Source organism: Paenibacillus sp. S150 (genome assembly GCF_019352175.1).
Lineage (GTDB): Bacteria > Bacillota > Bacilli > Paenibacillales > Paenibacillaceae > Paenibacillus_AQ.
In genome coordinates this window covers 1-57,671 of sequence record NZ_JACBYI010000047.1, presented here as the reverse complement: position 1 = coordinate 57,671, position 57,671 = coordinate 1, and the positions used below count along the sequence as shown (strand labels likewise).

48 protein-coding genes and 3 riboswitches (1 of these 51 running past the window's edge) are annotated in these 57,671 nt (G+C 49.4%); of the genes, 40 read left to right on the top strand and 8 right to left on the bottom strand.

All coding sequences use genetic code 11. The features are described from left to right. The 9 genes from HYD27_RS27545 to HYD27_RS27505 all read left to right on the top strand — a co-directional run. Positions 1 to 867 carry the 3' portion of a D-alanine--D-alanine ligase gene (locus tag HYD27_RS27545; RefSeq protein WP_219220661.1) on the top strand. 225 nt of this gene lie to the left of the window's left edge, so 867 of the gene's 1,092 nt are visible here — the last part of the coding sequence; its start codon lies beyond the left edge, outside the window; its stop codon occupies positions 865 to 867. Between the two features lie 48 nt (positions 868 to 915). Then, a complete protein-coding gene (locus HYD27_RS27540; protein ID WP_219220656.1) occupies positions 916 to 1,233 on the top strand; it encodes a hypothetical protein in 318 nt (105 codons plus the stop codon). Beyond that, the gene (gene uvsE, locus HYD27_RS27535) at positions 1,230 to 2,237 is read left to right on the top strand and encodes a UV DNA damage repair endonuclease UvsE (RefSeq protein WP_219220653.1); all 1,008 of its coding nucleotides are present in this window, start codon (positions 1,230 to 1,232) and stop codon (positions 2,235 to 2,237) included. The genes HYD27_RS27540 and uvsE overlap by 4 nt, the downstream gene beginning before the upstream one ends. Before the next feature lie 218 nt (positions 2,238 to 2,455). Beyond that, positions 2,456 to 3,340: an inositol monophosphatase family protein gene (locus tag HYD27_RS27530; RefSeq protein WP_219220651.1), complete on the top strand. Its 885-nt coding sequence runs from the start codon at positions 2,456 to 2,458 to the stop codon at positions 3,338 to 3,340. 16 nt (positions 3,341 to 3,356) lie between these two features. Continuing rightward, positions 3,357 to 3,620, top strand: coding sequence for a hypothetical protein (locus HYD27_RS27525; RefSeq protein WP_219220648.1), 264 nt, complete (start codon positions 3,357 to 3,359; stop codon positions 3,618 to 3,620). 104 nt (positions 3,621 to 3,724) lie between these two features. Continuing rightward, positions 3,725 to 5,020, top strand: coding sequence for a stalk domain-containing protein (locus tag HYD27_RS27520; RefSeq protein ID WP_219220646.1), 1,296 nt, complete (start codon positions 3,725 to 3,727; stop codon positions 5,018 to 5,020). A 101-nt stretch (positions 5,021 to 5,121) separates the two neighbouring features. Beyond that, a complete protein-coding gene (def, locus tag HYD27_RS27515; RefSeq protein WP_228745381.1) occupies positions 5,122 to 5,685 on the top strand; it encodes a peptide deformylase in 564 nt (187 codons plus the stop codon). Between the two features lie 766 nt (positions 5,686 to 6,451). Beyond that, complete coding sequence (locus HYD27_RS27510; RefSeq protein ID WP_219220641.1) at positions 6,452 to 6,694, top strand: hypothetical protein; 243 nt, start codon at positions 6,452 to 6,454, stop codon at positions 6,692 to 6,694. Between the two features lie 33 nt (positions 6,695 to 6,727). Next, entirely contained in the window at positions 6,728 to 7,348 is a 621-nt protein-coding gene (locus HYD27_RS27505) for a hypothetical protein (protein ID WP_219220640.1), read from the top strand. A gap of 89 nt (positions 7,349 to 7,437) precedes the next feature. On the opposite strand, the gene HYD27_RS27500 is transcribed toward HYD27_RS27505, so the two are convergent. Beyond that, positions 7,438 to 8,754 carry a glutamate-1-semialdehyde 2,1-aminomutase gene (locus HYD27_RS27500; protein WP_219220639.1) on the bottom strand — a complete coding sequence of 439 codons (1,317 nt, stop codon included), beginning with the start codon at positions 8,752 to 8,754 and terminating at the stop codon, positions 7,438 to 7,440. Positions 8,755 to 8,934: 180 nt separating this feature from the next. Next, on the bottom strand, positions 8,935 to 9,987 hold the full coding sequence (locus tag HYD27_RS27495) for an LCP family protein (RefSeq protein WP_219220637.1): 1,053 nt from the start codon (positions 9,985 to 9,987) through the stop codon (positions 8,935 to 8,937). Positions 9,988 to 10,087: 100 nt separating this feature from the next. On the opposite strand from HYD27_RS27495, the gene bcp reads away from it, so the two are divergent. Together bcp and HYD27_RS27485 are read left to right on the top strand one after the other, a co-directional pair. Next, entirely contained in the window at positions 10,088 to 10,552 is a 465-nt protein-coding gene (bcp, locus tag HYD27_RS27490; protein ID WP_219220635.1) for a thioredoxin-dependent thiol peroxidase, read from the top strand. Between the two features lie 128 nt (positions 10,553 to 10,680). Further along, positions 10,681 to 14,970, top strand: a complete 4,290-nt coding sequence (locus HYD27_RS27485; protein ID WP_309242136.1) for an acyl-CoA dehydratase activase-related protein — start codon at positions 10,681 to 10,683, stop codon at positions 14,968 to 14,970. A 1,068-nt stretch (positions 14,971 to 16,038) separates the two neighbouring features. Here the strand turns inward: HYD27_RS27485 and HYD27_RS27480 are convergent. After that, positions 16,039 to 16,476 (bottom strand): DinB family protein, encoded by a 438-nt coding sequence (locus tag HYD27_RS27480; protein WP_309242135.1) that lies wholly within the window; start codon positions 16,474 to 16,476, stop codon positions 16,039 to 16,041. Between the two features lie 73 nt (positions 16,477 to 16,549). Beyond that, positions 16,550 to 16,723: a hypothetical protein gene (locus HYD27_RS27475; protein WP_219220633.1), complete on the bottom strand. Its 174-nt coding sequence runs from the start codon at positions 16,721 to 16,723 to the stop codon at positions 16,550 to 16,552. 233 nt (positions 16,724 to 16,956) lie between these two features. Between HYD27_RS27475 and HYD27_RS27470 the strand changes: the two genes are divergently transcribed. The 17 genes from HYD27_RS27470 (at position 16,957) to HYD27_RS27390 (ending at position 32,915) form a co-directional block, all read left to right on the top strand. Further along, on the top strand, positions 16,957 to 17,400 hold the full coding sequence (locus HYD27_RS27470) for a MarR family winged helix-turn-helix transcriptional regulator (protein WP_219220631.1): 444 nt from the start codon (positions 16,957 to 16,959) through the stop codon (positions 17,398 to 17,400). Positions 17,401 to 17,406: 6 nt separating this feature from the next. Continuing rightward, positions 17,407 to 18,936 (top strand): DHA2 family efflux MFS transporter permease subunit, encoded by a 1,530-nt coding sequence (locus HYD27_RS27465; protein ID WP_219220629.1) that lies wholly within the window; start codon positions 17,407 to 17,409, stop codon positions 18,934 to 18,936. 793 nt (positions 18,937 to 19,729) lie between these two features. Beyond that, positions 19,730 to 20,737: a hypothetical protein gene (locus HYD27_RS27460; protein WP_219220626.1), complete on the top strand. Its 1,008-nt coding sequence runs from the start codon at positions 19,730 to 19,732 to the stop codon at positions 20,735 to 20,737. 120 nt (positions 20,738 to 20,857) lie between these two features. Continuing rightward, positions 20,858 to 21,127, top strand: coding sequence for a hypothetical protein (locus HYD27_RS27455; protein ID WP_219220625.1), 270 nt, complete (start codon positions 20,858 to 20,860; stop codon positions 21,125 to 21,127). Beyond that, complete coding sequence (locus tag HYD27_RS27450) at positions 21,124 to 21,897, top strand: hypothetical protein (RefSeq protein ID WP_219220621.1); 774 nt, start codon at positions 21,124 to 21,126, stop codon at positions 21,895 to 21,897. Before HYD27_RS27455 ends, HYD27_RS27450 begins: the two co-directional genes overlap by 4 nt. 26 nt (positions 21,898 to 21,923) lie before the next feature. Next, positions 21,924 to 23,201: a phosphoenolpyruvate--protein phosphotransferase gene (gene ptsP, locus HYD27_RS27445; RefSeq protein WP_219220618.1), complete on the top strand. Its 1,278-nt coding sequence runs from the start codon at positions 21,924 to 21,926 to the stop codon at positions 23,199 to 23,201. Continuing rightward, the gene (locus tag HYD27_RS27440) at positions 23,202 to 23,861 is read left to right on the top strand and encodes a class I SAM-dependent methyltransferase (protein ID WP_219220616.1); all 660 of its coding nucleotides are present in this window, start codon (positions 23,202 to 23,204) and stop codon (positions 23,859 to 23,861) included. A gap of 21 nt (positions 23,862 to 23,882) precedes the next feature. Beyond that, positions 23,883 to 24,851 carry an aminoacyl--tRNA ligase-related protein gene (locus HYD27_RS27435; RefSeq protein WP_219220613.1) on the top strand — a complete coding sequence of 323 codons (969 nt, stop codon included), beginning with the start codon at positions 23,883 to 23,885 and terminating at the stop codon, positions 24,849 to 24,851. Beyond that, the gene (locus HYD27_RS27430; RefSeq protein WP_219220610.1) at positions 24,848 to 25,609 is read left to right on the top strand and encodes an ABC transporter permease; all 762 of its coding nucleotides are present in this window, start codon (positions 24,848 to 24,850) and stop codon (positions 25,607 to 25,609) included. Before HYD27_RS27435 ends, HYD27_RS27430 begins: the two co-directional genes overlap by 4 nt. A 1-nt stretch (position 25,610) precedes the next feature. Further along, on the top strand, positions 25,611 to 26,408 hold the full coding sequence (locus HYD27_RS27425) for an ABC transporter permease (RefSeq protein WP_219220608.1): 798 nt from the start codon (positions 25,611 to 25,613) through the stop codon (positions 26,406 to 26,408). A gap of 1 nt (position 26,409) precedes the next feature. After that, positions 26,410 to 27,411, top strand: coding sequence for an ABC transporter ATP-binding protein (locus HYD27_RS27420; RefSeq protein ID WP_219220605.1), 1,002 nt, complete (start codon positions 26,410 to 26,412; stop codon positions 27,409 to 27,411). Beyond that, positions 27,389 to 27,670 (top strand): acyl carrier protein, encoded by a 282-nt coding sequence (locus HYD27_RS27415; RefSeq protein ID WP_219220603.1) that lies wholly within the window; start codon positions 27,389 to 27,391, stop codon positions 27,668 to 27,670. Before HYD27_RS27420 ends, HYD27_RS27415 begins: the two co-directional genes overlap by 23 nt. A gap of 19 nt (positions 27,671 to 27,689) precedes the next feature. Then, entirely contained in the window at positions 27,690 to 28,790 is a 1,101-nt protein-coding gene (locus tag HYD27_RS27410; RefSeq protein ID WP_219220601.1) for a (d)CMP kinase, read from the top strand. A gap of 13 nt (positions 28,791 to 28,803) precedes the next feature. Continuing rightward, positions 28,804 to 29,799: a radical SAM/SPASM domain-containing protein gene (locus tag HYD27_RS27405; RefSeq protein WP_219220599.1), complete on the top strand. Its 996-nt coding sequence runs from the start codon at positions 28,804 to 28,806 to the stop codon at positions 29,797 to 29,799. A 20-nt stretch (positions 29,800 to 29,819) separates the two neighbouring features. After that, positions 29,820 to 31,100 (top strand): adenylosuccinate synthase, encoded by a 1,281-nt coding sequence (locus tag HYD27_RS27400; protein ID WP_219220597.1) that lies wholly within the window; start codon positions 29,820 to 29,822, stop codon positions 31,098 to 31,100. Positions 31,101 to 31,138: 38 nt separating this feature from the next. Beyond that, positions 31,139 to 31,801 (top strand): dTMP kinase, encoded by a 663-nt coding sequence (locus tag HYD27_RS27395; RefSeq protein ID WP_219220595.1) that lies wholly within the window; start codon positions 31,139 to 31,141, stop codon positions 31,799 to 31,801. Further along, the gene (locus tag HYD27_RS27390) at positions 31,794 to 32,915 is read left to right on the top strand and encodes a nucleotidyltransferase family protein (protein ID WP_219220593.1); all 1,122 of its coding nucleotides are present in this window, start codon (positions 31,794 to 31,796) and stop codon (positions 32,913 to 32,915) included. The genes HYD27_RS27395 and HYD27_RS27390 overlap by 8 nt, the downstream gene beginning before the upstream one ends. A 58-nt stretch (positions 32,916 to 32,973) precedes the next feature. Here HYD27_RS27390 and HYD27_RS27385 read toward each other — a convergent pair whose 3' ends face one another. The 3 genes from HYD27_RS27385 to HYD27_RS27375 form a co-directional block, all read right to left on the bottom strand. Further along, positions 32,974 to 33,795, bottom strand: a complete 822-nt coding sequence (locus HYD27_RS27385; RefSeq protein ID WP_219220592.1) for an AraC family transcriptional regulator — start codon at positions 33,793 to 33,795, stop codon at positions 32,974 to 32,976. A gap of 130 nt (positions 33,796 to 33,925) precedes the next feature. Then, positions 33,926 to 34,480, bottom strand: coding sequence for a hypothetical protein (locus HYD27_RS27380; RefSeq protein ID WP_219220590.1), 555 nt, complete (start codon positions 34,478 to 34,480; stop codon positions 33,926 to 33,928). Positions 34,481 to 35,883: 1,403 nt separating this feature from the next. Continuing rightward, complete coding sequence (locus HYD27_RS27375) at positions 35,884 to 36,558, bottom strand: DedA family protein (RefSeq protein WP_219220588.1); 675 nt, start codon at positions 36,556 to 36,558, stop codon at positions 35,884 to 35,886. A 166-nt stretch (positions 36,559 to 36,724) separates the two neighbouring features. Here HYD27_RS27375 and HYD27_RS27370 point away from each other — a divergent pair, with 166 nt between their 5' ends. The 3 genes from HYD27_RS27370 (at position 36,725) to HYD27_RS27360 (ending at position 42,034) form a co-directional block, all read left to right on the top strand. Then, positions 36,725 to 38,023 (top strand): polysaccharide deacetylase, encoded by a 1,299-nt coding sequence (locus HYD27_RS27370; protein WP_228745380.1) that lies wholly within the window; start codon positions 36,725 to 36,727, stop codon positions 38,021 to 38,023. Between the two features lie 251 nt (positions 38,024 to 38,274). Beyond that, positions 38,275 to 39,531, top strand: coding sequence for a DUF58 domain-containing protein (locus HYD27_RS27365; protein WP_219220584.1), 1,257 nt, complete (start codon positions 38,275 to 38,277; stop codon positions 39,529 to 39,531). Beyond that, positions 39,500 to 42,034 carry a transglutaminase TgpA family protein gene (locus tag HYD27_RS27360; RefSeq protein ID WP_219220583.1) on the top strand — a complete coding sequence of 845 codons (2,535 nt, stop codon included), beginning with the start codon at positions 39,500 to 39,502 and terminating at the stop codon, positions 42,032 to 42,034. Before HYD27_RS27365 ends, HYD27_RS27360 begins: the two co-directional genes overlap by 32 nt. A 696-nt stretch (positions 42,035 to 42,730) precedes the next feature. On the opposite strand, the gene HYD27_RS27355 is transcribed toward HYD27_RS27360, so the two are convergent. After that, complete coding sequence (locus HYD27_RS27355; RefSeq protein WP_219220582.1) at positions 42,731 to 42,997, bottom strand: hypothetical protein; 267 nt, start codon at positions 42,995 to 42,997, stop codon at positions 42,731 to 42,733. A gap of 326 nt (positions 42,998 to 43,323) precedes the next feature. Here HYD27_RS27355 and guaA point away from each other — a divergent pair, with 326 nt between their 5' ends. The 9 genes from guaA (at position 43,324) to HYD27_RS27310 (ending at position 57,327) form a co-directional block, all read left to right on the top strand. Then, positions 43,324 to 44,862, top strand: coding sequence for a glutamine-hydrolyzing GMP synthase (guaA, locus tag HYD27_RS27350; RefSeq protein WP_219220580.1), 1,539 nt, complete (start codon positions 43,324 to 43,326; stop codon positions 44,860 to 44,862). A gap of 429 nt (positions 44,863 to 45,291) precedes the next feature. Next, on the top strand, positions 45,292 to 45,900 hold the full coding sequence (locus HYD27_RS27345) for a DUF6707 family protein (RefSeq protein WP_219220578.1): 609 nt from the start codon (positions 45,292 to 45,294) through the stop codon (positions 45,898 to 45,900). Between the two features lie 106 nt (positions 45,901 to 46,006). After that, positions 46,007 to 46,106: riboswitch (purine riboswitch) on the top strand. A 217-nt stretch (positions 46,107 to 46,323) separates the two neighbouring features. Further along, positions 46,324 to 47,724 (top strand): NCS2 family permease, encoded by a 1,401-nt coding sequence (locus tag HYD27_RS27340; protein WP_219220576.1) that lies wholly within the window; start codon positions 46,324 to 46,326, stop codon positions 47,722 to 47,724. 146 nt (positions 47,725 to 47,870) lie between these two features. Next, positions 47,871 to 49,931, top strand: coding sequence for an ArnT family glycosyltransferase (locus HYD27_RS27335; protein ID WP_219220574.1), 2,061 nt, complete (start codon positions 47,871 to 47,873; stop codon positions 49,929 to 49,931). Further along, on the top strand, positions 49,928 to 53,749 hold the full coding sequence (locus HYD27_RS27330; protein WP_219220572.1) for a phospholipid carrier-dependent glycosyltransferase: 3,822 nt from the start codon (positions 49,928 to 49,930) through the stop codon (positions 53,747 to 53,749). The genes HYD27_RS27335 and HYD27_RS27330 overlap by 4 nt, the downstream gene beginning before the upstream one ends. A gap of 117 nt (positions 53,750 to 53,866) precedes the next feature. Next, positions 53,867 to 54,862: a glycosyltransferase family 2 protein gene (locus HYD27_RS27325; protein ID WP_309242134.1), complete on the top strand. Its 996-nt coding sequence runs from the start codon at positions 53,867 to 53,869 to the stop codon at positions 54,860 to 54,862. Continuing rightward, a complete protein-coding gene (locus tag HYD27_RS27320) occupies positions 54,852 to 55,256 on the top strand; it encodes a GtrA family protein (protein ID WP_219220568.1) in 405 nt (134 codons plus the stop codon). Before HYD27_RS27325 ends, HYD27_RS27320 begins: the two co-directional genes overlap by 11 nt. 231 nt (positions 55,257 to 55,487) lie before the next feature. Further along, positions 55,488 to 56,144 carry a class D sortase gene (locus tag HYD27_RS27315; protein WP_219220566.1) on the top strand — a complete coding sequence of 219 codons (657 nt, stop codon included), beginning with the start codon at positions 55,488 to 55,490 and terminating at the stop codon, positions 56,142 to 56,144. 123 nt (positions 56,145 to 56,267) lie between these two features. After that, positions 56,268 to 56,350, top strand: a riboswitch (cyclic di-GMP riboswitch). A gap of 73 nt (positions 56,351 to 56,423) precedes the next feature. Further along, positions 56,424 to 56,504: riboswitch (cyclic di-GMP riboswitch) on the top strand. A gap of 13 nt (positions 56,505 to 56,517) precedes the next feature. After that, complete coding sequence (locus HYD27_RS27310) at positions 56,518 to 57,327, top strand: transglutaminase-like domain-containing protein (RefSeq protein ID WP_219220564.1); 810 nt, start codon at positions 56,518 to 56,520, stop codon at positions 57,325 to 57,327. The last annotated feature ends 344 nt before the right edge of the window (positions 57,328 to 57,671 follow it).

Below are 57,671 nucleotides of genomic sequence, written 5' to 3'. Positions count from 1 at the left end.
ATGGGCACGGCGCTGAACGCGGTATTCAGCGGACTGGCCGGCGGGGATCAGCTGATAGATGTGATGTTCCCGCTGCTGCATGGCACCAACGGAGAAGACGGAACGATTCAGGGCCTGTTCGAAATGGCTAATATCCCTTATATCGGCGCGGGCGTGCTGGCTTCATCGGCTGGGATGGATAAGGTAGTGATGAAGAAGCTGTTCGGGGAAGCCGGGCTGGATCAATGCGAATACTGCTATTTCAATATCAGCGCCTGGAAACGCCAAAGCCACGAGTTGATCTTCGGCCTGGAGGATAAGCTGGGTTATCCGGTATTCGTCAAGCCGGCCAATCTGGGCTCCAGTGTGGGTATTTCCAAAGCGGTTGACAAGGAGAGCCTGATCAAGGCAGTGGAGCTTGCATTCCGGTATGATACCAAAGTTATTATTGAGGAATTTGTCGATGCGCGCGAGGTCGAGGTCAGCGTGCTTGGCAATGAGGAGCCCGAGGCTTCGGTTCCGGGTGAAATCGTCTCTTCCGGAGAATATTATGATTACGCGGCAAAATACACCGACGGCAAATCGCAGATGCTGATTCCGGCACCTGTGGACCCTGAGGTTGCTGACCGTCTGCGCGAGTCGGCCATTCAAGCCTTCCGGGCGATTGAGGGCAGCGGCATTACCCGGGCTGACTTCTTCCTGCGCAAATCCGACGGCAAGATCCTCATTAATGAAGTGAACACGATGCCGGGCTTCACGCCGTTCAGCATGTATCCGCTCCTGTGGCGCGAGACGGGGGTCTCCTATCAGGCACTGCTGGACCGGATGATTGAGCTGGCGCTGGAGCGTTACCGCTTCAAGCAGAATTTGAAGTACGACAGCGAATAATATTTTGCAAGCGGCGGGATCATTCCGGCCGGGAAGGAGAGGGAAACCATGGGATTTCAATCCGAATTCAATTCCGTCTGCAAGTTCAAGAACGAACAGGAGCTGTACGAACTGCTGGAATACGGCCGCACCAAAATGGTCAAGCAGGGCTTCCGTGTGTATCCGACCGGCCAGAAGGTCATCGCCTACACACCGGAGAATGTGGCCGTAGCCATTGTCAAAATTTCTGCGTCCATTGCGGAAATCAATTTTCAGGGCAATGAGGTTACAGCCGTTGAGATGGATCTGGTGCGCAAGCTGAACGAGGAAGAATCACGGGTGCAGACGGCGCTGGCCTATGAAATGTTTTTTGGGGAAGAGAGATGATTGTCCGCTTTGGCTATGTAGCCATGTCTACGGTTATCCAGGACTGTTCACCCTCCAAGACCATGACCATGGCAAGCTTCAATAAGCTGAATGACCGTGAAGCCGGACTTCGGCGGCTGGAAGCTATCGCCCGTGGCAATCTTCACAACACGCTGCGTCTTCTTAAGCATAATGTCGGCTCTGAGATCAAGGTATACCGCATGACCTCCAAGCTGATTCCGCTGGCGACGCATCCTGATCTGCAGGACTGGAGACCCTTTGCCGCATTGGCCGCGGATTTTGCCGAAGTGGGCAGCTATGTCATGAGGCATGGGCTGCGGGTTTCCTTTCATCCCGACCACTTTACAGTACTGAGCACCCCCCGGCCTGAAGTGCTGGCCAGCTCAATCCGCGATTTGCAGCATCATGCGGATATGCTGAAGGCCATGGGCCTGCCGGCAACCGCCAAGAACAACATTCATATCGGCGGAGCTTACGGGGACAAGCCTGTGGCGGCTGTGCGATTTCTGGAGCATTTTGCCGCATTGCCGCTGGAGCTGCAGGAGCGGATGACGCTGGAGAATGATGACAAGACCTTCACCGCGCCGGAGACCCTTGAGGTCAGCCGGAGACTGGGGCTGCCGATGGTGCTGGATATCCATCACCAGTGGGTGAATAATGAAGGTGAACTTCCCTGGGAGCTATGGCCGGAGATCCGGAAGACCTGGCAGACACCGCTGGCGCTGAAGGATGTCCTGCCAGGTGAAACTCTGCCTCCGAAGATTCATGTCTCCAGCCCGCGCAGCCCGTCTGATCCGCGCAGTCATGCTGAAGGAGTGGAGCCCGCGCCGCTGCTGGCTTTTCTTAAGCGAATTGCTGCGGATACGCCGGCCGTGGACGCGATGATCGAAGCCAAGGCGAAGGACGGGGCGCTGTTTGGCCTGATGGAAGCGCTGAAGGAGCTCGCGGAAGCCGGGAATGGAATAACGGTATTAGACGGAGCCAGCGTCAATATTGAACCATAAACCCCGAATAACCGGGCGATAGAGGCCGGAAATGGGCAAAGGCATGACTTGATAAGTAGATCGAAATAGGGTACGTTGAATGAAACTTTAGCAAAAACAAGGCCGGCGCTCCGGGCAGCACCTGGTCTGGCTGATTGAACGGATGTCGCATAAGCCGAAAGAGCGCACCTTGTCTTTACATATGGGAACGATCATGACCAAGAAAGCGGAGTGAAGATATGAATCCTACAAATCCTGATAACCGGAAGGACCGTGAGCCTTACGTTGTTACCAGTAAGGGGCATACAGCGGCGGCCATTAATGCTGCGGCCAAAGCTGGGGAATGGATCAAGAACAGACAAGGACATGTGAAGGAATTGGGCAGCAAGACATCGGCCCAGGACCTGGTTACAGAGGTTGACAAGGGTGTGGAACAGATGATCCGCCGGCTGATCCTGACCCACTATCCCGATCATGCCATTCTGGGGGAAGAAAGCGTTCTGCCTGGAGCGGATGCTTTGACCGCTGCCCTGGAAGAAGGACGGAAGCATGAGTATTTATGGATTGTTGATCCGATTGACGGGACTACCAATTTTGTACACGGCTTCCCTTTTTATTGTGTTTCCATAGCCCTGGTAGTCAAGGGTGAACTGACAGTTGGTGTTATCTATGACCCTATCCGTGATGAGATGTTCGTCGCCGAGAAGGGTAAAGGCGCTTATATGCACGGAATCCCTACTTCCGTTTCTGCTGAAGCGGACCCCGGAAGCAGTCTGCTGGCGATGGGCTTTCCGCCCGACCGTACCTTTGCCCAACCGGCGAACATGGCCGGGCTGCAGAAGATTCTGCCGCAAATCCGCGGTGTCCGTGCCGGCGGCTCTGCCGCCCTGCATTTGGCATATGTGGCTGCAGGCCGTGTGGACGGTTATTGGGAGGTTGGCCTGAGCCCGTGGGATTGCGCGGCAGGGGTGCTGCTGGTGCTGGAATCCGGCGGCAAGGTGACGGACACCCTGGGCAATCCCTATGACATCGGAACCCGTCATTTGGTGGCAAGCAACGGACAAATCCATGATTTTCTGTTGGCTTCGCTGGGCGAAGCTGAAGCAACGGGATTTAAGAAGTAAGGAGGCAGCGAAGAGCATGAGCGATAAAGATGATCTGGAGCGCAAGCTGAGCGAGCTGCTGGAGGACGGCGAGATGGAAGACATTGACCGGACCGCCAAGGAAATCCGCCAAATTTCGCCCAAGTACGAAATTCGTATTCAGACCACGCTGGATCCGATTGTGGAAGAAACGCTGCGTTACCGCAAAATTGGCCATGAGCTTGATGACCGATATGATAAATATCTGAAGCGGGCGGAGAAAAGTCGTAATACGGAAGAAACCGATGACCTTAAGCAATAATTCGTTTCATTATCAGGAGCGGCCTCCGAATTCTCGGGAAGCCGCTCTTTTGCATAGGCGGGCTGGATGATAGAATGGAATTATACCAATTTGGGAGGGATACGATGCAGAGCGCATGGAAGAAAATGTTCGCAGCCGGAACAAGCAGCCTGCTGCTGTTCACCTTATTAATCAGCGGAGGTGCCGGCCCGGTTAATACAGCGGAAGCCGCCGCAACAACGCAAGTCCCGGAGCCGGATGTATTCCGCATCGTAGCGATTGGGGATTCCATTACCGTCGGCTATGAGCCGGGAATGACCGATCCGAATGTGAAGCCCTACGGATATGCGGAGCGGCTGCTGGAGCAAGGGTGGTATCACGGCAGGAGCGCTCTTGGCAACTATGGAATTCTGGGCCTTACTACAGCAGGGTTGCTGAATTATACGGCAGCGATTAAGGACGGGGCAGTTATAGCTGCCGATGGAATTCAGGCCGGACTTCCCGATCCGCGGATTAACCAGTTGGCCGCGCTTACTCCGCAGATCAAGACGGAGCTTGGCGAAGCAGACTTGATCACGCTGACAATCGGCGGAAATGACGTCAGCAGCCTGCTGCTTACAGCCAAGGATCTGACGGAGGATGCCTTCAAGGCCGAGCTGGATCAGCTCTTGGCAAGCTACAGCAGCAATGTTAAGACAGCACTGGAGAATATTAGGGCGGTGAATCCGCAGGCAACCATTCTGCTGGCCGACCAGTATCAGCCCGCTCCCAAGATTGCCGTCAGCAGTTCATATGTCAAGCTGATGAGCGCTGCGCAGCAGTTCACCGCAACGGCGGAGGGTGTGGCAGCGGGCCTGAATCAGCCGGGGGCTCCGGTCAAGGTAGCCCATGTGGCGGAGAAGTTCGCGGGTGTGGAGGGATCGCTGACTCATATCATCGGCGCAGGGGCAGCGGATTACCATCCGACCCAGCTCGGATATGAAACCATCGCCCGGGTGTTTGCGGAAACGTATTGGGGAGAATACCGCACTCCATCCGTATCGGCTTGGACAGCCGCATCCGCACCCATGTCAATTGTAGTGAAGGGAGTGGAGCTTAACACGCCGAATAAGCCGATTCTGAAGAACGGCCAGAATTTCCTGGCGCTGAAGGATATTCTGAATGCTGTAGGCGCCACCGGGAAATGGGACAATAAAACCCAGAGTGCTACGATTGTATACGGCGGCAGAACAGTTGTCATTACGATTGGCTCCAAGACAATCATGGTGGACGGAACGGCAGTGGCTATTGATAACCCGGCGTTTTTGCAAAAGGTCGGCAAGGAGGATAAAACCTACCTGCCGCTTGCCGCGCTGGCCACCGGCCTTGGCTTCGAGGTGAATTACAGCAGCAAGCTGCGGACGGCTTTCATAAATCCATAGACGCGCATAAGCTAAGATATAATTAAATTCAGCCCGTATGGCATAAAGGTGGATGAATGTTGTTGTCTAGTGCAAAATATAATGCGGAATATATCATTACAATGGATGATATTGTACGTGAGGGCGAGGCCGTGCTGCGCACCGTAGCAGAGCCGGTGGGGCTGCCCCTGCAGGCCAGGGATCAAGAGACACTGCAGTGCATGATGCAGTTTTTGAAGAACAGCCAGGACCCGGAGCTTTCCGCCAAATACAAGCTGCGCTCCGGTGTAGGGCTGTCGGCGAACCAGATTGGACTGTCACTGCGGATGTTCGTGATGTACCTGATGGATGAGAAGGGCAATATTGTGGAGCATGCCTGGGTGAATCCCAAGATTATCAGCCATTCGGTAGCGATGGTGTATTTGCCGGAAGGCGAGGGCTGCTTGTCCGTTGACCGCCCGGTGCATGGCTTTGTGCCGAGATACAATTCCGTGAAGGTGAAGGGCTATGATATCAGCGGCAAGGAGGTCGTCATGAAGTTCAAGGGCTACCAGGCTATTGTGGTGCAGCATGAAATCGACCATCTGGACGGGATTATGTTCTACGACCGGATTAATAAAGAGAATCCTTTTAAGCTCCCCCAAGGCATTGAGGTCCACAGTCTTTACGATCAGAAAGACAAATGAACCTGATGCGCTTGCTTAAGCCGCTGTCCTCCGGATGGCGGTTTTTAAAAATATATAGAATTTATATGCTTTACGCTATATACTATCTTATTTCTCGCTGAAACACGCCGTCCTCTAAAAGGCGGCGAAACCGTTCCCACTTGTTGTTACAGGAAATTAGGAAATTCTTTTTTCCGGGGATAAATTGTATATAAAGTTGGATATAAATTGAAATGCGTGGTAGCCGGGCTGAGCTTGTGGATTGTGCTTTGCAGGGGGAATATCGAAATTAGAGTGCTAACCGAGATCACGATGGCAGGGAAGTGGAGTAAAATGAAGTGAAGTGGAATGAGGTAACCTAAACGGACATTAAAGCTTCCGGTATAGGGAATGTGGGAAAGAGTAGATTTAATTTCAGTGTATCCCTGAGTGGGGAGAATGAAGATTGAGCTTGAAAATAACTGCGCCGCAGACGGTTACGCTTGAAGCCCGTTTCCAGAAATATACAGAATCATGCTGCCGGCCACGGGAGAACTCTAATCATATTTTTGCTGCTGAACATGTCCCGGCCTGTATTTTTTACAGTTAGAAAGGCTTGCAAATCTGTGTTTTTAAAGGTGGATTGTATGCTGTACTGTAAAAGATGCTGGATAACCGCCTATAACACGATAACAACACTTAGCTCAATGAAAAACGGTGCCGCACACTAAGAATACAATTCCAGCTATAGAGCAAAATGATGTAAAGTTACCAGCTGCAGTAAAACAGGCAGGCACAAGGAGAGTATATGGAGAGTAATGCCAATGCACTGACGGTTATTTTTATCATACTGGCGCTTGTAATTATCGGAGTGTTCTTTTACAGAATTCGAAAAGGCACATTCCGTGAGCACCTGATGGCAGAGGCGGCAATTGCCATAAGCTTTGTTGTCGTATCCATTGCCGCTGCCGATATGGCATTTGCTGTGCGGATACTTGCACCTGCGGCGGTTGCCGCGATGTTCGAGTACGGGCGCAGGAAAAGCGGCTGAGGCCGTAACATTAACTAGCGGGAGGCATTAGCGATGGGCTGGAGCAGAGTTCCCATAAGGGGGATGCAGAACGGGTACAATGATGAAGCGAAGCGGATTGACGAGCAAATTCTGAGGCTGTTCCGGGAGCGAAAGGCCGCTTCAGGAGGCAAGGGGCTATTTCCTGATATGGAGACGATAGAGAAGTGGGCCTCTGAGCTTGAACTGGAGGTTGCCGAGATCACATTTATTCTGAGCAACCTAAATGAGGCACGGCCAAGACGGCATATCTGGGAAGAACCCGGTATCCTGCTTGGCGTACTGCCGATTATGAAAACAACGCTGGAAGGCGATGCCGAATACACCCTGACCCATGCCATGCAGTATGAGAAGCTTAGCATAGTTACGCTTGAGATTAAATATTTGAAAGAGACAGTGGGACATGTCCATCTGGACCCCCGGCTCACCCTCTCGGTTCTGGGAGCTGCGGAATACGAGGTTGATAGCCACAGTGGAAATGGCGGAGGCGCGCATCTTAATCTGCAGTTTAGAGTTGCCCCTCCCCTTCCGCAGGATATCGGTTCTATCCAGCTTTCACTAGTGCCGGGGAGCAGCAGATTTATAGGCCCCAGATATGAAGAGGTAGTGCTCGAGCAGCCGGTTGCCTTCGAATAAGCGGGTTCCGGCAAGAAATATAAGCACTCTATAGGCATAAAATAACCCGCTGCAGATTGCCGCAGCAGGTTCGGATTAGGGCACAGAGCTTATTTCTCCGCGGCCATGGCCTGGAAGGAAGCTTCCGCCGCTAGCAGCGTGGCGTCAATATCGGCATCGGTATGCGCGGTGGTCAGGAACCAGGCTTCATACTTGGACGGGGCCAGATTGATGCCGCGGTTCAGCATGTGGCGGAAGAAGCTGGCGAACAGCTCGCCGTCCGTATCCTGCGCTTCATCATAATTGGTCACCGGATGATTGCAGAAATGGGTGGAGAACGCGCCGCGGACCCGGTTGATGGTCAGCGGGATGCCATGGCGGTCAGCGGAGGCCTGCAGCCCTTCGGTCAGGCGGACCGCCAGCCGCTCCAGCTCGTCGTAGACGCCTTCGGCGCTCAGCACTTCCAGGCAGGCGATGCCTGCGGAGATGGAGGCAGGATTACCCGCCATGGTACCGGCCTGGTAGGCCGGGCCGAGCGGAGCGACCTGCTCCATCACATGCTTGCGGCCGCCGTAAGCGCCGATCGGCAAGCCGCCTCCGATGATTTTGCCGAGTGCGGTCAGGTCGGGGATAATGTCCTCGTGATTATCGAGGCCCGCGTAGGTTTGTGTAGAGCCGTAATGGAAACGGAAGGCGGTGATGACCTCATCGTAAATGACGAGTGAGCCGTTGCCGTGAGCCAGCTTGCAGAGCCCTTCAAGAAAGCCCGGCCGGGGCATAACCATGCCGAAGTTGCCGACAATTGGCTCTACCATTACAGCGGCGACATCCTCGCCCCATTTGTCCAGCGCTTCACGCAGCGCGGCCAGATCATTGAAGGGAACTGTAATTACTTCCCGGGCGATGCTGGCAGGTACACCGGCACTGTCCGGTATGCCGAGAGTGGATGGACCCGAGCCTGCGGCTACCAGCACCAGGTCGGAATGGCCGTGATAGCAGCCGGCGAATTTGATGATCTTGCTGCGCTTCGTATATGCGCGGGCTACCCGGATCGTGGTCATAACGGCTTCAGTGCCGGAGTTGACGAAGCGTACTTTATCCATCGAAGGGATAGCCTCTTTCAGCATCCTGGCCAGCTTGATTTCAAGCTGTGTCGGTGTACCGTACAGCAGTCCGTTCTCAGCCGCCTTTGTAATCGCTGCTGTAATATGGGGATGGGCGTGGCCGGTAATGATCGGCCCGTAGGCAGCCAGATAATCTATGTATTCATTGCCGTCTTCATCCCAGAAGCGGGAGCCTCCGGCGCGTTTCATGAAGACAGGAGCGCCGCCGCCCACGGCTTTGAAGGAACGCGAGGGGCTGTTGACGCCTCCAACTATATGCTGCAGGGCTTCCTCATATAAATGCTCAGATGTGGTACGGTTCATAGTTAATCATCCTTTCAGGGTAGTGGCACAGGGAAAGGGCGAACCGCCGGATTCATCCGCTGTTCGCCCGCCGGAGTGCCAAGCATAGGTTTATTATAGAAGTGCGCCCGCTGAAGCGGATGCGTCCCTGGTTGGGAGCAGCCAAGACGCTTCTTCCAAGGAAATGAAATGGCGGCCTGTTTAATTATTCCCGGCACTGGCGGAAGGACTGCTGCCGGAAGAAGTTTCCGGTGATGGGGAAGGCTCGGGACCAGCCAGCGTATTCTGAACGAACTGCTTCAGCTTGTCCTCACTGCTGATGCCAATTACGGCAGAACCGCCGCCTGTCGTCTCTTCGGTGAGCAGATTCATCGGCGGAATCTGCTCGCTGCCGCCCATGGTGCTGTCATAGCCGACAGTGGCCAGCTTCCACATATCATTGATATCCAGGTTGGTATCGATATAAGGGGTAACCTGGGACAGGATCGCAGGCAGCTTAATAATGGAAGTAGTGCTGATCACCTTGTCCGCTACGGCCTTAAGGAAGCCGCGCTGGCGTTCCGTCCGGGTGAAGTCGGAGGTGGCATCGTGACGGAAACGCACATATTGCAGCGCCATGCTGCCGTCGAGATGCTGGAAGCCTTTTTTGAGATCAATGTCGTATTCCGGCCCGTCGGCCTTCGTCTTGTAGACCATATCCTTCTCGACCTCGTAATCGACGCCGCCGACGGCATCCACCAGCTTGATGAAGCCCTGGAAGTCGGTATAGACATAATATTGAATCGGAATGCCGAGCAGGTCGCTGACCGTCTGCATTGCCGTGTTGGGTCCGTGGGTAATCGCTGTATTGATACGTTCTTTGCCATACTCGGGAATAGCTACGTAGGTATCACGGAGAATAGAGAACACATAGAACTTCTTCTTGACCGGGTCAAGAGAGGCGACCAGCATCGTATCGGAGCGTGGAACTTCGCCCTTCGTCACCCCGCGCGCATCGACACCCATAAGCAGGATATTAACCGGCTCTGTGCCTTCCCACTCAGGAGGCTGAACGCTTTCGGCTGAAGGAGAAGGGAGTGCTGCAAACGGTGAATCTTCTCCAGTCTTGTGGAGATTGTCCAACTGGCTGTAGATGGCGGTGAAATAATAAACAGCTCCGCCGGTAATCAGGAGAAGTAGGATTGCCAGAGTCCAGAGCAGCGGTTTCTTCTTGGATTTACCGGCTTTTGCGTGCCGTTTCTTTCTTGGTGGCATTTCGTTCTTCCTTTCGCATTCACATTCTCTACATTATAATTTCTTTTAGGAATACAAGCAATTTCAGAATATACATCCATATAATTAAGGAGCGGACTAAATGAACGAACTCAAGATCGGACAAGAAGTGCCGGATTTCACCCTTCCTGCTTCTACAGGACAGAATATCAGCTTAAGCGACTACCGGGGCCGCAAGGTAGTGCTGTATTTTTATCCGAAGAATATGACGCCCGCCTGCACGCAGGAGGCTTGTGAATTTCGTGATGCCGGGGACCCGATTGCCCGGGGAAATGCAGTGCTGCTGGGAATCAGCCCGGATAGCCTGGCTTCGCATGCGAAGTTCATAGCCAAGAACAGTCTGCCTTTTCCGCTGCTGTCCGATGAGGAGCATGCCGTAAGTGAATTATTCGGAGTCTGGCAGCTCAAAAAGCTGTATGGCAAGGAATTCATGGGCATTGTACGCTCCACCTTTCTTATAGATGAGCAGGGCATCCTGGTCAAAGAATGGAGAAAAGTCCGGGTGAAGGGCCATGTCGAAGCCGTATTGGGAGAAATCATGAAATAATTAAGTATGATAGTTGTTAATTGCAATTGTCTGTTACATTTTTAACAGCTTTAATAAGGCGCTCTCATGATATAGTTGCCTCATATTACTTCAAATTTGGAGCAAGGCTTGGTGATAATGGCATGATGATGCTGCGTATTGGGCTGGACGTCGGATCAACTACGGCCAAATTGGTTGTTATGGAACGTGAAACGGTTGTATATCAGGATTATGTGAGACATTTTAGCGATATAAAAAAAGCTGCACTGTCCCTTCTGTCCGATGTGCGGGACAGGTTTCCGAATAGCGAGGCAGCTCTGACTGTGAGCGGCTCCTCTGGTTTGTCCCTCTCGAAGCTTGGCGAAGTCCCTTTTGTTCAGGAAGTCATTGCCTGCACCAAGGCGATCAGCGAGCTGATTCCGCAGTGCGATACGGCGATTGAACTGGGCGGCGAGGACGCCAAGATTATCTATCTCAGCGGCGGCATCGAGCAGCGGATGAACACAGCCTGCGCAGGCGGCACGGGAGCGTTCATCGATCAGATGGCTTCCCTGCTGCAGACAGATCCGGCGGGTCTGAATGCCCTGGCTGAACAACATGAGCGGATCTATCCCATCGCATCCCGGTGCGGTGTGTTTGCCAAAAGTGATGTGCAGCCGCTGCTTAATGAAGGCGCCCGCCGGGAGGATGTGGCGGCCTCGATTTTTCAGAGCATTGTCAACCAGACGATCAGCGGACTGGCCTGCGGCCGCCCGATCCGGGGGCGGGTAGCCTTCCTGGGGGGACCGCTGACCTTCCTGCCCGCGCTGCGGCAGCGTTTTGCGGAGACGCTTGGACTGAACGAAGGCGATGTGCTGTTTCCGGAGCGTTCACAGTATTTTGTCGCCATCGGTTCTGCATTGTCGCAGACTGATCCGCTGGTTCTGCCCCTGTCCGGCTGGATGGCCCGGCTGGATGCCGTGGATTTCTCTGCCGACCGGGCCGAGGATGCCGAGCTGCAGCCGCTGTTCGCAGCGCCGGAGGATCTGAAGCAGTTCCGGCTCCGCCACGGCCGGGCGGCAGCGCCGCGTTCTGAACTGGATACGTACCGCGGTCCCTGTTATCTGGGAATTGATGCCGGATCTACTACAACCAAGCTGGTCATTACCGGCTCCTCGGACGAAATCCTTTATACCTTTTATGGAAGCAACAAAGGCAATCCGCTGCAGTCCGTCAGCGATGCCCTGAAGGAGATTTACCGGATTTTGCCGGAAGGCTGCCATATTGCCGGTGCGTATGCAACCGGTTATGGCGAAGGGCTGGTCAAAGCGGCGCTTCGTACCGACGGGGGCGAAGTGGAGACCGTAGCCCATTACAAGGCAGCCTCCAAGTTCATGCCGGAGGTCGATTTCATTCTTGATATCGGCGGACAGGATATGAAATGCATCAAGATCCGCGGAGGCGCCATCGACAGCCTGATGCTGAACGAAGCCTGCTCGGCGGGCTGCGGTTCCTTCCTGGAGAGCTTTGCGTCCGCGCTGGAGCTGGACATCGTTGAATTTGCCGCAGCGGCCCTGGAATCAAGAGAGCCGGTGAATCTGGGCTCGCGCTGCACGGTCTTTATGAATTCCAAAGTGAAGCAGGTTCAGAAGGAAGGCGCCTCTCTGGCCGATCTGTCGGCCGGGCTGGCTTATTCCGTGATCAAGAATGCGCTGCAGAAGGTCATCAAGATCCGCAATCCCGAGGATCTGGGCCGCAATATCATTGTGCAGGGCGGCACGTTCTATAATGAAGCCGTGCTCCGCGCCTTCGAGCTGCTGACCGGAAGAACTGTAGTCAGACCGGATATCGCCGGCGTAATGGGCGCCTATGGCTGTGCGCTGATTGCCAGAGAGCATGCCGGCCTTGACGGATTCAGCACGCTGCTCGGGCCGGAAGAACTGGAAGCCTTCAAATATGAGGTGTCACCGGGCCGCTGCGGCCGCTGCGCCAATAACTGCGCGCTGACGATCAGCCGTTTCCCTGACAAGAGCTTCCATGTTACGGGCAACCGCTGCGAACGCGGGGCCGGAACCAAAAAAGAGAAGAATAACCTGCCAAACCTGATGCAGTATAAATATGAACGTTTCTTTGATTATGAGGGGCTGCCTGAGGAACAGGCGGAGCGGGGCACGGTCGGCATTCCGCGGACCATGAACATGTTCGAGAACTATCCGTTCTGGCACACCTTCTTCACCGCACTGCGCTACCGGACCGTGTTGTCGCCGAAGTCCAGCAAGAAGCTCTACGAGAGCGGAATGGATACGATTCCATCGGAATCCATCTGCTACCCGGCGAAGATGGCTCATGGACATGTGCAGAGCCTGCTCGGCAAGGGCGTGGATTTCATTTTTTATCCGGCAGTGGTGTATGAGAAGAAGGAGGACGACGCGGCGCAGAACCATTTCAATTGCCCGGTGGTGGCCTCCTATCCTGAAGTGATCCGCAATAATATGGATGGACTGAAAGAGAAGGGCATTCCGCTCGTCAGCCCGTTCCTGACCTTCGATGATATTCCGGCGCTGACCAGAGTTCTGGTGAAGACCTTCATGGATATCCCTAAGGAAGAGATTGCCGCTGCTGTGCAGACGGGGCTGGCCGAAGCCGACCGCGCCAAAGATGATCTGCGGAACAAAGGGGAAGAGACGCTGGAATTTCTTACCCATAGCGGCACCAAAGGAATTCTGCTCTGCGGCCATCCCTATCATGCCGACCCTGAGATCAACCACGGCATTGCTGAAATGATTACGGGCATGGGCCTGGCTGTGCTGACCGAGGATTCGGTCTGCCATCTGGACCGCAGTGAGGGGGATGTGGGGGTAGTCAACCAGTGGACCTATCACGCCCGGATGTACCGTGCGGCCCGTCTGGCCGCCAGCAGAAATGATCTGGAGCTGGTGCAGCTCACCTCCTTCGGCTGCGGCATTGATGCCATTACTTGCGATGCCGTTCAGGAAATTATGGAGCGCAACAACAAGGTGTACACCTTGATCAAGATTGATGAGATCAGCAATCTGGGTGCGGCTCGCATCCGGCTGCGGTCGCTGCTCGCGGCCATGCGCGAGCGGGAGAAGGGGGAAGTGGAGCCTCAGATTCTGTATAAGAAACAGGCCAATGTGCCGTTTACGAAGGAAATGAAGGAAACCTATACCATTCTGGCTCCGCAAATGTCGCCGATCCATTTCGAGCTGTTCGAACGGGTCTTCCGTGATGCCGGATACCGGCTCAAAATTCTGGAAAGCACCGGACCGAAGGAAACGGAGGAAGGTCTCAGATATGTGAACAATGACGCCTGCTATCCGGCAATTGTCACGATTGGGCAAATGCTGTCGGCGCTTAAGAGCGGAGATTACGATCCGGACCGGACTGCTGTGATCATGTCACAAACGGGAGGAGGCTGCCGGGCCACCAATTACATTTCACTGCTGCGCAAGGCGCTGAAGGATTCCGATCTGGGGCAGATTCCGGTGATTTCGCTGAATGCCTCGGGAATGGAGAACCAGCCTGGCTTCCGCATCAGCCTGAAGCTGGCTAACCGGCTGATTGCGGCAGCTTGCTACGGTGATCTGATGATGCGTCTGCTGCACCGCTTCAGACCCTATGAGGTCATTCCGGGCAGCGCACAGGCTTTGTTCCGCAAGGGAATGGATCGCTGCAAGTCCAGTCTGTCCACCTTTTCGTTCCGTGAATACAAGCGGCTGACCCGTGAGATTGTTGCCGAATTCAGCCAGCTGCCGGTGATCAAGACCGTTAAGCCGCGAGTGGGGATTGTAGGAGAAATCCTGATCAAATTCCATCCTGACGCCAACAACCACATTATTGAAATGATTGAAGCGGAGGGCGGCGAAGCGGTGATGCCGGATTTCCTGGATTTCATTTTCTATTGCGTCTACAATCCGATTTACAAAGCCGAGCAGTTCGGCAAAAGCAAAAAGCTTGGCTATATTAATCCGATGCTGATCTCCTATCTGGAAATTTACCGCAAACCCGTCAAGGTGGCGCTGGAGGAAGCCGGACTGGCCAAGGGGCGTGAGAACATCTATGGTCTCGCGGAGAAGGCCAGCCGCCTGGTCTCTGTGGGCAATCAAATGGGCGAAGGCTGGTTCCTGACGGCGGAAATGATGGATTTGCTGGACAACGGGGTCAACAATATTGCCTGCATCCAGCCTTTCGCCTGCCTGCCGAATCACATTACCGGGCGCGGAATGATTAAAGGGCTGAAGGATCTGTATCCCGGCGCCAATATTGCCGCCATAGACTATGATGCCGGCGTCAGTGTCGTGAACCAGGCCAACCGGATCAAGCTGATGATGTCCATCGCCAGCGGACTGGACAGCAGCGGTCCTCCAGCTCCCCTACAAGTAAAAACAGGCGGCAAAGTGAAGCCTGTGGCGGTGGGCAGCATCCGGAGCGGACTATAGAAAGACGCCTTTATATCCGAAGAGTGTATCCTGGGCAATCAGGGGACACTCTTTATTTTTTTGCTGCGGATAAGGTATGTAAGCTGGGGATGAGTTTAAATGCGTGGTAATCGTGCTGAACCTGCGGGTTTTAATGTTATGCAGGAGGAAGCGCAGAATTAAGGGGGGGGGGGCTAAACGGAATCGCGGGGACGGGAAAGTGAAGTGGAATTAGTGAACTTACATGGACTGAAAAGCTGCGGCAGAGGGAACAGCGGGAAAAAGTAAATTTAATTTTAGCGTATCTGCCTGTAAGAGGGCGAAACGGATGAAATAGATATCCCATTTCCCACTAACGCAGGCGAAAATGGGGATATGGTGAGAATTAGGTGCCCTTTTTCCACTTGGGCTTCCGGCCGGTTTCAGCAGACAGCTTAAACCTGAAATCCATAACGGCTACGCTGTCCGGCAAAGGACGGCATAGCCGTTTTGTTCAGATAATTTATCCTGAGTTTCGAAAGTGAATGGAACAAATCAAGATCGGACAATAGAGCTTTTTAGATGATTGTGGATACTTACTTTCGAAATTCAGGTTTATAGGTTTTGGGGGAAGCGAAGCTTACCCGTTATTTCACGGCTGCGCTGTAAATGAAAGAATGGATCGGGACTTCGGCCAAGCAAACTGCGGTATTGCGTTGGCCGCAGCGGGGAGGTAGAGGGAATCAAAGGCAGAAGTACCTTTGAATTCGCCCGAAGCCGGCTGGACGAGGGAATCAAAGGCAGAAGTGCCTTTGAATTCGCCCGAAGCTGGCTGGACGGTGGAATCAAAGGCATAAGTACCTTTGAATTCGCCCGAAGCTGGCTGGACGGTGGGATCAAAGGCAGAAGTGCCTTTGAATTCGCCCGAAGCTGGCTGGACGTTGGAATTAAAGGCAGAAGTACCTTAAAATCCGCCCGAAGCCGGCTGGACGGTGGAATCAGCGCGAAATGATTTTTCTCCTCCCCAGTGAAATGGCAGCATTCTTATATAGAGCGCCGATAGCGTCTTTCTTGTGGAGAGGGACCAGTCCTGCGAGTGTATTGTATCTGTTATTTCTGCAGCTTCAGCTTGATGCGCATAGCTTTATTCAGATGAATAAAGTTATGTCTTGTCGCAGGCATGAGCACCAGGCCGGCGATGGTTTTGCCTGCCCAATAATCGATCAGCCATTGTTCCGATTGTTGGACTGCGCCGTCTTCGGTCAGCCTGCGGATCTGTGCAGCACCGGGCTTGTTCCGGAACTGTCCGGGCTGGAGTCCGGCAATGCTCGACCGCGTCCGGGCTGCAGCAGCCTGGCGGTAGGCGCGCAAGGCTCTGATCTTAACCGCAGCACTGAACGCGGCAATGTCCTCTCCGCTCATGCCATTTCCGGAGTGAATGAAAGGAGAGCGCAGCTTACCCGCGAACTGGCCTGCATGGAGGACCTGTTCACTACCTGCGACGAGGATATTCATCGTGATGTCCTCAACCCGGGCGCAGTGCCAGATATGCCATAAGATCGAATTGATGCTGCCTGGCGTATGTACGGATAGCTGCGCATGGTTTCCTCACGCAAATCCTTCAACAGCTCTCTTCATGGGTGGGCTGATCCGGATTGGGGCAAGGTGAAGCGTACAGGCAGGCATGCAGCTTCAGGAACAGGGCTGCGGCATTAGTATGCTCTTCCGGCTTTGTAATGATGCCAGTCAGTTGCTTATGTCCGGCACCCCAGCTTTTCCGTGCTCCAAGATTCATAAGAGTTAACCGCCTTCACTTAGTTACAAGATATCTTCTAAATTATAAAGTAAATCCCAAAACTGGACGTTTTTTTGCTGTGTCTGTTTTGCGGCAGATGACCAAACTAAGATGATAAATGTGCTGCAAATATAATTTCTGAAATTTTCAGTAAGTTATTGACTAATAAATAGGTAAATAGTAAAATAGTTCGCATGCGAAGTATTATGTTTTGGAGTTCAGGGAGGTGATGGATGTTGGAGGATAAAGAGCAGCAGTTGGATGAGATCTTTTCTTCATTCCGCTGTATCATCCATAATTTTCAGCAGCTGATGTGGAAGGATGCCGAAGAACTCAACATTACATCTACCCAGTTAATGGTCTTGCGCAAATTGGCTGCATATCCCAATGTGGGGATCACGGAGCTTGCGGACCTGCTGCATTTGGGGAACAGCGCCGCTAGCGGTGTAGTTGACCGGATGGTGAAGGCCGGGCTGATAACCAGACAACGCTCGGAGAGCGACAGACGTATATTTAAGCTGGCAATGACCGAGAAAGGCCAGGAGATCAGGGAAAAAAGCAAACAGTCGCTCAGAAGCCATCTGGAGCCACTCGCGAATATTCCGGCGGAGGATGCCAAAGAACTGCTCCGGCTGCATGGCGAAATCATCAAAATTTTGGAACAAGGGAGAAAATAAAAAGCTATGAGCACAATAACTGCTAACGCTGCCGCGCCGTCCAAGACGATACGCAGAGGCCCGATCATTGCGGCCCTTCTGATCGGCGCGTTCGTGGCGCTTCTGAATCAGACACTGATGAATGTTGCGCTGCCCAAAATGATGGAGGACCTCAAGATTGCTGCCAATACGGCGCAATGGCTGACAACGGGCTTCATGCTCGTTAACGGCGTACTTATTCCAATCAGTGCCTATCTGGTGGAGAAGTTTACGACCCGTCAATTATTTACTACCGCAATGATGCTATTTTCCGTAGGAACGCTGGTTTGTGCTATAGGGACCGGGTTTGAGATGGTTATGGTCGGCAGAGTGATTCAGGCTGTCGGCGCAGGTATTCTGATGCCGCTCATGAACATTGTGTTCCTGCGCATCTTCCCGATTGAAGAGCGCGGCAAAGCGATGGGCCTTATGGCAGTCGCGATGATCTTCGCCCCGGCTGTTGGGCCTACGCTGTCCGGCTGGGTAGTTCAAAATTACTCCTGGCGGGTGCTGTTCTACATTGTTCTGCCGCTGGCCATTTTCTCAACGCTGCTTGGCATGAAGACAATGCAGAATGTCGGAAAGCTGACCTCGCCCGGACTGGATAAAATGGGTGTAGTCCTGTCCACGCTTGGTTTTGGCGGATTGCTGTATGGCTTTAGTGACGCCGGAACAGACGGCTGGAACAGCGCGACTGTATATGCCTGCCTGATTCTGGGCGTTGTCGCCTTGGCTCTGTTTGTATGGCGTGAGCTAACAACCGACAAGCCGCTGCTGGAGTTCCGTATTTTCCGGTACAATATGTATTCATTGACCACGGTAATCAACATTATCGTTACGATGGCACTGTATTCCGGTATGATCCTGCTGCCGATTTATTTGCAGACGATTCGCGGCTTTACACCGATGGAGTCGGGACTGATGCTCCTGCCGGGCGCAATCCTGATGGGCATAATGTCTCCGATCACAGGGATTATATTTGATAAAATCGGCGCAAGATGGCTGTCCGTCATCGGTCTGGTTATCACGACCGTCACCACCTGGGAGTTCAGCCAGATTACCCATACAACTACCTATACCCACCTGATTTTGACTTACACGGCGCGGATGTTCGGGATGTCCATGCTGATGATGCCAATCGTTACCGCAGGTCTGAACCAACTGCCGCAGCGTTTGGCCTCACATGGTACAGCAATGTCCAATACGCTGCGGACCGTAGGGGGAGCACTGGGTATGGCGCTGTTCGTCAGCCTGATGACCAACCGGACGAAGAGCAACATTACGGAAGCCGTGACGAGCGGGGCTGTATCGCAGACCGACAAGACGGCAATGCTCAAGCTTACGCAGGATGCAACGATCAACGGGATTACCCATGCGTTTACCGTGGCTACCTGGGTAACGGTGGTTGCCCTGGTGCTGGCGTTGTTCATCAAGAAAACCTCGCCGCAGCCTGACTTCCTGAAGACGGAAGATACAGAGCCGGTGCAGCCGCAACAGGCTAAGTCACAGCAGGCTTAAGGCAAAATGAACAGAGTTATGTTTACGATCGGGAGAGTCTGGCGGTTGCAACGGACCGTGAGGCTCTTATTTGTACTGAAAGTCCATTTTTCGAAAGCTAACGGACTCCAAGGTCCTTATTATGAGGACTTTTGCCTCACATCCACCTGCCAAAGCCATACTGCCCACTTAATTCTCGTACTCCAGGGGTGACTATTACTGTTATTAGCTGATTTCGGAGCGTTCCCTGTCACCTTAAAAACAATCTTTTCTCCCGTTTTAACTCCGTACTTCACATCCGATCACTATTTCGCCACGTCAAATAGTAGTCCCATGCCACACTGCCATTGTTGTTATACAGAACGCATTTGAACCTAAGAATCTAGTCTTAAACGCAGAAACTCCGGTTTCTTGTGTATGCCCACTTGGATCACTATAAATCAACGGATTATTGCTTACATACGTATACTGATTCAAACTCGGCGGATTATCAATCTGCCCCTCATAAGTATCTTCGTTGACAGCGAGAACACGGTAACCGGAGTAAAAACAGGTCTCTTTGATTTAAGATCTGCCTATGATCTTATGACTCTGGTGTGGGTTTTACAGCCGGGCTGGATTTGACGCTTATGGGTTTGCAGCGTAAAAACGCCAAGGATCTCTGCAGCATCAGTTGGATTTATTTTCATAAAAATATCTATTCTAGCAGGGGGATATAGCTTGTTGTTGAATACTAATATTTATACTAATAGCGGATAGAAGTAGGTTCGCGTCTACCGTCATTTCAGCATGGGAAATGTAAGGGGGATTTATTGTGAAAAGTAAAATATTACCAATGAAACGGCAGGATTTATTTGCTACTTACAACATAGATGCAAGTTTTCTTTCAATGGCACTGGCCTACGAATCGACAGAACCTTGGATATACGGAAATTTTATTCAAATTAAAGGATTTAAGGGTAATCCTCAATCTTATTTTTATGAATGTCAGCATAACCGGGATACCCCTTTTTTTCTTGTACAGAGATTAGGTAAAGATCTATTAAATACAAAATGGAAAGATATAATCCAGTTTATTATCGAATGTATCGATCTGAATTATTACATCCTTATGATGATTAACAAAAGTTACTTATCGGTTTACCAAAATACATATTATAAAGATTATCTTCATGATATTTTTATTTATGGCTATGATCTAGAGCAAGAAATAATCTATTTTGCCGGCAGTGCATTAAACGGTAAGTACTCCATGACCTCCTGCTCCTTTGAAGAGTTCCGAACTGCGTATGTTCAGTCCGATAAAGACGGTTTGTTTGATTGGTTATATGGAATTGTTCTATATCAATACCGTAATACAGAAATGCATAAGGTTAATCCTGATTTGCGACTCCAGATCAAAACATTGCTTACACATTATATCGAGAGCACACATATGTGTTTGTTTGATTTTAGTACAACTGCCCACTATGACCGGGAACAATTGCTGTTTGGGTTCGATGTATACCGTAATTTAATAGATTATATAAATAAAGGCGGTTTTGAACAGCTGGATATCCGCCCCTTCAGCTTGTTTCTTGATCATAAAAAAATAATGCTTCAAAGATTTAAGTACTTCAATTCAAATCAATATATTGAAGAACAAAACATTGACCTTGGATCTCTTGTAGAGAATGTGCAGCTGGCAGAAATACATTGGGTGCTGGCTCTCCGTTACAATCTAACGAAAGAAGAAAAAATAAAAGAAAAAATAATCGAACATCTGAGCCGATTTATGGAAAAAGAGTACGAAGTGTACAGCCGGATCATTTCAATTCTTTGAAAAGAGTACTCTTCTATATGATATTACAGATATACTGCTCTGAAATACATATTAAGGGATTTAATGGCTTTGGTTATAATATATTTTAAAAAAATATATTATATTGATGGGAGAAGACAAATGGGTTATAACACAGAATGGTATAAAGATATTCCCGTTTCCATTAATAATGCTTTTGGTGATCCGTTTACAGAAGTACAGATTGACGATACCATTGCCAAGATCAACAGTCTGAAAAATCACAATGCCCCCTATAGCGTTATTACCAAAGCAGTTCTTACAGATGAGCATTACAGCAAACTGAAGAACATCGAGAAAACAGACCGAATGGTAGTTATGTATTCGCTTACAGGTCTGACGAAGGAGGATATTCATTTAATGAAAGGTTGAAGACAATTGAACAGTTAAGTAAATGTTTTGGACATGTAATTATTTTGGTAAGACCTATTATCCCGGGAAGAAACGACCAGTACAAGAATCTTGAAAGAATTGTGGATGTAGCGAAAAACACCTCAGGCAGGCTGATTACCGGAGCGATTCACGATGAATTCAAAAGAAAAAATGTGAACGAAAATGTAAAAGAGCGGCTGGTAGAGTTATGTGTGAAAAACGGCGTTAGATATTTTCATAAATCAAGCTGTGCGGCTGCGGAAATCACGAATAGCAGATGCTGGATGCATGATTTGGACCGTCCGGTAAATCTTGATGTAGTAAAGCGGTTAGGCTATGAGTTTACTCTGGTAGATGGACGAGTATGCCTGAGATATGCAACGGTTGGGGACTTGAACTTTATTAGAATGATTACGAAATCATATATTCTGACAGAGAATTTCTTAACCGGTTACAATTTGCTGTCAATAAGCAATGAGGATTATAAATATGAGGTTTCCTCAAGCTGGTATTCCTGGAGCACCAACACCTTTTGTGAAATCAATTGTGATTATTGCATTATTCACTCGATAGAATATTTGGACAATGAGTGCGAAATAGGTGTGAATCCAAGCCAGATTGAATTGAATTCGCAGAAGGCTGCGGACATGTTTAGAGACTATTCGCTTAAGATGAAAAAAGGGAAATTTGTATCTCAATCGATCGACAAACAACTGGGTTACAATGATGTTCGCAAAACTCAATTATGCACAGCATATGCCTATAGCTGACAATCAATAATGAGGGGATGTGCTCTATGCTTGCTTTACATAATGGATATGGATTTGGGAAAGCGCATTTTTGGACCGGAGACCATTCAATTGCTGAAACGGATACCGTACTTGTTATCGGCAGATATTATAATGAAGGAGAATTTTGTAAAAAAATTAAGCATATCAGAGGAATTATTGCTGAGCATATAAACGAAACCTCGCATCTGCTTATACTAGCGAAGGCATATGATATACCCGTTATAATAGCGGATTTGTCCGAAATTAACAGCATCAGCGGCGGATGCAATGTATTTATGGAGGCGGCAGCGGAGGCACCGGGATTTGAAATATGCCGCGAAGAAACGATGCCGGCTGCCTACAGGAAGAAGTATGACATTTACTTAATGAATAAACAGCAAAAGCTATACTTAAAAGATGTCCAATGTATAAGTCCGGAAGGCAAGCATACCAAAATTGTTGCGAATATAGTGATTCCGGAGGAAGTGCATCGTGTGGCAGAAACAGGCGGGGAGGGAATCGGTGTATTTAGAACCGAATTTCTGTTCTTGAACCGCTCTGAATTGCCGAATGAAGAAGAGCAGTTTATGAGCTATAAATATGTGGCGGAACATATGGGGAATAAACCGGTTATGATCAGAACTATCGACGTAGGCGGCGATAAGAAAATCGATTATCTGAACGTGGAGAAAGAAGAGAATCCTTTTTTGGGCTGCCGTGGAATAAGATTCAGTCTGCAAAATCCGGTTATTTTCAAACAGCAGCTAAGAGCGATATTAAGAGCAAGCGCGTTTGGCGAAGTGGGCATTTTGTTGCCTATGGTGACTGTCTTAGAAGAGGTTTTGGAATCCAAAGCCATAATTCAAGAGTGTAAACAAGAGCTGGACCGGGAATGCCTTCCGTTTCACGATGTGAAGATTGGAATCATGGTCGAGGTTCCGGCAGTGGCCTACAATATTCATAAATTTGCTAAACATGCAGACTTTTTCAGCATCGGTACGAATGATCTGATTCAATATTTTTACGCGGCAGACAGAACCAATTACAAAGTAGCTTACTCGAATCAAACACTGACCGAAGATATTTATGGTTTGATCCAACATGTTATCGAGGTTGCGCATGCCAATCATATTCCTTGTGCGGTTTGTGGAGAGATCGCTGCAAAGCCTGATGCTATAAAGAAATTACTGGAATTTCAAATTGATGAACTCTCAGTCTCGACATCGTTAATTTTGGAAACAAAGGAAAGCGTGCTGGGTACTTATGAGGGATTAACAACTTCAAGCGCGGCAGGAGGCAAATAAATGGTGCAATCCAAAGAGTGGCAATGGGAAATCGTTAAGGATACGATATGGCTTGAGCCGTCTGAAGAAAGCCGCTTTTACTGTGAGAAATGGAAAAGGGAAGGGAGAAAGTCTCTTCTTGACATCGGGGCAGGTTTAGGACGGCATTCCATTTTGTTTGCCGTTCATCATTTTGCTGTATCTGCCGTTGATCTATCAGAGTATGCAATTAATTATTTGAATCATTGGAGCGAAAAAGAGGGGCTGAGTATTAGTACGAAGGTGTGCGATATGAAAAAGCTGCCCTTTCCCGACCAAACCTTTGACTGTATTTGGGCATATCATTCCATTTCACACACGGATAGTCTTGGCTTTGCTGAAATTCTGGAAGATGTAGAAAGGGTCTTGAAGCCCGGCGGGGAAATTTACCTGTCTCTGGCTTCCAAAGACAGCGGGAATTACAGCAAAGGGTTATTGCCGCAGCTTGACAGGAATACGATCATTAAAACGGAGGAAGGTCCGGAAAAAGGAATCCCGCACTTTTATGTAGACCTGGGTGATATTTTAACACTGTTCAAGCATTTCAAGATCGAAAGGGTCCGGCATGTTGACGACTGCTATTCCCAGGGGGAAATCACCGACAATAAACATTACTTTATCCTTGCCCGCCTGCATAAATAAGCACTTAAGGAGACTAAGATAATGTTGAAAAACACAGATGAATCGAGGACGGATAACCAGAATCCAAAAGTTATTTATAGACATACTCAAGAATACAAGTATTGTTCACAAGCCGAAATCTTGAATTCAGGAGTTGTTAAAAAGCTGAACCATGATGTTTCCTTTAATCTAACGGGTGTCTATTTATTTGAAGCCTTCCAAAAGACGGGAAAACTGATTGCCGATAAATTAGGCTGTCAAAGTAAAAAATATCCATTGCTTTTGCCGGTAGAAACCCTTGAGAAAACAAATTATTTAGCTAAATTTTCACATCAGTGTATTTTCTGCAATGAAGCAGCAGCAGATGAGATTCCTTCCCCCTCCGCATCATTAGCTAACTTAAGAGATGTACCCCATCATTTAGCACAATATGTGTTGTCGCCATCCGCTTGCTATCACATGTACCCTGACTATGAAAATTCGGTTCTGGAAGATTCGCTGAAAGTTTCTTTTGAACAAAATGTATGCCGAAATGAAGGGGAGATTAAAGAAGAAGATTCGTTCGGCCGCCTTAAAAGCTATAACGTGAGAGAAATTGTTTTTATTGGAGAGGCGGAATTTGTAAGACAACAATTGCACCAAGCCGAAGAGTTGATTAAAGAACAATTTATAGAACTTGGGTTGAGCTTTGAATTATCGCGTGCCATGGACAGTTTTGTATTCACGCAGGCAAAAATTCTGGAACGGCTTCAATTACTTCATGATCTCAAGCATGAGTTCAGAGTGCACTTGGATAAAGGCAGAAGCATTGCCGTAGCTTCCGTGAATTTTCATGATCAAAGCTTTACAAAAGCGTTCAATATTTCTAAAAAAAATGTGAAGCAACTGGTATCCGGGTGTGTCGGAATAGGAATCGAGAGAATGACGCTGGCGTATTTGGCTCAATTCGGTGTTAACAGTGAGCACTGGAGCAAGGGGATTCGTGATATGTGTGATGAGTTCATCCAATGAGCTTCTTAAAAATATCCTTTAAAAACGCCTTTGAATACAGGTGGTCAGTATTTTTCTCCACAATAAGTTCCGTGTTCTCGATCTGGATTATGATTATGCTGTGGGGATATTTGTATCGTAATAATGACGGCATGGTTGCTTACATGACACATTATACGATCGTGGCTAACTTGATCTCCCTTTTTTATTGCAGGGGGATCGCTAAGAGAATCGGTGACAGAATTTTAAATGGCCAATTTGCCCTAGACTTGTTAAAGCCTATCCAAATATTCGTAATGTCCTGGCTGCTGGAATTGGGTGAAGTGCTGGCTGCTGTAATTGTCCGGGGAATCCCCATTTGTATTGTTTATCTTAACTATATCGTTTGGGACGTTAATCTTATCCACATCCTCTTGAGCGTGCTTGCTGTGGTAAGCGGCCATATTATTTTCGTCTTATTGTATTCCATTCTAGGCTTCTTAGCGATAACTCTCTTTGATATTTGGCCTTTTCAACGATTCTTGGATGATACGATCCGATTTTTGGGCGGAGGGGTAATTCCGCTTACAATTATGCCGGATTTGGTTAGCAATATTGCTTATTTTTTGCCGTTCCAATATCTATATTCATTCCCGTTACAAATTTTATTGAATAAGTTGGATGCTCACACCATCATGAACTATTTCATCATTGAAGGGGTGTGGATCGGTGCGCTTGTGATAGGCATTATGATTGTGTATAAGGCAGTTCTGAGAAAAGTCGTAATACAAGGTGGATAATATGGAATTTATATCTTTATATTATCAATTCATCAAATATTTCATCAAAGCTAGAATGGAGTACAGAATCAGCTTTTTTAGCGGTTTTTTTTCTAACTTCTATTGTTATTTTATTACCTTTTTAAGTTTTTGGGTTATTGTCAACAATTTTGGAAGTATAGCAGGCTGGACCTTCGAGGATTTAAGCTTACTGTATGGTTTAAATCTGTTGACGTATGCTTTAGCCGGAATGTTCTTTTGGCCCGTCTTCCGCTTGGAGACAGAAGTTACATCAGGAAATTTGGACGGTTATTTAATAAGACCTTTGGGGGTAATCAGACATCTGATGTTTAAACAGTTTGGTGATACCTTCTTAGGGCAGGTAGTGGTTACGTTGCTGTTCATTGTCAGAGCCTTAATAAAAACAGATTTTCCCAAACCATTCTATTGGTATCTTTTTCTGATTTTAATTATTGTCAGCGGAGCGCTGATACAATCTGCTGCCATGATTTTTATCGGAAGCCTCTCCTTCTGGATGAACCGTTCCTCACAGTTAGGAGATATTTTATATTACGATCTTCGCAAGTTCACGGAATACCCCTTATCGATTTTTCCGGATGCGATCAAGATTATTCTGTCTACTGTAGTACCGTGGGCACTTATTTGCTATTACCCCTTGTTAATCCTCCTTAATAAAGCAAGGACACCGTTCGAATGGATTATGGGAGGAGGCGCACCCTTATGCGCGTGTATCTTGTTTTGGTTGGCGCTCGTTTTTTTCAATAAAGGACTACGTCGTTATAGCGGAAGCGGGAGTTGATATGACAGATAAAGATATTGTGATCAAAATGGAGCACGTGAATAAAGATTACAGAATAATAAAAAGAAGTGAAACCGGATTAAAGCATTTATTGTTAAGGACATATATTCAAAGCAGTGCCGTGAGAAATTTGAATATCGAGATTGAAAAGGGCGAAATAATCGGCTTCTTAGGCCCTAATGGGGCGGGGAAATCTACTACGATTAAAATGCTGTGCGGTATCCTGGCTCCGACCAGCGGAGTAATTAATGTGCTTGGCAACGATCCATTTACGAACCGCAAAAAAAATGCCTACAAAATCGGAGCGGTATTCGGGCAGCGCTCGCAGTTATGGTGGGATTTGCCGGTTTGCGACACCTTTCAATTGCTCCGTAAGATTTATAAAGTAAGCGATGATACGTATGAGGAGACGCTGCAATTATTCAAAAAGTATCTGGAATTGGACTCCATTTGGCTGCAGCCCGTCAGACAGTTAAGTCTTGGTCAAAGAATGAAAGCAGAGTTTGCTGCTGCTATTCTGCACAAACCGGAGATTCTTTTTCTTGATGAACCCACGATAGGACTTGATATCGTTGCGAAAAAGCAGATCCGCCAATTTATTAAAGAATTAAACCGGGTGTTTCAAACTACGGTCATTTTAACATCGCATGACATGAAGGATATTGAGGAATTGAGCAATCATATCATCATTATAGACAAAGGAGAGGTCATTTATAACGATACTATAGCTGCACTGAAGCAGCTGTACAATGATTCTGCGGTTTTACATATTACTTTCAAGCAGCCCATCGATACATTTCCGATGTCTGAAGCGGTGGAAGCTGAGGCTGTGGGCGACGGATGCACTTGGCGGATCAGGCATATACCCCCATTATGGTCAACTATCCGGTTGATAGATGAAGTTAACCGGCATCTGGAAATTGAAAGTTTTGAGAAAAAAACTAAAGATGTTGAAGATATTGTAAGGGAGATATATCAATATGGAATATATTACTCAAACTAAAATATGTGAAAAATTGAAACGGATTTTGAAGGATGAGAATATTGTCGGACAAGAGCACCTTGCAGATGTTTCCGTATTTGCAAATTTGATGGAGCAATATGGAATGGACTCTATGGGCCTGATCCGTTTTATCGTGGCCATCGAGGAGTATTTTCAAATTGAATTTCAGGATGAACAGCTGTTGCCGGAATGGTTTGCTACCATTCACGACATCTCGGAATTGGTGATGAACTGCCTGGAATTACAGCAAAAACGTTGAAGGGACTATCGCAAATAATATGGAAATCATCACAATTGATGGATTGAGCGGCGTTGGAAAGACGGCAAGGGCGATCGCGCTTTCAAAAAAGCTGGGTTATAAATTTATAAGCTTCGGATATATATTTAGAGCTATTTCATATGCAGAATTAAAGGGAATAAACTTCGATAAAGATCATTTTGAATTTAAATGGGACATGAACTCCTTGGAGAATCCATTGAGGGTGATATGCCAATCCCAGGATATAACGAGTATTTTGCACGGCACACCTGAGATTGATGAGAAGTGCTATGAAATTTCCAAAAAAGCGGGGATTGAACGCTTGGCTATAGAAACGCTGCAACGCTTGAAGACGAACGGATCATTTGTTATCGAAGGGCGTAATACAAACACTTTATTTTCAAAGATCGAGATTTCATATTATCTGTTTTGCTCGGAGGAAGAACGCAGCAAGCGTATCGCACTGGAGCTGGAAATCAAAGGGAGAAGTCGGCAACAAAGTGAAGAAGTGCTGCATCTCGCGAATAAGCGGGATACCGTTGACCAAATGCTTATGGCTGGCTTCACGGGTGAAGAGAATAGGCTGGTATATATAGACAGCACATTATTTACACCTGAAGACACATTGAATGAGATGCTGCGGTACAGGGAGTATTTTAGGGGAGAAAAGAAAGTTTCGTTAATCCTGTTGTGCCTGGAGGGCGGCGCTGAATCCCTATATCAATGGGCTGAATGTCTGGGCAATCATGGCTGCATAATTTCCAGGATCATTCCGAGTGATTCCGGCGAAATTCAATTCCGCAGTCAGGCTGCCCGGATTGGCTATTTAGACTATAACTGCATCCCTGAAATAACTGATGATACAGAGCACAGCATTGTGGTCGTTTTAAAAGCTGCACAGGAACATTCTCCTTCCCAACTGTACGAAAATTATATTAGGCCGCACTTGTTCGGAAATAATCTGCTGATTGGTTCATCTGAGCGCGACTTGCTTAAGCTGCTTTCACAGGAGTGCTCAACGGTGGAAGCCAGCTTTTCATTTAGAACAACCTTTTTTCGGCACCTGGCAGTGAAATCACAGATTATTAAACATTTAAAAGTGATTAACATAAATGAATAAAGGGGGGAGAGAGATGGCGAGCTATCATCAACAGTATAAGCATCTTGCCGCTGAAACATCCGGGAATTGGGAGCTGATCAAACCTTATCAATTAAGCATTGGGATTACACCGAAATGCAACAGTAAATGTGAATATTGTAACAATTGGAAGGATTCATCGTCATCCGTTCCTTCAATAGAGATGATATCCGGAATAATACTAGATGCAAAAGAATTGGGAATTGAACAAGTATTATTCTCAGGCGGGGAACCTTTGCTGCACAAGGAATTTATCAACATCCTCCGTTACACCCGCACATTAGAGCTTGATCCGCTGCTAATTACAAATGGAACGATGCTGACAGACCGTATTATTCAGCAGCTTATTGATAGCGGCTGTCAAAAAGTGGGCATTTCACTGGATTGTCTTCATCCTGATGTGTATAGACGGACAAGAGGAATCGGCAACAGGGTGATTTTGGATCATATTGAACATATTATTGCTGAGTACCCGGAGCTGAATCTCTCGATCTGCTGTACAGTGCACAAACAAAATCTGCACCACCTGGAGGAACTGTTACATTACTGTATCGAACGGAGTCTTCCCATCCAGTTTCAGCCCATTGACACAAGTAATATGAGTGCTGATTTAAGAGCAGCCTATCAGCCCGATAGCGATGATATATACCAGCTCGATCAATTCTTCAAGAAGAGCGTGGCGCTGAAGGAGGGGGGATATCCGATTTACAACGAGATTCAGTATCTTCAAAATATTGGAAGGTATTTCCTGGAGCGGCACTTTACCCCCATTAAATGTTATGCCGCATTTACACAAATCCTGATTAATCAAGAGATGAAGCTTTTGTCCTGCTGGGGAGGGGAAGTGATAGGGGATGTACGTGAGAGCAGTCTACATTCATTATGGAAATCTCCAAAGTTGAACGAATTTAGGAGCAAGGCACTGGTTCGTCAATGTGACGGCTGTTATTACAGCTGCCATCTAAGTAAATCATACAATCAATTAGTATAACAATGAGGGGAGAATGGGACATGGCTGGTACGGCGATTGTAGGTGCAAATTGGGGAGACGAAGGAAAAGGGAAAATTACGGATGCGTTTGCAGCCAAATGCAGCGTTGTGGTGCGCTATCAGGGAGGAGCCAATGCCGGGCATACGATTATCAATGAATTTGGAAAGTTTGCGCTGCATATGCTTCCTTCAGGCGTCTTTCATCCTCATGTAACGAACATCATCGGACAAGGTGTTGCCCTTGATATTTCTAAGCTGCTGAGTGAACTTGATGAACTGGCGGGCAGGGGAGTGCCAGATCCAGCATTACGTATCTCGCTTCGGGCACAGGTCGTGCTTCCGTATCACAAATGGTTTGACGAGCTGGAGGAGCGGAGGCTGGGGGAACATGCCTTTGGATCGACGAAGGCCGGGATTGCCCCGTTTTATTCAGACAAATATCTCAAGCTGGGAATTCAGGTAGCGGATTTATTTAATATCGAGCTGCTTCGCGCTAAGCTGGCCCATTCTTTAGTCTCAAAAAATGTGCTGTTAGAGCATTTATACGGTCAACCAAGCCTGTGTCCTGATTCGATTGCCGATGAATTAATACAGCTCGGAGAGCGGATCAAGAGTTATGTTTGCGATACAACTATGTTCCTCCAAGAGGCTAACCGCAGAGGGGAGGAAATATTACTTGAAGGACAGTTAGGTGCGCTGAGGGACCCGGACAATGGGATCTACCCGTATTCAACCTCATCTTCGACCTTAGCCGGTTTTGCAGCTGTGGGAGCAGGGATACCCCCTTATGCCATTAAGCGGATTGTTGCTGTAACCAAAGCATACTCCAGCTGTGTGGGAGCGGGTCCGTTTGTAGATGAGATTTTTGGAGAGGAAGCCGATGAACTGAGGCGCCTCGGCGGAGATGCCGGTGAATATGGAGCTACGACCGGCCGTCCGCGCCGGATGGGATGGTTCGATGCGGTAGCCACGCGCTACGGTTGTATGCTGCAAGGGGCCACGGAAATTGCATTGACTAATTTAGATGTGCTGGGTTACCGGGACACGATTCCTGTATGTGTGGCATATGAGCTTAATGGAATTCAGACGCAAGAATTTCCGGCAGCTGAGGAGCTTAATCAAGCGAAACCGGTATATATGGAGCTGCAGGGATGGAAGGAAGACATTTCAGGAGTCCGTTGTTTTGAAGATCTGCCGGAACTGGCCCGACAATATGTACTGACCTTAGAGGAGCTGATTGGTGTTCCTATTAAATGGATTTCCTATGGTCCAAGGCGGGAACAATTGATGGAGAAGATGTAATTCATCTTACTTATACAAGAATTTTAGGAGAGCTGAAGATGATTGATATGAAACCTATGTATTTATCAGAAAAAATACATTTGCCTGTCGAAGAATTCAAAGGCAAATTGATAACTTTTTCTGGACTTGACGGCTCAGGAAAAACTACACAAACTGAGCTTTTAAAGCAGGCTTTAGGCGCAGAGAACACGACTGTGTTTCATCATAAAATTACAGATAATAAAGCATTTCACGACACGCTTCAATATCTTTACCAGCATTCCCGAATGATTAATCAAAAATTCATTTCTTATCTCATCGCTTTTGAATACCTGCAATTTTATTTACATACGGTTATCAATCAGATGAAGCTTGGGCGGAATGTTATCTTGGACAGAAGTGTATTTGATTTATATATCGAACAGCAATATTTGTTCTCCAATGACTTTGAACATGGATGGGATATGCTGAACAGTATAGTATCTTTAAGTACTAATGTTTACTTAGAGATAACTCCTGCCGAAGCCTATAATAGAATTCTATCCCGGGGCAAACCAGTTAAAGAGCATGAGGAAATGGAGAATTTGCTGACCAGAAAAAAAGGATATGATGTATTGATAACTAATGAACCAAGTATTCAAGTTTGCAATGCAAGCAGAAGCAAAGAAGTCATTCATCAAGAAATCATTGCATTGTTGAAAGGAAAGGTCGGACATGAGTAAACATGATCAGTTCCTTATCAATCTATTAAAACAGTTTTTAAGTTTGGATTCTTCTCAAGTTACGGAAAACGAAATGTTGGAGATCGAGTGGAATCATATTTTGTATCAGGGAACCCTTCATCGGATTTTGCCCATAGTGTACCATGAAATCGTGGACAGCAGATTAGCTCATTTATTAAATGCTAATTTTTTGAAGCTATTGCGTATTTTCTCGGAAAAAGCCGCTGAGACGGATATGAAATTTCAGCAGGAAGCATCCTCCATATCGGAAATGCTTTTGGAACATGATATAAATGCGGTAATCATGAAAGGACCGCTGAATTCGTTGCTGCTGTATCCCAGAAGTGGCTGCCGCATTTATGAGGACCTTGACATTCTGGTAAGTAAAAGCCAACTAAAAGCTGTGAAATCTATTCTGGAGAAATGTGGATATCAACAAGGAATTGTGGAGATTGGTTCACAAATTTTTAAAAAGGCTGACCGGGGAGAAATTGTACTCAAAGAATTGCATACACACGAAACCGTAGAATTTCATCGTCTGGATCATCATAGACCAAGCGAAATCTCGATTGACGTTAACCATTCACTGTCTTGGAAAGGGCACCGTGATTATCCCGGTTTCCCTGAATTTACAGCAAGTGCTTTCCTGGAAAGGAAACAATGGCATTCGCACAATGATCTAGCCATATTGGGTCCGGCAGTCGAAGAATTGCTGTTATATTTAATTCTTCACTTATATAATGAAGCTGTTTTCTTTTGCTGGCAGGTTTGCTGGCAATATAATTTTGGGGACATACAGCTGATTAAATATGTGGATGTCATACTTGCTTGTCAGAGAATAGAAGACTGGGATTGTGTCCATTCCTTAATTCTTCGTTATCAGATCAAGGAACCGGTGCAGTATGTGATTACCTGCATTGTTGAATTATTCGGAGATACAGCAGTTCCGAATGAACTGAAGAAGTATATCACGGATATTCATCTGGTGGATTATTATTACAATAAATTGGGGGAGAAGCTCTACTGGTCAACAGCTTGGACACAAAGAATCTTTAATCAGAAATTAAGACTTGAGGACGCTCTTGACCATAATAGCAAAGAGGGAATTTTGTAAAGGAGTTAGATACATTAACATTCAACCTCGAATTGTGTAATGTCTTTAGTAGATTCTTCTATCGAAATTTATCTGTGTACGGAGAGCGAGCAGTTCCAGCTTCTGAAAAAAGCAGAGGCATCACATGTTTCAAATCCTTCCTATATTGCGAGGGGGTGCATCCAAAATGTTTTTTGAAGATGCTGGAAAATTGTGAATGAGAAACATACCCAAGTCGCGACGAAATATTTTTGATGCTTAAATTACTGCTGTTCAGAAGCTTCATTGCCGTATCCATTTTCATTTTTTGTAAATGTTTAATCGGTGATATATTGAAAACTCGCGTATATGTGTTACTAAAATAAACCGGGTTGCATTGAAGCATTTCAGCCAGTTGCTGCAGTGTGATTATTTCCTCATGGTGAGCCCGCATGTAACGATTAATTTTGATTAATCTTGAATCAATGCTGCGGTGAAGATTGAGAGGGGATATGGTGTATTGAAGGTGATTAATCCATTGATTCAACAAAGGGAATACTGATTTTTCAATTTCCATTAGTTTGGAGTGGTCTTGGAATAGCGAAGTAAACAGTCTCTGGAGCAAAAGGCTTTCTCTGCAAAGAGAATCGAAAAAAAGAGGCTTAGCAAAATCCAATGCTGCTTCTTTAATGTAAAGCTTGATTACACGTACTGCTGCCGGTTTTTGAGCAGTGTTTCGCAATATGAATGTTCGCGCTAAGAAGCAGCTGCCGGCTCCTAATTGTACTTCAAAAGTATTCCATTCCAGCTTTAAAGGATGCAAAAGCTCTATGAATAAACACTCATTTGCTGCTGAGTTCCAAGTGAATGATCTACCTGACGGAATGAATACATCGGAAATAATGGATTCAATTCGAAGCAATATGTTCACTTCCCATAGTATAATTATGTAATTATTATACTATTTATTGAGCTTGAAAAACTGATAACTATGTTACTATCTGTAAGAATATATGTTTTTCGTTACAGTCTTACATTATTTGAACAAATAACTACCGGTCAGCATTATCGTTATACTTAATTAGCAAATTACAAAGTTCATTTAAAATTCCCTCTTCCTTATCCTTGATAATTTGTAATTCGTGAATGATATTTTTTTTAATATTTTCATTTTTAGTAATTGTGTACTTTAAATAAATCATACTTACAATATTTGATTTTTTTACGATTGCTGAATACTCTTGAAATAGGATATCACAATCTAAATCCAGCTTTTTTTGTAAAAAATTAATTCTCATTTGCATCAGTTTTTTATGCTCATGCAATACAAAAAAGGGTCTTTTATCTTCCGCTTCATAAACCTTGTCCAAGAAATGAATTATCACATCGTAAATTTCCAAACCAAATGCCATATCGCTTGCATGCATCATCCATTGTTCGTAAGGATTGCAATAATGTATAGGCGTTTCGTAGGAGGTTAAGTAATCTTGCAATTCCATTATTGTTTTATTTAAATCAAATCTATAATTATGCTCTAAGTTAAAGAAATTATTTTTCTCCCGATAATTCAAAAGAACAATACCTTCAATCCAGTCATTTAAGGCCATCTCCTCCACATTCGTATAACCTAATAACAATTCATCGAAGGAAACTTTTTGATATGTATATTTACCATTGCTGAAATTATCTGCAGCAAAGAATATTTTATTTTACAAATCAACACCATAAATAAAAATATCATGAACGTTGTGCCATTTTTTATAAGCGCTTTGATAATTAGAGATATAAAATACGTCGACCAGAAAGTAAATATAGGAAGATAGTTCGAGTGCTTCAATGCAGAAGTCAATAATGGAAGTGTTGAATTTGGATAAAAACTGCCGTGATATTTTTTGATAATAAACAAAGGGGCAAGATTGCCAAAGATTATTTGTGTAAAAATCCAACCTTAGAAGGTTCTTTTTGTAATCATTTTTATCAGCGAATAATTGAATGTAATTATTTAAAAACCACGAGGTATAGTTTTCATTTTGCGAGATGACAGAAATTAAATTTGCATGATTAGGATAACAAGTGATTATAGGATATTTCATATAAAGACTTATCTCCATAACATACACCCCGATTTCTTAACGTTTAAACATAAATTCCAAAATCTTTCTCCCGTTCAAATTCTATTTAAAGGGTTTTTATCAATCTTATGGTATTACTCCTCTTGACCTATCGTCAAGTTTTATTTTGACCCTCAACTATAGATATTTTAAGAAAAAATGAGGTTTGCAAAATGAATTTTGAACAAAAGATCCTATAATGTCTAATATCGAAAATTTAGTGAAGTCTCAAGCTGAAGAGTACAGATCGTTGCGCAGCTTGGAGAATTGGAGAACATGCCGGCTTGTCTTTCTCAGGAAAGCGGACTTTTCATGCAGGATGGACAGTTACATATAGAAGGATCGCAGATCGCAGTCCATGAACTGAAGATCAAGAAAAGATAAACTTACCCAACCTTACTATTCTGGATGACCGGGAGAAGGGAGTCGTTGTCGGCCGCTTCGGCCTGGACATCTGAGGGGAGGAGCGGACGCAGCGGAACCTTGCAAAGGAGAGCGATAAACCAGAATTATGTATCATGAATGAGAAGGAGCACTAATGAAGCTGTATCATGGATTTTATAAGGCAAAGCAGTGAGGAATGGAAATAAAAAAGGTGAGGACATTCGGGCTTCATATCAAATCGGCGGGTCCTGTATGATTGAAGCCGCCGCAGGTGCGGAGGGTTCCTACGAGTACTAATATGAACGAGACCGTCACCATGGCTTGAGGTAGCCCTTTTTTGCCGATGCTGCACGGCCAGCTTCTTGGGCCGGTTCATCAGCAGAATGACGATGGAGGGCAAACGGCCTATTTTAACAGAGGCTTCCGTCTTTCCGGAAATATTCATACACTCATTAGAATCTTCGGTATTCTTGAATTTATTTGTGGGCAATTGACTGGCGTTACAGCTGAGACCTTCACTTGTAAGGTTCTTTAACCTTGACTTTCACTTTGGCTTCCAGCTTCATGCCTGCTTTGCGCCGGTGCAGCCGGAAGCTGATTCTATGCCGGTAGCGGTATAGGATAACCAGCGCTGCGATGACTGCTATGCCGGAGGCGATCCAGAGTGAATACTGCTCAAACAGGTGAAAGATGCCCATCCACTGCGGGCCGAATACTTTTCCGATTGCCAGAAAAAGAACTACCCAAAGCAAGCCGCCGCTGTATGCATAGAGGGCGAACTTGCGGAACGGAAGGGCGATAATACCGGAAAAATACCCGGTAAAGTGGCGTACCCCGGGGACGAAGTAGCCGATGGAAACCAGTACACTGCCGTAGCGCTCGAACCAATTCTGCGTCTTTTCCAGCTTCGCCTGCGAGAACAGGAACCATTTTCCATACCGCTGTATAAAAGGAAGTCCGGCCTTAAGGCCGATGAAGTAGGTCACAGTCATGCCGGCTGTAGTGCCGGCAAAAGCCACGGCAACCAGCACGATGAAGTCAAGCCTGCCGGTATAGGACAGAAACCCCGCAAAAGCCATAGTGGTCTCTCCCGGAAAAGGAAGTGCCACAAACTCCAGAAGAAGTCCAAAGAAAAGTACACTGTAGCCGTAGCTGGCGAACAATTCCTGTATCCATTTCAGCATTTCCATAAGATTGTCACTCTCCAAAGGCTCCATGCCTAATTCTATTTCGGGGCTTGTCTTCATACAATCTACCAAACGGCATGGAAGTGCCAATAGAATGCTGGAGGTAGAGAAGATGAAGGGTAGCCGAAAAAATCATATCCGCCGGATAGTTCTAAGCGGGTTGCCTGCTATGGCAGTTCTAATATTTGTAGCGGCAGGATGGGGCGGCGCACAGTGGACAGCGGAGGGGAAAACAGCTTCACTGCAGTCCGCAGGCAGCTCGCCTGTACTCTATAAGAATAATCTTCCCGCTGCCCTGACGCAAGAATTGCCCCCGGCCTCCCCGGTCCCCGGCAAGCTTCAGCCGCAGCCGGACGCCACTTCTGCTACTCCGGCAATTTCCCTGGTCCGCAACAATTCACAGGCAACGGCAAAAACTGTCTACTTAACATTTGACGACGGTCCCAGCAAGATCACTTCGAAGGTTCTGGAGATTCTGCGCCAGCAGGGGGTCAAGGCAACTTTCTTTGTGCTAGGGGAACAGGCCCAAAGCCATCCGGAGCTGATCAATGCCATATGGGAACAGGGACATGCCATCGGCAATCATACCTATAATCACAATTACCATGATTTATACAGCGGATTTACGCAGTTCTGGTCCCAAATCAAGCAAACCGAGGAGATTATCCGGAACATCACGGGGGTACGGCCACAGCTTGTGCGGGCTCCCGGCGGCACGTCCGGGCATTTCGACGAAACATATTTCCGTCTGCTGGAGCAGGCAGGCTATTCCGTAATGGACTGGACGGCGGACAGCGGGGATTCCAGGAGCAAAGGGGTACCGGCTGCGGATATTTTGAAGGAATCCGTGGCGGATTTGACCGCTTCCCGGGTGATCCTGCTGCTGCATGACGGAGGAGGACATGAGCAGAGCGCCGGGGCATTGCCGGAGATTATCGAGCGTTACAAGGCAGCCGGTTATGCCTTCGGTATGCTGGATGGAGAGGTGCAGCCGGTACAATTCAGAGTGTCCGCCAATGCCGGGGGAGCGGGTCGTGCGCAGCCCTCCCAGGCCTGGATTGCTGCGAATATTATTCCTAACCGTGAGCTGTTTACGCCAGGCAAGACACTGGCACTGGAGGTTGGCCTCCTGGAAACCAAGCTGCTGCCCGGGGAGTACAGCATCAGCGATGGACAATATATGGTTCCGCTGCGTGCGCTGGTGGAACGGCTTGGAGGACAGGTCAGCTGGGATGCGGCCAGCCGCAGCGCCGGGATTGTCTGGAACGGACGGACTGTGGAAGCGGATACGTTGCGCAAGCAGCTGATTGTGACTGATGCGGATGGCCGACAGCAGATCCGCAGCGCGGATGTGCAAATCATCGGCTCTTCGGTGTGGGTTCCGCTGCGCGCGGTGCTGGAGGCTGTCGGCCATCCGCCGCTGACTGCTGCAGTGAATGCGGAGGAGCGGAGGGTAACAGCGCTTTGAAATGAAGAAAAGCTGATGTCTGGGCACTCTTTTTCGTGGGAAGAATAGACAGTAACAGGCTCCGGATATGCATATCGCTTAAGCGGGTATGCTGCAGGGAGCTAGTCTATGACCAAAGGAAGGGTAGCCCATTGTCCTCTTCATCATTAATCGATCAGAAGCCGCTTGAACGGAAAGAACAAAATAACATAAACAAGGTTGGAAGCCTGTCTGTCCGGCGTGGCCGCAGCGCCTTGGGAGAGTGGCTGAGAATGCTGGCAGTGGCAACAGTTATCGGGTCCCTGTATGCCTGGCGGGGAGGGGAGACCTTGCTGTTTCTCTTGGCGGCCAGCGGAGTTCTTATGCTGGGCGGCATGCTGCTGCAGCTGCTGGGTCCGCATCAGGTGGCGGTTGCGCACAGCCTCTCTCCTGTCAGCCTGGCGGCAGGGGATACGCTGACTGTGGAAGTGCGGGTCAGCTTCAAGACAAGGCTTCCCCTGCCGTGGATGGTTATATTCGACCAGTGGAGCGGAGGACAGCACCAGCAATTGCTTTTCCCGGGATTCCGGCGTTCGCTGGCCTTCACCTACCAGCTGCAGGATATGCCAAGGGGCATACACCGGCTCCACAGATGCAGTGTAAGCTGGGGGGATATGCTCAGCTTGTTCACCGGCGGCTGTCAGTCCGGTAAAGGCAGCAGCTTCAAAGTACGGCCGAGACCTCTGTATATAGGCGGAGCGGTTTCATACGGCAGCGCAAAAGCGGGAGACATGACAATCGGCGGCCGAACCCGTAACTATAATGCTGAAGCCGGAGAAATCCGCGAGTATGCCCCCGGAGATCCGCTCAGCAGAATTCACTGGAAGAATAGCGCCCGCAAGGGAACGCTGCAGAGCCGGGTGCCGGAGCGGGAGGGAGGGCGGATGTCCTGCATCGTTCTTGCCAATAGTCCGGGCGAATATGAAATTCCGTACGGTGCGCTGGCACCGCGAAGCCGGCGCGGCGCCGGACCCGCTGCATTCGAGCGTGCCGTCTCCGCCGCAATGGGCCTGTTGCTGGCCGCCGAGCAATCCGGCTCCTATGTTCAGCTTTTCAGCGGCGGATGGCCGGAAGGCGTAGCCAGACATGAGGGACTCGGCCAAATTCCGGGCAGAGTGCAGGATATGCTCACGGAAATTTCACCCGATGGAGGGCGTCCTCTGGGCGCTCTGCTGGAGGATGCCTCGCGGAGCTGGATTCCGGGGATGACGGTTGCTGTCATTACCGGGCGGCTGGACGAAGAATCTGCCCGTACTCTCGCCCGCTTCCTGGTGCAGGGAGTAAAGGTTGAACTGTATTATGTCTGGGATCAGCCTGCTCCGGAGCCAGGCGGAGGCTTAACCAAGAATCAAGCGGGCCGCGCCGCAACGATTGGCGCCGGCTTGACCAGGCTCGGAGCCTGTCTATATTGCTTGGGCGGGGGTTCACCGTCTAACGGAGACAAGGGGGTGGAGATCCATGGATTCCCGGAGAGGACAACGCTTGGTTAGCGGGCATCCGGATATGGCCGGAATCTTGACCGGCCCGCAGGGCGTGTGGAAAAAACACAGGATGCGGCAGGCAGAAACGCATAAGGTCTTAAGCACTCAGTACAACGCGGAGAACAGCCAAGCTGATTACAGGGACAGTATCCCCCTGCATTATCGGCTTCTGTTCTCTTTGGCCATTATGGGCTTATTCATGGAATGGCTGCTTCCGCTGCTCCGGTCTGCTATGGAGCCGGATACATTGCGGCTGCTGCGGATCCTGATGCTGGCCGCCGCAGCATTGCTGCTGTGGGGAAGCCTGCGGCTTCCTAATTCCCTGCAGCTTGCGGTGCAGTTCGCCATGATGTTCCTGACCTGGTTCCACATATGTTCCGGCAATGAGGGGCTGAATTGGCTGGGCTTGTACGCCGCGGAGATTCCGGGGGACGCTGCGCTGCTTTTCTCAGGTCAGCTCTCAGCGCTAAGCGGAGACAGCCGCCTGCTGATTCTGGTGCTCGGCTGGGGGCTGCTGGTCTGTTCCGTACAGCAGCTTGCGCTGTACAGAGGCAGCACGGCGCTCTTTACCCTCGTGACCCTGGTTTATCTTCTGGCGCTCGATATGGGCTTTTCCGTAAGAACAACCGGCGATGTTATAGTTGCCCTGGGGCTGATACTGTGGATGCAGGCCTTGAACAGTCTGCTGAGGCTCAAAGACCGGACCGGAAGCGCTTCTCTGCCCTACGCGCGCTGGGGAGGGCTTGCACTGGCCGCAGCGTTAATCATTACGCTGTCGGCCTGGACGGGAGGGCAGCTGTACGGAGCTCGGCCGGATGGCCCGATTACACTGCAGCCGGTTATGGACAAGATGCAGGAATGGGCGGCGGCAGAGCGGATGAAGGAGCCGTCCGGAGAACTCCGGTTCCAGTCAGGCAGCACCGGCTACAGCTCAGAGGACGCAGAGCTTGGCTCTCCGTTGTCGCCCAGTTCCGAAGCTGCTTTCAGTGTTTTTGCCAATCAGCCGTCCTACTGGCGGGGGGAGAGTATTGCCTACTATGACGGGCGCCGCTGGATCAGGGATGGAGCGGCGTTTCTGCCGCTTAGTCTGACAGGTCTGCCTGTTCCCGCAGAGGAGGATCAGGCCGGGGGGGCAGGGGGAACCCGCAGGCATGTTCAACAACGGTTCCAATTCGCGGTACCCTCTTCCGGGGGGCTTCCGCTGTTCAGCGCGGGAACGGTTGCTGATATCGAAAGCGTAATGCTGACCGACGGAAGCCGGCTTGGCTATGTGCTGGCCAATCCTCAGAAGAACAGCTTCCGTCTTCCGGAGGCGGGCGGTTCGGCCAGAGTTGCGGAATATACTGTGGACTCCGTACTTCCCGAAAGTGATCCGGCTGTGCTGCGGGCATCCGAGGGAACGGATCCATTGTCAGTGAGCAATCAATATCTGCAGCTTCCCGAGCGTATGCCTGCAAGGGTTGCTGCGCTGGCCGGGAGGCTCACTGCTTCTGCGGGTACCCGCTATGACGCTGTCTATGCCGTGCAGGATTACCTGCAGAATGGCTTCACCTACACCCTGAAGACCCGGGTGCCGCCTTCCGGGGCTGATTTCGCTGATGATTTTCTGTTTGTCACGAAGCAGGGCTACTGCGTGCATTTCGCCACAGCTATGACCGTGCTGCTGCGGAGCATCGGCATTCCGGCCCGCTATGTCCAGGGCTACGGGCCGGGCACGCTGGCGGCAGATTCTGTGCCGCCGCGCTATGACGTCACCCAGGGCGATGCCCACGCCTGGGTGGAGGTCTACTTCCCCGGCACGGGCTGGGTCCCGTTCGACCCCACGCCCGCTGCCGCTCTCGCCGCTGCCGCAGGCCCGGCGGCACTTCCTGCGGCGGCTGGCTCCGCGCCGCAGGGAAGCCCCGCGTCCGCTGCGCTCGGCGCGGACGCCCTGTCCGCCCTGCCGCAGGCGGGCGGTAACCCGCCTGCGCCGGCAGCCGCGGCGCTGCTGGGGCTGGCCGCCGCCTGGCGCTGGCGGCGGTGCCTGGCCCTGCTGCCGGCGGCGCGGCGCGCCGGCAGGGTAAGCCGCGAGCGGCAGCTGCGCGCAGCCGCGCTGGCCTGGCGCGGGCTGGCGGCGCGGTACGGCCCGCCGCCGCCCGGGGTGACTGCCAGGGAGTACGCCGCCTCCCTGGCCATTGAGGATGCGCGGCTGCGCGCCGCGCTCCGGCAGTTCATACGCCAGTGGGAAGCCCTGGCGTACAGCAGTCCTGCCGCGCCGGCGCCGCCGCGGTTGTCCGTCCCGGCAGACTCGCCGTCCCGCCGAGCGGCGTCCGTCCCGGCAGACTCGCCGTCCCGCCGAGCGGCGTCCGTCCCGGCAGACTTGCCGTCCCGCCGAGCGGTGTCCCGTGCAGCGATGACCAGCCCACCCCAGGAGCTTCGCCGGGCTGCGGTATCCGCCTCCAGCGGGAAGGCTGAAACGGATGCAGCCGCCTTTGTCATCAGCTGTCTGGCGATCACCTTTCGCCTGACTTGATCAGCAGGCCATTTGCTGCTAATGCAGCGGATGACCTGCATTTATATGTATCGCGCCCTCAAGTAACCTTCTGCTTCCGGCTGAAAGGGACACGTCCATTTGTATGCAACGGAGTGATTTCTGCTCGATGTTTCAGAAACTTAATTCCCCTCCCTCCCTCCCTCCCTTTCTATGAAATTTTCATGCATGCAGCGCCCGCCGCGGGGAGCTGGAGGTGAGTGAGGTGGAAAAAGTACACTTAAAGTTGCTCAAAAGTATCCAGCAGCAGTGTTAGTGGGAATTAGTAGATTTAAATTAAGCGAAATCATCTGCAAGGGCGCCAAACGGCCGAATTAGGTTCACTTTTTCCCACTAGTCGCTTGTTTAGGAGTGAGATGGGGAGAATTAGATTCACTTTTTCCACTTGGACTTGCCTTTACAGCCTGCGGCCCAAGGCGGCATGGAATTACTGGAGAAGTATAGGTTTACCATGCAAGAGGTAACTCTAAGCAGCCCCGGCAACCCCAAACAAAAAAAGGCTGCACGCACCGGTTAAAGGACGACATAGCCACTTTATGCTTGACCACCACCCCCTTCTGCAGTTTCCAGCTTTGACCCTTCCTACTGCACACTCGCACAACGGGAGAACGCCACATTCACAGGCTTTTTGGAAGTCAAGTTATATACCGTTATCCTCACAGCAGAGGATGCTGGCAATCAGAATATTCTTCTGCTTGGCAGGTGGCCTTCCTTGACAGAGCCAATACTGATCCAAGCATCCTTGTCTGAATTAAGCTTGGACTGGTCAATTAGGGATTCCAGCGTGAATATCATCTCCTGGCCCGGACGAAAAGGGAATTCCCGGTTATCTACACTCTCCGGCGCAGTCATTTGGAGCTCCATGCTTCTGTTGTTGCCTGCTTGAATCGGACCGCCGCCGGTACAGCCTGAACATAAGGGCCTGCAGGCATATCCATCCGGCACAAATATAACCTTCTATTCCGCATAGCGCATCTCTCAAACATCAGGATTTTACCCGATTTGCATTATGGCCTCTTTCCACGGCTTGGTCTGAATGTTGACAATCTAATTATTTGAATCTGCAGATCACCCGCGAGTTCCCGGGCCTTCGCCGCAGCCATAAATTCCCTTGAATCCGTCCGCAGACTTCCATATTGTGAACATCCGCCGCATTGTTGGTATTCGCTTGCTGCATAAGGGGAAAACCACAGAAGAAACGTGCCTTGCTTTCCTTGACGGTAAGAATTAACCATGAGTATAATGAATCCAATAATCAAGGGAGGCACGTAATGAACAAGCCAAATGAAATTATCGTTGTTCTCGATTTCGGGGGACAGTACAACCAGCTTATCGCGCGCAGAATTCGGGACCTGGGGGTATACAGCGAGCTTCTGCCGTACAATACGCCAATTGAGAAGATCAGGGCACTGTCCCCGAAGGGGATTGTTTTCTCCGGAGGGCCAAGCAGTGTGTATGCGGAGGATGCCCCGCATGTGGACCCGGCTGTGTATGATTTGGGACTGCCGATTTTTGGCATTTGCTACGGCATGCAGCTGATGGCGCAGCAGCTTGACGGCAAGGTGGAACGTGCATCCAAACGTGAATACGGCAAGGCCAATGTTGATTTCGAGCAGGGAGCCGTACTTGCCGCCGGACTTGAAGGCAGCCAGACGGTATGGATGAGCCACGGCGACCATGTCGTGGAGCTTCCTTCCGGATTCAAGCTGGATGCCGGCACCGAGAGTGCTCCGATTGCGGCAATGAGCAACGCAGACCGCCAATTCTTCGCTGTGCAGTTCCATCCCGAGGTACGCCACTCCGTAAACGGGAATAAGATGATCTCGAACTTCCTGTACCAGGTTTGCGGCTGCGAGGGCAAATGGACGATGGAATCATTTATCGAGGATGCCGTCAAGGATATCCAGGCTAAAGTTGGAGACAAGAAAGTGCTCTGCGCCCTCAGCGGCGGTGTGGACTCCTCGGTTGTGGCGATGCTGATTCACCGGGCGATCGGCGATCAGCTGACCTGTATGTTCATCGATCATGGCCTGTTGCGCAAAGGCGAGGCAGAGAGCGTAATGGAGACCTTTGTCGGCAAATTCGACATCCATGTGGTGAAGATTGATGCGCGCGAGCGTTTCCTGGGCAAGCTGGCGGGTGTCTCCGATCCCGAGCAGAAGCGCAAAATCATCGGCAATGAATTCATCTACTGCTTCGACGAAGAATCGGCCAAGCTGGGCGACTTCTCCTTCCTTGCTCAAGGTACGCTGTATACAGATATTGTGGAGAGCGGCACAGCAACAGCGCAAACGATCAAATCGCATCACAATGTCGGCGGACTGCCGGAAGATATGAAGTTCAGCCTGATCGAGCCTTTGAACACATTGTTCAAGGATGAGGTGCGCAAGCTGGGCGAAGAGCTGGGGATGCCGCATGCCATCGTCTGGCGCCAGCCTTTCCCGGGGCCTGGGCTTGCCATTCGTGTGCTTGGCGAGGTTACTGAGGAGAAGCTGGCGATTGTGCGCGATTCGGACTTCATCCTGCGTGAGGAAATCGCCAAGGCCGGTCTCGACCGTGAAATTTGGCAGTATTTCACCGCATTGCCGAACATGAAGAGTGTAGGGGTTATGGGCGATGAGCGTACGTATTCCTACACCGTCGGCATCCGTGCCGTGACCTCCATCGACGGGATGACCGCAGACTGGGCGCGCATTCCTTGGGATGTGCTGGAGAAAATCTCTGTCCGCATCGTGAACGAAGTGGACAATGTGAACCGTATCGTCTACGACATCACCTCGAAACCGCCTGCGACGATCGAGTGGGAGTAGTATTTTTCCTATAGCCAATACAAGAGCATCCTATTCTGGGGTGTTCTTTTTTTGGGGTGAGGCGATTGACATCAGCAGGATTCAGTTGGTCACAGGATATGATGATTGCACTTGTTTCTGCAGCAGATTTGCTCTTTTAGCTGTCCAAATGCTATTCTGCTGTATTTCGTGCTACGGATTGCTGAGTTTCTTGGCAGGAGGGGCCTTTTATGGAGAATCGGCTGTACAGAGTACAACAGATTGCATGCTTAGGGGAATTTGTGGATCATCTGCTGTACAAAGTACAATCGAACGGCTTCCAGCCTTCAAGCTTATTCCAAAATGCTAAATAGGCTTCCCGATATTCGGCCCGGTGTTTTATCATTTGCTGCTTCACAGACTTGACGGGGTATATAATAACCGAATGATATAAAAGGAGCGATGAACCCGATGGAAAACTCTGAAACCTTATTCACGCACATTGCCACTGGCAGTCTGAACCGGAGAGCAGCGGCGATAAGCAGCAGGCTGGCCCATAAAATATCCTATAAAAGTGCGGCGGACATGGAGGCCCTGTCGGATTTAGCCTTGCTGCTGTATATAAATGGGGATACAGACTCCGCGAAGCGGGTATGCGGACTGACAGACGGACTGGTGTTCAGCAATAACTTTAACGTGTGGTCTTTTATACATAGCATCCGGGGGCTGAAGTCCAGAATTTTGCGGGAGGAAGGGAAGGGGGAGCAAGCTGAGTCCATCATTGCGCAGATTGAAGCGGATCATCTCACACCAGGCAAGCTCATGGACCGTGAAGCGAAGCAGGAGCTGCGTCTGCGCATCAAAAACCGCACGACCTATAATGACCTCGCTTCCCGGGACAAAATAGAGCAAGCGCCGACACCGGCCGGCGCAGCGGCTTACCGTTTCTCAGCCCTGAAGAGCATGATCCTATGCCGCGAAATGGATGGATACCCTCTCATTGACAAGGACAAGCTAGAAGAAGGGATTAAAGATTACACCGCAGAGCTGCTCCGGCTGTCCGCATACAGCAGTAACTAGGTTTTTATGATAAATGTCTGAATTACGAACAATAACAAAAACCTTACGCTCAATGTTCGTATTTACCATTGACAAGCCATGTCATGTACACCTAAAATAAAAAAGCGCTCAAGCAGCATAAATATTTCGTATAATTCCGGGAATCGGCCCGGAAGTCTCTACGAGGTCACCGTAATGACCTGGCTACGATTAAAAAGAGCAAAGCCTGCACGATCCTGCGGATTTTTGTCCGAATATAAGGATTTATAGGTTTCACACTATCAATCATCCTTATGTTTCTCTCTGAAGCGGTACCGTCAAAGGACGGCGAGCCGTCTCAGCTTGGCAGGCGCGTCAAGGCTGCTCTTTTTTCGGGCCGGTGTCTTCCAAGATGCCGGCTTTTCTGCTGCTTTCAGACAACATACACCTTAGGGGGAGAACAATTTGAACCGCTTTTTCAAGTTGAAAGAAAACGGCACCACAGTACGCACAGAAATCATGGCCGGTCTGACCACATTTATGGCAATGGCGTATATTTTGTCGGTTAATCCCGGGACGCTTACCGCCTTCGGCCGCATCGACATGGGCTGGTATTCGGTATTCCTGGCTACGGCGCTTGCCGCGGGGATCTTCACCATCGCCATGGGATTGTTTATTAATTTTCCGGTAGCTCTGGCGCCCGGTATGGGCCTTAATGCATATTTTGCATCGGTAGTTTTGTCCTCGGCAACTACCGATCATCCGTTTTCCTGGCAAATGGGTCTGACCGCCGTATTTATTTCCGGTATTATCTTCATTCTGCTTACCATCACCCAGATCAGGCAGATCCTGCTAACCGCAATTCCTGACAGCCTGAAGCATGCCATTACCGTCGGTATCGGCTTGTTCATCACCATTATCGGCCTGAAGAACAGCGGACTGATGACGATCGGCGTTGAAGCCGGCAATGATATCGCCGCTAACAAGTTCACAGACGTGCTTTCCTTTGAAACGGTAATCCATATGGGCAGCCTGGAGAACACCAATGTTCAGTTGGTAATCATCGGCCTGCTGCTGATCTCCATTCTGATGGTGCTGCGTGTGCGCGGCGCAATCCTGTTTGGAATTCTGGGCACTACAGTAGCCGCTATCCTCATGGGCGCCGTTGATTTCAGCACTCTGTCCAATCCGCAGACACCTTGGGTTCCTGATTTCTCGCAGCTGAATTTCTGGGAATTTGACTGGCAGGGCATCATGCACACCGGGATTGTATCCGCAGTTGCCACATTCACTTTCGTAGAATTGTTTGATACGTTTGGTACACTGGTCGGTACTGCTGAGCGTGCCGGAATTATGAAGAACGCCGAAGAAGGCAAAAAACGTGTCGGAAAAGCCATGTTCGTCGATGCAGTCGCTGTAGCCGGCGGTGCGATGCTGGGTACTTCCACCACTACCGCTTATGTTGAGAGTGCCGCCGGTGTTGCCGAAGGCGGACGTACAGGTCTGACAGCTGTTACTACCGGCGTCTGCTTCCTGCTTGCCCTGTTCCTGGCTCCGGTCGCTGCGCTGATTCCCGGCTCCGCAACTGCGGCCGCGCTGATTATTGTCGGTGTACTGATGGCGCAATCGATTCGCGAAATCGACTTTCAGGATATGGTGGTGGCGATTCCGGCTTTCCTGACCTTCGTCATTATGCCTTTCACTTACAATATTGCGAATGGGATTTCGTTCGGTATCGTAACTTATGTCATTCTGGCCTGCGTAGCCAACCTTGCCGGCAAAAAGAAATACGACATCCACTGGATGATGTGGGTGCTTGCCGTTCTGATCATTCTGCGCTATATCCTGATCGGCAGCCAGGGCTAAGAAAAGCCTTGTTCTATACAAGCCTTTGAGCGATCTGATTCAGCGGTCTTTCAGCGGTCCCTTCTATATTATGAAGGGGCCGTTTTTTCGTTGCTGCCTTTTCTTCATCCGGCATTTCGATTATATTGTTTGAAGAGGTGATCCAATTGTCCCATTATAAGAAAGCTTTTGGAGAAACGGAAGCCGCTTCTTTCAGAGGACAGCGAAGCCGTTCCTTCTTAGAGCTATTCCCAAAAGCATACCGAGCCTGCCTGGACAATCCATGGCCGCTTCTGCTGTTTGTGCTGGGAGCCGTTGTACGGACAGTTTATCTCGGTTCCCTGCCGGCGGGCCTTAATCAGGATGAAGCATCGATCGGTTATGATGCATATGCAATCATGCATTACGGGATTGACCGCAACGGCGTCCGTCTGCCCGTTCACCTCATATCCTGGGGCAGCGGCCAGAACGCGCTGTATGCTTATTTATCCATGCCCTTCATCTTTCTGTTCGGGCTGACGCCGCTGTCTGTCCGGGCACTTAGTCTGGTGATGGGCCTGCTCGGCATGATCTTTTTCTATTTGAGCATGAAACAGCTGTTTCCATCCAGAGCGGCCGGTAGCTTCGCCATGTTCTTTATCGCCATCAACCCCTGGCATATCATGATGTCCAGATGGGCGCTGGAATCCAACCTGTACCCGACCTTAATCCTGATTGCATTCTTCTGTTTGCTGAAGTCATTTCAGGCCTCCAAATGGTCTTACGGGTTCACGTTTATCATGGCAATCTCACTGTATGCGTACGGTACTGCCTATTTTTTTGTGCCGGTATTTGCTATCTGTGCAGCAATTCTTCTATTGTATAGTAAAGTCTTGAAATTCCGCACGCTTGTATGGAATGCCGCTCTATTTGTGCTCCTTGCGCTGCCTGTATTATTATTTATAGTAATTAATCATTATGGATTTCAGGAGATCGGAACGAAGCTCTTTACAATCCCCAAATTAACAATGCCGCGGGTGGAGCAGATTTCCTCCGTATTCGGCGGTCAGCTGCTGCAGACTGCGTCCGGCAACTTCGGTGCGTTTATCCGGCTTATGCGCAGCGGAAGCGACGGGCTGCCCTGGAATTCCATAGCTCCATACGGCTACGCTTACCCGATAGCGCTGCCCTTTGCCGCACTCGGGCTGATCGTCTTAATTTATGGGTTGTATCAGCGCGGCCGCGATGGGCTTAAGTATCTGGCCGTCCTGCTCTGGCTCGGCACCGCCGTGCTGATGGCATTCATAACGGCTGTGAACATCAACCGGATCAATATTATTTTCTATCCGCTGGTTCTGCTGGTTGCAGCAGCTGTTTTCTGGCTGTACCGCAAACTGAAGCCTGTTGGCATTTTGTCCGCTGCTGCGTTTGCTGTAATGTTTGCTTTTTTTACAAACACCTATTTTCGGGACTTCCCCGGGGATATCGGCCCGGCCTTCTACGACTCGCTGGGGGAGGCCATCCAGTATGCTTCTGAAGCAACCGGCGGCAGGGTTTACGTTACGGACAAGGTTAACATGCCCTATATTTTTGTACTTTTTTATGAGAAAATCAATCCGCATGACTTTCTGGATTCCGTCAAGTACTCCAATCCCGGAGAAGCTTTTCAAGAGGTTGCTTCCTTTGGCCGCTACAGCTTCGGCGCTCCCGGCCTTGAGCCGGGGCAGACGGCTTATGTCTACGGGAATAACGAGGCATTGCCTGCTGTGGCGGGAGGTCATACAATTACACGGTTCACCAATTATAGTGTGCTTATTTATAACAATACGGAAGGTATGGCTGCTTCGGATGTAGAAGGAGTCCAGGCTGAGATTCCTAATGGCGGATTTGAAGAAGGGACCTCCAGCTGGAGCTTCTCCGAAGGAGCGGGAGTAGCGGGCAACAATCCTTACGCAGGAGCACAGCATGCTTATCTTGATTTGAATACAGGCGGGAGCATCACACAGACCTTTACGGCCCGGACTGGAATCTATAGACTAACAGCTATGGTCAGCGCCGGAGGGACCGGAGGCAGGATCGGTATTCGGGTGAATGGCTCTTTGCGCGCAGAAGCTGAACTGACTGCAGGGGATGAGTATCACCCTGTTGTGCTTCCGGACGCCGCCCTTAAACAGGGCGAGCAGGCGGAGATTTACATAACCGGCGGGGACGGCTGGATTAACATTGACGAGGTGAGGTTGGAACGATGATCAAGAGTACACGCGCGGCCGCAATGATCGTTTTAATGCTGTTATTGTTCGTTCTTCCGGTAACAAGCATGTATGCAGAGGGCAATCTATTGCAGAATCCGGGCTTTGAAGACGGTGACGAAGATGCTCCTTCAGGCTGGACCAAGGATATGTGGATCTCCGGGGACAGCTCGGGGCTGCTCTCCGTGCAGTCTGAGGATGTCCATTCCGGGAGCAAGGCGGCGGTTATTGAGAATCTGGAGCCCAATCACCTCAAGTGGGTGCAGACGATTGCGGTCCAGCCTAGCAGCTATTATAAGATCTCCGGTTATGTCAAAATCGTCAGCACCGCAGGCGAAGGCCTTGGCGCGAACATTTTCGCGGTAGGCATCGGCGGCGGTTATCCCGCTACCACAGATACGGCGGGGGACTGGCAGTACCTTGAATTCTACGGCCAAACCGGCTCCGGGCAAAAAGAGCTGGGCATCGGCGCAGCCCTGGGCGGCTATGCCAGCCTTATTCAAGGCAAAGCCTACTTTGATGATCTGTCCGTAGAGCAAGTGGATGCTGTTCCCGGCGGAGCCAGTGCCATCTCGCTCGACAGCGAAGCGGCGGCCCAGAATGCGGGCACCCAGGCTGCGGAGACACCGCACAAGGTATCGCCTGCCAAGCTCCTGCTGCTGTCGGCGGTGTTCAGTGTTTTTTTCGCTTTCTTCTATAATAAAGCATTCCGCAGTGAACGGCTTCTGAAGCAGCCGGATGTTGTATATACCAGATGGCTCTATGTTGTCTTCGGGGCGGCCTTTATTCTGCGGATCTGGATTGGACTGACAGCGCAAGGATATCAGAATGATATGAATACCTTTATTGCCTGGGGCCAGCGCCTTGTGGATATGGGACCCGGCAAGTTCTATGAGGAGGGTTATTTTGCCGATTATCCTCCGGGATATTTGTACATATTGTATGTGCTGAGCTTCATCCGCGGGCTGTTCGGGTTTGCGCATGGCTCGGGGGGAGAAACACTGCTCTTCAAGCTGCCGGCGATCATTTCCGATCTGGTGCTGGGTTGGCTGATCTACCGCTCAGGCCGCAAGAAGCTTGGTTCCGGCATGGCCATCGGCCTGATGCTGCTGTTCCTGTTCAATCCGGCGGTGCTGATGGATTCTGCGGCCTGGGGACAAGCGGACTCATTCTTTTTGGTATTCCTGCTGCTTAGCATCCTGGCCGCTTCGGAACAGGGCTTTGTGCGTTCGGCCATCTTCTTTGCCTTAGCCACACTTATTAAACCTCAGGCCCTGATCTTTACTCCTGTGCTTATGCTGGCTTTCTATCATCACCGTGCGTGGAAGCAGCTGGCGTTCGGTGCCCTTTACGGGCTTGGCATCTTTGCCGTTCTGGCGGCGCCGTTCTTCTGGAATAACGGCGGACTCGGCGGACTGATAGAGCTTTATAAGGGCACTCTATCCTCCTATCCCTATTCAACAGTGAATGCCTTTAATCTATATGCGCTGACTGACCCGATGTGGGCTTCGATTAATTCCATGTGGCTGGGGATTACCTACCGCGCCTGGGGCTTTATTTTCATCCTGGCAGCCGTTGCCCTTGCAGCGTATTACTCATTCAAAAAAGACCGCAATGACCTGTCGAAATCCTTCTTCATCGGTATGGTTCTGATCACAATCGTGTTCGTATTCGGAACCAAAATGCATGAACGGTACATGTACCCGGCCTTGATCCTGTGCCTGTTCACCTATATCGAGAGCCGGGACCGGCGTTTCCTGACCCTGTTCCTCGGCTTTACTCTGACGCAGTATCTTAACGTAGGCTATACTCTGGCCCATCTTAATGCCGGCAATAATCCGCCTTCGGACGGCATTGTTCTGGTAACTTCAATTGCCAATATAGCTTTGGCGTTGTACATGCTGTATGTCGGATATGCAGTATACATCCGCAAAGATATCAAGCCTATCCTTCCAACGGTGTCTGCAGCGGAGAAATATGATGCCGATGTGGAGCTTGCCGAAGGGCTTCGCCCGCTTGGGAAGAGGGGAAGAGCCGGCAGATTCAAGCTGCAGCGCAAAGATTGGATGTGGATGCTGGGCATTACCGCCGTATATGCGGCACTGGCATTGTTTCATCTGGGCTCTGACAAAGCGCCGGAAACCCTGTGGGAACCGGCAGCCAGCGGCGAGAGCTTCTATGTGGACCTCGGCCAGAGCAGACAGCTGGAGCGTGTGAATATATTCGGCGGTGTCGGCACCGGCAAGTTCAAGCTGGAATTCAGCCAGACTCCAGAGGCCTGGAGCAGCCCGCTGGATGTCAATGAGGATGTCGGCAACGTCTTCATTTGGAAAAGCCAGCCTTTGAACGTAGCGGCAAGATATGTGAAGCTGACCGTTACTTCGCCGGGCTTCACCTTGAATGAAATGGCCTTCTATGAGCAGGGTGGAGGCAAAACACCGCTTGCGGTAGCGAGCATTACGCCTGATGGTGCGGCTGCCAAAAGAGGCCAGCCGTCCAACCTGTTTGATGAACAATCCATCATTCCGGAAAACTCCGGGTTCATGAACAGCACCTATTTCGATGAAATTTACCATGCCCGTACGGCTTATGAGTATACACACGGTATTGTCCCTTATGAGAATACCCATCCGCCTCTCGGCAAGCTGCTGATTTCTGCCGGCATGGAGCTGTTCGGCGTCAACCCGTTCGGCTGGCGGATTATCGGTACCCTGTTTGGTATCGCCATGCTGCCGCTGATCTATATGATGGCTCTGCGGCTGTTCAAAAGGACTGTCTACGCCGCCCTAGCCGCCGGATTGTTCGCGCTTGATTTCATGCATTTTACCCAGACGCGCATCTCGACAATCGATGTCTACGGCGTATTCTTCATCATGCTGATGTTCTACTTCATGCAGCGGTATTTCACGATGAATTTCTACCGCGTTCCGCTGCGGCGGACGCTGGTGCCATTGTTCTGGTCCGGTCTGTTCTTCGGGATCGGCGTTGCTTCCAAATGGATTGTGCTCTACGGCGGGGCAGGGCTTGCGATCATGCTGGCGCTTGTTTTGTTCGAGCGCTACAGGGAATACAAAGCGGCCGGACGCTTGCTGGCTGAGGGGAGAGCAGGCGATCAGGAGCTCAAGGCCGCCTGCCGCACTGCGGACGGGGCGTTCTGGAAGAACACCATTCTGACCCTGCTCAGCTGCCTGCTGTTCTTTGTGGTTATCCCGGGAATCATCTACAGCCTGTCCTTCATCCCTGTCCTGTCTGTCTCGGCAGACGGGTATACGTTCAAAGGCCTGATTGATGCCCAAAAGAACATGTACAATTACCACAGCCAGCTTGTCGCAACCCATCCGTTTGCTTCCTCCTGGTGGGAATGGCCGTTTATGAAACGGCCGGTATGGTTCTTCAGCGGCGGCGAAGGCCTGCCGGAAGGACAGGTGAGCAGCATCGTCACGATGGGCAATCCGCTGATCTGGTGGACAGGAATCTTTGCGATGCTGGCGGCGATCTGGTTAACAGTGAAACGCAAGGACAAGAATCTGTATATGATCTGGATCGGATTCTTATCACAATATGTGCCATGGATGCTGGTTCCGCGCGAGACCTTCCTTTACCATTATTTTGCGATGGTGCCGTTCATAATTCTTGCTGTTGTATATATTATGAAGCTGCTCGACAGCAAGTACCCTGAAGCCCGGTACATGCGTTATGCTTATGTGGCCGGTGCCGCGCTGCTGTTTGTATTGTTTTATCCCGTATTGTCCGGCATGCAGGTCAGTAAAGACTATGTGGATGTTGTACTGCGCTGGTTCCCCTCCTGGGTATTCTAGGAGAGCGGATCCCGGTGAAGAAGTGGATTGGCCAAGCTTGGCGGATGCTTAGGCTTAGGAAGCCAGTTTTGTGAGAAGCTATATCTAAGAAATAAAGGCGACAAACTTTTAGGAGGAATAAAGGTGAAAGCCAGATACAGTATAATTGTCCCCATGTTCAATGAGGAGGAAGTCATTCAGCATACGTACGGGCGTCTCAAGAAAGTAATGGACGGATGCGGCGAATCCTACGAACTGGTCTTTGTCAATGACGGGAGCCGGGACCGTACAGCCGAGATTATGCGCGAGGTCAGCAGCCGTGATGAACATGTCAAGCTGATCGATTTCTCACGCAACTTTGGTCATCAGGTAGCGATCACGGCGGGGATGGATTATGCTGAAGGCGAGGCGGTCGTGGTTATCGATGCGGATCTTCAGGATCCGCCTGAGGTTATTCTGCAGATGATCGAGAAATGGAAAGAGGGCTACGAGGTTGTATATGCCAAGCGGCTCAAACGTCACGGAGAGACATTCTTCAAAAAAGCAACGGCGAAGATCTTCTACCGTCTGCTCAGCAGCATGACCAGTGTGGAAATACCTACGGACACGGGAGATTTTCGTTTAATTGACCGTAAAGTATGCGATGTGCTGCGCGGTTTGAAGGAGAAGAACCGTTATGTCCGGGGGTTGGTGAGCTGGGTGGGCTTTCGGCAGACCATGGTTGAGTATGTGCGTGAGGAACGCTTTGCCGGGGAAACCAAATATCCGCTGAAGAAAATGATCCGGTTCGCACTCGACGGCATCACCTCCTTTTCCCACAAACCGCTGAAAATAGCTTCTTACATCGGCTTTTTTCTTTCCTTCTCCAGCTTTCTTTATCTGTTTTTTGTTTTGTTTCAAAGGGTGTTCACCTCCTGGACCGTTCCCGGCTGGGCTTCTATCGTGGGTGTAAACCTGTTGTTTAACGGTATTGTGCTTATGCTGCTTGGTGTAATCGGTGAATACATCGGGCGGATTTATGATGAATCCAAGGATAGACCGCTGTATATTGTGCGTGAAACCAAAGGGTATACTGAGGAAGATACGGACGTATTGAATGTGGGCGGACGGAAGGAAAACGATTATGTCAGATAAAAAGCTGAACGCAGGCTTTATCCAGTTCTTGAAATTCAACGCCGTAGGCCTGCTGAATACGCTGGTTGATTTTGCGGTCTTTACTCTGCTGCACTCACTGGGAATGATGAACACACCGGCACAGATCATTTCGTACAGCGCCGGTACAGCCAACAGTTTTATTTGGAATAAGAAGGTGACCTTTCGGGATCAGGACCGGGGGAGCAAGGATGGCTTTGACCGCAGGCAGCTGGTAAGATTTATTGTCCTGAACCTGGTGGTGCTGGGCATCTCGGTGCTGCTGATTCATTGGCTGACAGACCGCTTCGGCATTCAGGTGCTGATTGCCAAAGTATTGGTTACCTTCGTGACCGTGATCATTAATTTTTTCGGAAGCCGCAAGTGGGTGTTTTGAAAATATATGTATGCTTCTTCCCAAAAGCCTGCAATTGATACGGGTAACCGTTGCTTCGGCAGCCTATGATGCCTTAAAAAAGACGGCAGAGCCGTTCTCCTTGAAATAGAATTTATATGCTCGGCACACTAAATGATCCTTCTATTTCTCGCTGCAACACGCCGTCCTTTACAAGGAGGCGTAGCCGTTTCTGCTTGGGGCAATACAGGCTATTTTAAGGAGGTGATGTCCATGCGCAAGTTCTCTTACTTCATTATTCTTGCCGGGATTCTGATCATGCTGTATCCCAAAGCAAACGAGTGGTATAACGATTGGCAGCAGCAGAAGCTGCTGGAAGAAGCCGAACAGGCATACAGCGAAACTGTGCCTTCGCCGTCTCCGCAGTCCGATTTGCGCAAGCCCTATGCTGAAGTGACCCAACTGCTTGCCGAGGAATCCTCTGCAGATGAACAGGCTGAGGCGGCGGAACAGCCTGCACCGGAAATTCAGCTGGGCGGCAAGATCATAGGCATTATCCAGATCGACAAAATTAATTTGAAGCTCCCTGTCCTGGAAGGGGCGACCAAGGCCAACATGAAGCATGCCGCTGCTCATATGAAGGAGACTGCTGCCATAGGGGAGGTTGGCAATGCTGCTATTGCGGCACACAGATCAAGAACTGCCGGAAGGCTTTTCAACAGATTAAATGAGGTTGGGATTGGCGATACCATATCGGTGCAGACTAGCGAGCAGGAATATCAATACATTGTGTATGACATCTCCATTGTGGAACCTACGGATATTTCGGTATTGAACGGCCATAATGATGACAAAATGCTCACTCTGATTACCTGTGATCCCTTGGTCAATCCAACGCATCGCCTGATCATTCATGCTAAGTTATCTTAAACTTCGACAAATTATGAGCTGAAAGGTGGAAAAATTAAAATTTAATCATAAATTAGTGGAATTCTAGCGATTTAGGGCTTGTATATAGATATGAATATGGTAGAATATAACTATAAAAGCTAAGCACGATAACGGCAAACCTATCGAAAGGTAGGGACGCAAAGCTAAAGGGCCTTCCCTCTAATGGATGGCAGCCAGTTACCGAATGAAGAGGCTTTTTTTGTTTGTTCTTGATATAATTCTAGCAGATTCTAGCAGAAGTAGGGACAGATAAAGCTTATACGATAACGGCAAACCTATCGAAAGGTAGGGACGCAAAGCTAAAGGGCCTTCCCACATGGATGGCAGCCAGCTACCGAAAGGAGTTTTATCCATGAAGAAGTTCTTTTTTACCTTAATAACATTGTTTGTGGTCGCCACTTCCGTTCAAGCAGGCTCCGCAGAAGCAGCCAGCACAGAAACTGGCTGGTTAAATACATCGCAATTGAAACAAGGCGTTATCGCTGTATCCTACGACGTTCCCAAAGATAAGCGCATCAAGCTTATGATCACCAAGGACAACAACAGCTACACATATAACCTTTACGCCTCCAAACAAACCGAAACCTTCCCGTTGCAGCAAGGCAATGGTTCCTATAAGGTTTCTGTTCTGGAGAACACTACCGGCAACAAATACAAAGTGATTTCTTCCGAAACTGTAGATCTCAGCCTGAGCAATGCCAACGCCGTATATTTGAGCTCCGTACAGAATGTGAAATGGAGTTCTTCCGATAAATCAGTGCTAAAAGCCGCACAACTGACACAGGGCCTGACCACTGATGAACAAAAGGTAAAAGCAATCTACAACTATATCGTTTCTAACGTGAAATATGACTATACTTTGGCTTCCAATGTTACGACAGACTATATTCCGAACAATGACAATACGCTGATTACCAAAAAAGGCATTTGCTACGATTACGCTTCATTGTTTGCAACCATGCTTCGCAGTCAAGGAATACCTGCTAAGCTGGTAATGGGGAATACCAGCTATGTGACTTCGTACCATGCTTGGAATGAAGTGTTCCTTAACGGCAAGTGGGTGACTATTGACACTACGGTTGATGCCGGGTTGGCGAAGAGCAGCCAGGCAACAAGCTTGATCAAAGCAGCAAGCAAGTATACCGCTGCCAAGTTCTATTAAGAATAAAAGAATTGCATTCGATTAAGGAATTTTGGTGATAACCCGCTTAAATATTAAGCGGGTTATCTTTCTTTTTAAATAGGGTTGCTTTTTCATATAACTATGAGGTATTATAAGTAAGCGTTGTTAGAGCGCTGTCAATTGGAAAAGAAATGACTGAATAAAGTGATTTCGAAAAAAACTTGCATTACTCTAATGAACGTGATATATTATAAGGGTTGCTGGTGACGAGATAATCGGCGCCGACAACGAGCTTGATCTTTGAAAACTGAACAACGAGTGAGTATCGGAATTCACTTCGGTGATTCCAAAACCGGTGGGTTTCACAGCGTCTTGGACGCTTG

What these genes read in the sequence shown, in the direction of transcription:
- HYD27_RS27540 (WP_219220656.1), top strand. Translation starts at nt 916, where the DNA reads ATGGGATTTCAATCCGAATTCAATTCCGTCTGCAAGTTCAAGAACGAA.
- uvsE (WP_219220653.1), top strand. Translation starts at nt 1,230, where the DNA reads ATGATTGTCCGCTTTGGCTATGTAGCCATGTCTACGGTTATCCAGGAC.
- HYD27_RS27530 (WP_219220651.1), top strand. Translation starts at nt 2,456, where the DNA reads ATGAATCCTACAAATCCTGATAACCGGAAGGACCGTGAGCCTTACGTT.
- HYD27_RS27525 (WP_219220648.1), top strand. Translation starts at nt 3,357, where the DNA reads ATGAGCGATAAAGATGATCTGGAGCGCAAGCTGAGCGAGCTGCTGGAG.
- HYD27_RS27520 (WP_219220646.1), top strand. Translation starts at nt 3,725, where the DNA reads ATGCAGAGCGCATGGAAGAAAATGTTCGCAGCCGGAACAAGCAGCCTG.
- def (WP_228745381.1), top strand. Translation starts at nt 5,122, where the DNA reads ATGGATGATATTGTACGTGAGGGCGAGGCCGTGCTGCGCACCGTAGCA.
- HYD27_RS27510 (WP_219220641.1), top strand. Translation starts at nt 6,452, where the DNA reads ATGGAGAGTAATGCCAATGCACTGACGGTTATTTTTATCATACTGGCG.
- HYD27_RS27505 (WP_219220640.1), top strand. Translation starts at nt 6,728, where the DNA reads ATGGGCTGGAGCAGAGTTCCCATAAGGGGGATGCAGAACGGGTACAAT.
- HYD27_RS27500 (WP_219220639.1), bottom strand. Translation starts at nt 8,754, where the DNA reads ATGAACCGTACCACATCTGAGCATTTATATGAGGAAGCCCTGCAGCAT.
- HYD27_RS27495 (WP_219220637.1), bottom strand. Translation starts at nt 9,987, where the DNA reads ATGCCACCAAGAAAGAAACGGCACGCAAAAGCCGGTAAATCCAAGAAG.
- bcp (WP_219220635.1), top strand. Translation starts at nt 10,088, where the DNA reads ATGAACGAACTCAAGATCGGACAAGAAGTGCCGGATTTCACCCTTCCT.
- HYD27_RS27485 (WP_309242136.1), top strand. Translation starts at nt 10,681, where the DNA reads ATGCTGCGTATTGGGCTGGACGTCGGATCAACTACGGCCAAATTGGTT.
- HYD27_RS27475 (WP_219220633.1), bottom strand. Translation starts at nt 16,723, where the DNA reads ATGAATCTTGGAGCACGGAAAAGCTGGGGTGCCGGACATAAGCAACTG.
- HYD27_RS27470 (WP_219220631.1), top strand. Translation starts at nt 16,957, where the DNA reads ATGTTGGAGGATAAAGAGCAGCAGTTGGATGAGATCTTTTCTTCATTC.
- HYD27_RS27465 (WP_219220629.1), top strand. Translation starts at nt 17,407, where the DNA reads ATGAGCACAATAACTGCTAACGCTGCCGCGCCGTCCAAGACGATACGC.
- HYD27_RS27455 (WP_219220625.1), top strand. Translation starts at nt 20,858, where the DNA reads ATGGGTTATAACACAGAATGGTATAAAGATATTCCCGTTTCCATTAAT.
- ptsP (WP_219220618.1), top strand. Translation starts at nt 21,924, where the DNA reads ATGCTTGCTTTACATAATGGATATGGATTTGGGAAAGCGCATTTTTGG.
- HYD27_RS27440 (WP_219220616.1), top strand. Translation starts at nt 23,202, where the DNA reads ATGGTGCAATCCAAAGAGTGGCAATGGGAAATCGTTAAGGATACGATA.
- HYD27_RS27435 (WP_219220613.1), top strand. Translation starts at nt 23,883, where the DNA reads ATGTTGAAAAACACAGATGAATCGAGGACGGATAACCAGAATCCAAAA.
- HYD27_RS27430 (WP_219220610.1), top strand. Translation starts at nt 24,848, where the DNA reads ATGAGCTTCTTAAAAATATCCTTTAAAAACGCCTTTGAATACAGGTGG.
- HYD27_RS27425 (WP_219220608.1), top strand. Translation starts at nt 25,611, where the DNA reads ATGGAATTTATATCTTTATATTATCAATTCATCAAATATTTCATCAAA.
- HYD27_RS27420 (WP_219220605.1), top strand. Translation starts at nt 26,410, where the DNA reads ATGACAGATAAAGATATTGTGATCAAAATGGAGCACGTGAATAAAGAT.
- HYD27_RS27415 (WP_219220603.1), top strand. Translation starts at nt 27,389, where the DNA reads ATGGAATATATTACTCAAACTAAAATATGTGAAAAATTGAAACGGATT.
- HYD27_RS27410 (WP_219220601.1), top strand. Translation starts at nt 27,690, where the DNA reads ATGGAAATCATCACAATTGATGGATTGAGCGGCGTTGGAAAGACGGCA.
- HYD27_RS27405 (WP_219220599.1), top strand. Translation starts at nt 28,804, where the DNA reads ATGGCGAGCTATCATCAACAGTATAAGCATCTTGCCGCTGAAACATCC.
- HYD27_RS27400 (WP_219220597.1), top strand. Translation starts at nt 29,820, where the DNA reads ATGGCTGGTACGGCGATTGTAGGTGCAAATTGGGGAGACGAAGGAAAA.
- HYD27_RS27395 (WP_219220595.1), top strand. Translation starts at nt 31,139, where the DNA reads ATGATTGATATGAAACCTATGTATTTATCAGAAAAAATACATTTGCCT.
- HYD27_RS27390 (WP_219220593.1), top strand. Translation starts at nt 31,794, where the DNA reads ATGAGTAAACATGATCAGTTCCTTATCAATCTATTAAAACAGTTTTTA.
- HYD27_RS27380 (WP_219220590.1), bottom strand. Translation starts at nt 34,480, where the DNA reads ATGGCCTTAAATGACTGGATTGAAGGTATTGTTCTTTTGAATTATCGG.
- HYD27_RS27375 (WP_219220588.1), bottom strand. Translation starts at nt 36,558, where the DNA reads ATGGAAATGCTGAAATGGATACAGGAATTGTTCGCCAGCTACGGCTAC.
- HYD27_RS27370 (WP_228745380.1), top strand. Translation starts at nt 36,725, where the DNA reads ATGGCAGTTCTAATATTTGTAGCGGCAGGATGGGGCGGCGCACAGTGG.
- HYD27_RS27365 (WP_219220584.1), top strand. Translation starts at nt 38,275, where the DNA reads ATGCTGGCAGTGGCAACAGTTATCGGGTCCCTGTATGCCTGGCGGGGA.
- HYD27_RS27360 (WP_219220583.1), top strand. Translation starts at nt 39,500, where the DNA reads ATGGATTCCCGGAGAGGACAACGCTTGGTTAGCGGGCATCCGGATATG.
- guaA (WP_219220580.1), top strand. Translation starts at nt 43,324, where the DNA reads ATGAACAAGCCAAATGAAATTATCGTTGTTCTCGATTTCGGGGGACAG.
- HYD27_RS27345 (WP_219220578.1), top strand. Translation starts at nt 45,292, where the DNA reads ATGGAAAACTCTGAAACCTTATTCACGCACATTGCCACTGGCAGTCTG.
- HYD27_RS27330 (WP_219220572.1), top strand. Translation starts at nt 49,928, where the DNA reads ATGATCAAGAGTACACGCGCGGCCGCAATGATCGTTTTAATGCTGTTA.
- HYD27_RS27320 (WP_219220568.1), top strand. Translation starts at nt 54,852, where the DNA reads ATGTCAGATAAAAAGCTGAACGCAGGCTTTATCCAGTTCTTGAAATTC.
- HYD27_RS27315 (WP_219220566.1), top strand. Translation starts at nt 55,488, where the DNA reads ATGCGCAAGTTCTCTTACTTCATTATTCTTGCCGGGATTCTGATCATG.
- HYD27_RS27310 (WP_219220564.1), top strand. Translation starts at nt 56,518, where the DNA reads ATGAAGAAGTTCTTTTTTACCTTAATAACATTGTTTGTGGTCGCCACT.